Here is a 56327-nt window from a genome sequence, read left to right on the forward strand (position 1 = left end):
CATTGTCAGAACTTCCTCTAATGTAGAGGAATTATTGAATTAGGAATGAAATCTATGCAAAAGCGGTGTTACTTATTGATTCTAATTGTCTTTTTATTAACTGCTTGCGCGCATCATGGGCCTCGAAAAAAAACCGCATCTCCCTTGCCACTAGCCGTAAAGACGAAACAAGTCAGACAAGTTCCAGCGTTTAACCAGGTTGTTGTAGATGGACCATTCAGTGTTAATTTGCATACGGGCTATAAAGAGCCGCAAGTCATTTTATCAGGCGATGCTCGTGATTTAGCCACAGTAAAAGCAGAGGTCAAACAAAACACATTGTATTTGACTATGGGTAATCCACACGGCCCAGTTTATGCCGATGTTAGAGGCCAGTTCCTTAACCGTTTGATGGCTCAAGGTGTCCCTTTAATTAGAGGAAGTCAGATACGTACTAGTGTATTGGATGTCTATTTGGTAAAAACGGGAAATGTCCGATTAGGCGGCTCTATCGGTTTACGAGTGCTGGATGTAAAGGGGAAGGGTCTTGTCCAAATTGGTGGTATCTCCAGCCAAAACTTACAGATACATCTACAGGGCGATCCAAAGGTTCAGCTCGAAGGTGTTGCCAATTTAGCTAATTTGTCGATGTATGGAAACGCTTGGCTCAGTTTGTATTGGGTCAGAACGGATAACTTGACTGTTCGCGCAAAGCAGAAATCGACAATTCAATTAGCAGGTGCAGTAAATCGACTTGATGTTGAACTTTGGGGAAATGCACGATTTAAAGGACGTTATTTGCGTGCACAACGCAGTTTTGTAAGAACACACGGCCACTCCGTTGCAGAAATTTCAGTGGCGAAACATCAGAGCAATTTAGCTACGGATGCGAGTGACATTTATTATTTTAACCTGCCAACCACGCGAGCAGATTTTATGGCTTTTGATGGATCGGTATTGGATATGCGAGAATGGAATCAAGCTGAGTTGAAAGATTTTACTCGTTACAATAAACAATTCCCGTAAAAAGTAGAAGGTGAGTTTGCCCTCACCCCTACCCCTCTCCCGATAACGGGAGAGGGATTTTTTTCCTCCATAACTGAAAAGATAGTTTCACTCCCTTCTCCCCACATGGGGAGAAGGTGCCCGTTAGGGCGGGATGAGGGTAGAAACCTTAAATTTCCTTCATACCCGGCACCTTAGCTTTTAACTGGGGTGAAGAGTGTTCATTTTGGCTGTAAGATAGCCTTTGATTGACGCATTGAACAATCTGATCCAGATCATTATCCAATGGCAAAACGTGTGCCGAGTTAGCAAGCCAGTGTATTGTAGTGTTAGGTAAATGCGAAAACATCCTTTCTACTTCTTTTGAGGCAACAACCGCATCATGGGTACCTAAAAAAAGATCAATTGGACTGTTTGGTGCAACCCAAAGATGTTCACGAATCAAGGTAAACAATTCAATAAGTGCAGGAATGGGAATTCTTCTAAATGATATTTCAGCATATTTATTGGTGCAAAGGTTACCTGCTTGTCCTCGCAGCTCACAAAATCCAAGTGTTTTCAGCAGAGTAAGAAGCTTTAGGTTCTGATTAATGTTCATCTGCAGTTTTAAAGCAGGCGCTAAAAGAAACATATGATTGAATGTAAACGTCGTACTCAACTTGCATGCTAAAAGGCCACCAAGAGATAATCCCAGAACATCTACTTTTTGGTATTCCTTAAATAGCGCTTCACACTCCAGCATGGCCCAATTGAGCCAATCTTCAGCCTTGGCTTGTGCAAAGGCCGAGATGCTTTCCGCATGTCCTGGTAATGCTGGGCAAACTAATGCATCATAATGATTTAATTGAGGAATCAGGTAGCGATACACTGCGGGGGAGGAAGTAAACCCATGTAAAAGCAGGAGGGCATGATCTTTTTTGGGACCCTGTTGACTAATTGGCTCAAGCAGTGCCAAATCTTCCTTTTTTAAATCAAGCAGTTGTTTGCCACGACGCATATAACGAAAATCATTTTGATTAATAATCATTTCTTATTCCATTTGATGTTGCTATTTTTTTTTTTTTTTTTGCAAAGTTTTTGTAAATTATGGGTGAATATAATTCACAAAAAACGAATCCTGTTAAGATCTAGTGTATCTGAAAATATTGAATTCGCGCTATTTATTTAAGGGCAATGTTTCTTTTGATGTGCTATCTTTAATATAATAGGTGCAGAGATTATAGAGGTTAAGATAATGGGCACAGAAAAAACTCCTAAGGATCCAAAACCAGACACCAAGACTCCAGGTCCTACAAGCGACAAACCTACACCCCAACAGCCGCAGGCGATCACTCCTGACGTTTCTAAGGGGCCACAAAAGCAAACTGCTAAGAAAGAGGATAAGAAGCCTCAGCAGCAAGAGCCAGACACATCTAAGAAAAAACAGGAAGGCCAAAAAGAAGACAGCAAGAAACCCGCCATGCAGGAGTATCTGGAGAGTCTGGGAGAGATGGTTAAGGGTATTCAAGATGATATCAATGGTGGTTTAAAAGCAGGTGCAGGAAAACTTTGGGGTAAAGCCGCAGATTCTGACTTAGGAAAAGCCCTGGGTGGCTTGAAAGATGCTGTAAAAGCAAAAGCAGGCGAACTAGTAGACGCTAAACTAGACGAATTCAAGAAAACCGCAATAGGCAAAACGCTTACTGATGTTGCAAACACTGTGGGCTCAGTTAAAGATGCGATAACCTCTGCTCCTGGCAAATTGACTGATGCAGTGAGTGATGCACTGGTTAAAGCTATAACGGATGCTACAAAATCAGTAAGTCAAATTGGAGTCAAGAAAGAGCAGGAAAAGGCTGCAATCGAAGACGCAGAAAATGAAGACGTAGATGAAACGGTAAAAGCAGAAAATGATGAACAACAGGAAGAAGCTGTTTCGCCTGAAACAGGCTGGGGGAATTGGAGTGGTCAGTCCCTATTTGATGATGTAGAGACTGAACAACAGGAAGAAGCTGTTTCGCCTGAAACAGGCTGGGGGAATTGGGAGGGGCAGTCACTATTTGATGATGTAGAGATGTCTGCTCCTCTTAGTACCCAAACTGCTGATCCGGAGCAATCTCTCGGATCCGTGGAGAACTATGATCAAGTTACACCTGAACAACAAACACCAACTCCTTCTCCGGGTGTAACAGAAGAGTTAGAGGAAGGCATGACTAAAACGCTCTAACGAATTAATTTCTAATAATAAATACCAATGTAGCCTGGGTGTAGCGTAGCGAAACCCAGGGAAATCAACCAAGGAAAACCCGGGTTACGGCTTGCGCCTTCACCCAGGCTACAATGGATGAAGGTATTCTCTTAATTTCCACTCAATAATTTATGCGGTAAGCTTTCAATGCGACCGGCTTGGGTGACTACTACGTAGTTTAACTTGCGTTGCAGTTCGCTGATTGTATCAGCGCCAATATAAGTCAGACCGGATCTTAAAACCTACGATGTCAGTAAATGTAGTAAATGTAGCCTGGGTGAAGCGAAGCGTAACCCGGGGGAGTCCCCATTCGGAACCCCCGGGTTACGGCTTGCGCCTTCACCCAGGCTACAAATGTTCTCTTAATTTCCACTCAACAATTTATGCGGTAAGCTTTCAATGCGGCCGGCTTGGGTGACTACTACGTAGTTTAACTTGCGTTGCAGTTCGCTGATTGTGTCCGCACCGGCATAAGTTAGGCCGGATCTTAAACCACCTACGATGTCCGCAATAATTGCGTCTGGATTGTCTTTGAAGGGCACTTCAGTGGCCACGCCTTCAGCAGTTTTCCATTCATGCATTTGTCCTAAGAAGTTTTCCTGGGCTTCTTTGGATGCCATGCCACGGTAACGCTTCACTTTAGTACCATCTTGTTTTTGAATGACTTCCCCAGGCGTTGGCGAGGTACCTGCTAACATACCGCCTATCATCACAAAATCAGCACCAAAGGCTAATGCTTTGACGATATCTCCTGAGGTTCTAATGCCGCCATCAGCAACAACAGAGCGATCAGAGCGTGAACAATCCTGAATGCAGGTTAACATGGGGACGCCAAAACCTGTTTTAATGCGAGTACTGCATACTGAACCACCGCCAATACCTGCTTTAATGATGTCCGCACCACAGGAAGCAAGATAATCTGCACCTGCATAGGTGGCAACATTTCCAGCCATAATACAGCGATCAGCAAGTAGATGGCGTAAGCTTTTTAGCGTTTTACCTACGTATTTAGCATGGGCATGAGCTACATCCACACAGAAAAAATCAGCACCTGCATCACGTAATGCTTCTGCTCTTTCTAATTCAGCAGGAGTACAACCCACTGAGACAAAAACTTTATTTTGGCACTTTTTAAATTCTTTAATGTTTTCTTCGACGGTCATAAAGCGGTGTAAGGCGCCCATAGCACCTTTAGAGCTCATGAAATTAGCCATAGTACTCTCAGTAATCGTATCCATATTGGAACTGATTACAGGAAGTTCCAGGGTTAGCTTACCCAGTCTGTCACTACTTGTGGTTTCTACTACTCTTCTTGATTCGTGGTGGTTGTATGAAGGAACAAGTAGAACGTCATCAAAGGTGATGGCTTGATCGGTCATGGTAAATCCTTAAAGTACATAGGTTCTGTTTCCATTTCTACTATCTTAGCCAAACTGTTCTGATTTTCTGCGCTCCGATGCGCACATACTCTGTGTATGCTGCGCTTCGGTACTCGAAAATCAAGCCATTTTGGCTCAAGCTAGCGAAGTGGAAACAGACCCTGCCTCTTGGTCAAACTGCCCTGATTTTCTGCGTTTCGATGCGCACATACTCCGTGTATACTGCGCTTCGGTACTCGAAAATCACGCCATTTTGACTCAAGCTAGCGAAATTTAAACAGGCCCTACTATAAATGTTCCGCAGCATAAAATGCAAGTCTTGAGCGTTCCCCACGTGTTAGGCTCATATGGGCGCTATGTTCCCAGTGTTTAAAGCGATCAACTGCAAAAGTTAACCCTGAAGTCGTTTCACTCAAATATGGGGTATCTATTTGTTTGATATCACCAAGACAAATAATTTTAGATCCAGGGCCTGCACGTGTAACCAAAGTCTTTATTTGTTTTGGGGTTAAGTTTTGAGCCTCATCAATGATGATGTAACGATTTAAAAAGGTGCGGCCACGCATGAAGTTCAAAGAACGGATTTTAATTTTATTTTGCAATAAGTCTTGCGTTGCGCCACGTCCAAAAGTACCACCCACTTGTGAACTGTGTAGAACCTCTAAGTTATCCATTAACGCGCCCATCCACGGGGTCATTTTTTCTTCTTCAGTTCCTGGAAGGAACCCAATGTCTTCGCCTACAGGGATCGTCACACGGGTCATTAAAATCTCTGAGTAACGGTTTTGATCCAAGACTTGGGTTAACCCTGCAGCAATTGTGAGTAATGTTTTTCCTGTTCCTGCAGGACCTTGTAGGCTGACAAAATCGATATCCGGATCCATAAGCAGGTTTAGGGAGAAGTTTTGTTCACGATTTTTAGCATGAATTCCCCATACAGAATGTTTTGTATAATCACGGACTAACTGAATTACTGCATGATCACTTTCCAAATTTTTCACGATGGCTTGGAACTGATCATCTTCGGTGCTGATGCAATCATTGGGGTTCCATTGATTGATTAATGGCCCCATTACTTTATAAAAGGTTTTGCCGCTTTCTTGCCATGACTCCATATCTTTAGCATGGGTATCCCAGAAATTATTATCCAGAATGTGTAAGCCTCTGTGCAACAGATTGACATCATCAAGTACCTGATCACTGTAATAATCTTCTGCAAGAATTCCTAGTATTCCAGCTTTAATACGCAAGTTAATGTCTTTTGACACAATAATTACTTGCTTTTTCCCCGCATGTTTTTTTTGTAAACCCAAAGCAGTAGCAAGAATTGTATTGTCTACTTTATGTCCGGGAAGAGTCGATGGGACAACCTGGTCGAATTCATCCGTTTGAAAAAATAACTTTCCGCTGCACTTTTTTTTATCTGAGTGTAAATAATTGGGTATTTCCAATCCGGAGACAATTTGTTCATGAGAGGAATTACTCATGAGCTCCACCAACATTCGGTTGGTTTGGCGCACGTTACGTGCTACTTCTGATGTACCCATTTTATGATTGTCTAATTCTTCCAGCACAACCATTGGCAAATAGATATCATGCTCTTCAAAATGATAGATGGCTGTAGGATCATGCATTAAAATATTGGTATCAAGTACAAACAGTTTCCGACGGGTATTGCTATTATCCATAAAAAATTCACCTTGTGATTAAAAACATGTAGCCTGGGTGAGGGCGTAGCCGTAACCCGGGGTAAGTGGTGAGAAAATTTCCCGGGTTACGGCTACGCCTTCACCCAGGCTACAATTATTTGATTGCTTCCTTCATTCTGCTTAGGGGATGAGACTCAGTCAAGAATTTTATTTTAATGTACTGAGTATTTCATCGACATGACCTTTGACACTTACTTTTCGCCATTCTTTGCTTAATTTTCCCTGAGGGTCAATGATGAATGTGCTGCGTTCGATTCCGCGCACTTGTTTCCCATACATGGATTTCATTTTAATCACATCAAACAATTGGCATATGTGTTCGTCTTGATCACTAATAAGTTCGAAAGGAAAGTTTTGTTTGGCTTTAAAATTCTCATGTGATTTCAAACTGTCGCGAGAAATTCCAAATATCTGGGTATTTAATTTTTGGAACTGAGGATATGCATCACGAAAATCCTGTCCTTCTGTAGTACAACCTGGTGTTGCATCCTTAGGATAAAAATAAAGGACGACATATTGTCCTCGATAATCATGCAGGCGCGCATTGAGTCCACTCGTTGCCGCGAAAGCAAAATCGGGTATGGAGTCACCTATATTCATTAATCTCTCCCTGTTTTTTTCATTATGCGCGAACGATCTCTTTGCCATTCACGATCTTTAATGGAGTCTCGTTTATCATGCTCCTTTTTACCTTTGGCCAGAGCAATTTTTATTTTTATGTTATTTTTTTTCCAATATAAAGAAAGTGGAACTATAGTATAGCCTTGACGTTCAACACTTCCGATGAGGTGATTCAATTCTTTTTTATTTAACAGCAGCTTACGCGTACGTATCGGGTCAGGGATAGAATGAGTCGAGGCAGTGATAAGCGGTTGAATCTGCGCACCCAGTAAAAAGGCTTCGCTGTTTTTGATAATAATATGCGCATCAGATAAATTTATTTTTCCTGCGCGCAAGCTTTTGACTTCCCAGCCCTCAAGTACGAGGCCCGCTTCGTATTGATCTTCAATAAAATAGTTGAAGCCTGCTTTGCGATTCATCACTATGGTTGAATCGGATTGTTTTTTGTTAGTCATATTTATTCTTTGACGCGATCGTGTTTGTAATCCAGTGGTAATTGAGGATAGACTCGATTTAATTGATCATCAACTGCGACGCGATTATCAAAAACAAAACATTGTCCTTCCCAGAGCGATTTTTCTTTGGGCATTTTTTCAATATAGTTGAGAATGCCATCATGCAAATGATAGACATTTTCAAAACCCAAGTCTTTTAAATAAGCAGTGGATTTTTCGCAGCGTATCCCACCCGTGCAAAACATAGCAATTTTTTTATCTTTTTTATCGCTCAACTGTTCACGCACATATTGGGGAAAATCACGAAAATTCTCTGTAGTGGGGTTGATGGCATTTTTGAATGTACCCAATTCAAATTCATAATCATTACGGGTATCAATTAACACCACATCAGGATCTTGAATTAATTCGTTCCACTCTTCAGGACTCAGATAAGTACCCACAGTTTTCAGCGGGTCAACATTATTAATGCCCATAGTTACGATTTCTTTGCGAAGTTTGACCTTAGATTTTTCAAAGGGATTTTCTTTATCAAAAGTTTCTTTAAATCTTAAATCAGCCAAACGCTCATCTTGACGGATGAATTGATAAAATAGATCCATTTGTTCACGCGTGCCGGCAAAACTTCCATTGATTCCTTCAGAGGCCAGTATAATCGTTCCCTTGATTTTGATTTCATGCATTTGAGCAAGCAAAGGCTCACGCATTGTTTCAAAATCTTCTAAGGAAACAAATTTATAAAATGAAGCAATCACTATTTCGTTCATCATACTACCTGAAAAATAACCAAAAATAATCGACAAAAATTACCATTTACACAGAATTTAATCAATAGGCTTGAATTAAATGCACCCTATGTTTCGTTTAAATGTGAAGCAAAAGTTAACTAAATGCGTTGACAAAAACTAACCAGCGATCATACTGTTATATACCCGAGAAACTTTGAAATGCTAAGTTTGGGATGACTGATTAAAATAGCATTTTGAAGTTTCTTGGGTAGATACCAAAGCTATCTGTGTTTTTCTTTCTGCTGGCTTTATAAGGAGATAATATGGCACATTACATTCGGAAGTTGCGTTGGTTCTTTATCCTTTGTTTCTTTGTCCCGGTCATGAGTTTTGCCGCCATTCCCGTAAAAACTATGGTTGTTTTTGGCGACAGTTTATCCGATACAGGGAATACTACCCATTTACTTAAAAGTTTACGTCAGGAAGAAAATCCTGCTTTTTTAGTAGCGCCTTTTAAAGCATTTGTACTCAATAAGATGGTTGAGTTTGCTGAAGAATATTATGTACCACAAATGGTTTTGGATTCAGGAATCGCGGTAGTTACCGATTTCTTTGATAATCAATTGGCACCCTACATTGCCAATTTAGTCAGTAAAATTAAATTGGTGCCTGTGTTACCAGGAAAACCATACTGGAATGCACGTTTCTCTAATGGTCTGGTATGGAATGAATATTTAGCAAAAATGCTTTCCATTTCTTCTGAAGACGAAGAAGTTTATTTGAACCGTGCTTTTGGCGGAAGCTGGGCAGCAACTTATGATTATCAACTGACCGTATGGAATTTAATTCGCCATCCATTAGGAACAATCAAAAATCTGATTGTAGGTAAATTGGTTCCACCCAGCCTTGGCTTAACGGTACAAGCGTATTTGCTGGAACATCCAAAATTAAGTGATGAAACCGTATTTTTTATTTTCACAGGCAGTAATGATTACATTAATGTCTTGTTCTTTGAAGATAATTACAACACAGAAGTGATGAGTACCTATGTTGATAACGTTCTATCAGGTGCTGGTTCTGCTGTGATGAAATTAATGCAAGCCGGTGCACGTCGTTTTGTGATTATGGGACTGCCTCGCATAGGAGACACTCCTCGCCTGGTGCAAACCACTGATAGAGAAGTTTTGAATAATGCAATTGATATGCATAATGAGCGTCTTCAAAATCGTATGAAAGAATGGGCAAAGATCTATCCTGACTCTAATTTTCTTTACATCGATATGGGCGATTATTTATCACGCGCTTTAAAAAACCCAGAAACTTATGGATTTACTAATACGACTGAAGCATGTATTGATGTGAAGCTTCCTATGTATGATTCATTCCGCAACTCACCTTTTGCGAATAACTATGTATTACGTTATGCACAAGTACTTCAGTACAGGGATGCGAGTTTTGCGGCTGGGGATACAAACTATCATGTATGCAATACTCCTGATAGTTATTTATTCTGGGATGAAATTCATCCAAGCACCCGTGCCCATGGGCTACTTGCTTTTGAAGTGTGTAAGGCTATGAAATATCACGGATATGACGTAACCTGTCAAAATCCTATGGAATAAATTTATTGTGAGTCGCTAGGGTTTTTCTAGTGTAGCCTGGGTGGGTAACCCAGGCTTTCTTTTTGAAACGTCTATAACGGCCGTATTCAATGTTTGATTTTAGAGGATAATTTACATTATCGTCCTTTCTAGATCGTAATGAATCATGTTAGTGATTTACAAATGTTTATGGCATAATTGCCCTTTTTTTATTGATATATCGTTCATACGCGGTTGTTGAAACGAGGAGCAGGTTTATGTGTGGGATTATTGGCGCTGTATCTGAAAGGGATATCAGTAAAATTTTACTGGAAGGATTACGTCGTTTGGAATATAGAGGTTATGATTCTGCCGGGATTGCGGTAATCGATAATCAAGAACATTTAAAACGCGTACGAATTCAGGGTAAGGTACAAAATTTAGCTAATGCGATGCAAGAAACTGCTATTGCTGGTAATACCGGGATTGCGCACACAAGATGGGCGACACATGGTAAACCTTCTGAGCAAAATGCACATCCTCATTTATCCCACGGACAAATTGCTTTAGTACACAATGGTATTATTGAAAATCATGAAAAATTGCGCCATGAGTTAATGATGAAAGGCTATCAGTTCACTTCTGAAACCGATACAGAGGTAGCTGCACATTTAATTCATTACTATTATCAACAGAGTGAAAATTTACTCGAAGCAGTACAAACCGCTGCTGCAGAAATGGAAGGTGCGTTTGCTTTAGGTGTTATTCATCAACAAAGACCAATGGAGCTCGTTGCTGTTCGTAAAGGCAGTCCCTTGGTTGTCGGTTTGGGTATTGGTGAGAATTTTATCGCTTCTGATGGGCTGGCATTAAAGTCTTTTGCACAATCAGTGATCTATTTAGAAGAAGGTGACAGTGCCTTTGTTACTTCAAAAAGCATAGTAATCTATGATTCATCGAAATCAGTTGTTGAGCGCCCTCTTCATCCTTTAACAAGTGATGCTGAAACGGTAAGCAAAGGACCTTATCGACATTTTATGCTCAAAGAGATCTTTGAGCAATCTAAGGTACTGACTGATACTTTGGAGGGTCGAGTCAATAGTATCGAAGTACTTAAAGCCAGTTTTGGTGAACGAGCCTCTCATATATTTCCAATGGTAAAACAAATCCATATTGTTGCCTGTGGTACCAGTTATCATGCCGGGATGATTGCCAAATATTGGTTGGAGTCTCTAGCTGGATTGCCCACTCAAGTTGAAATCGCTAGTGAATATCGTTATCGCGATGTTGTCGTACCTCAAGATACTTTATTTATTACTGTTTCCCAATCAGGAGAAACGGCAGATACACTCGCTGCCTTGCAAAAAGCAAAAAGTATGGATTATTTGGCTACTTTGGCTATTTGTAATGTTGCAACAAGTACTTTAGTCAGGGAAGCAGATTGTGTGTTCCTAACTCGTGCTGGAGTTGAGATTGGTGTGGCGTCTACTAAAGCATTTACCACTCAATTAGCTGCATTTTTGATGTTAGCCGCATCGCTATCTCATGATAATCGGGCTAATGAAGTCTTAAAACAATTGCAAGAGCTGCCTGCATGTTGTGAGCGAGCATTAAAGATGAATGAGGAAATCGAAGAGCTTGCCTCCTTATTTGTTAATAAAGCACATGCTTTATTTTTAGGCCGTGGAGTTCAGTACCCAGTCGCTCTTGAAGGTGCTTTAAAATTAAAGGAAATTTCTTATATTCACGCGGAAGCTTATCCTTCCGGAGAATTAAAACATGGCCCCTTGGCTTTAGTTGATGAAAACATGCCTGTGGTTGCTGTTGCTCCTAATGATGAACTTTTGGATAAATTAAAATCCAATTTACATGAAGTGAGTGCTCGCGGTGGTCAATTGTTTGTTTTTGTTGATAACAGTCAAAACTGGCAAGCAAATGGAGCTCGCTTAATTAAAGTACCTTACTGTGGTTTATGGGTTGCTCCAATCGTTTATACGATTCCTTTGCAGTTATTGGCTTATCATGTTGCTGTTGCTAAAGGTACTGATGTTGATCAACCACGTAATCTTGCCAAATCAGTGACGGTTGAGTAATAATGTGGCGGTTTTTTAAACGACTCACCCGGAACGGTCAGTAAGGTTTAGGGGGAGGTAATCAGATTGTTCTATATTTATGTTTTACGGGGATGTAAATGACTCAAGAGATGTTGAGATTAGCTGCGATTATTGCGCAAGAAATTAAAGTGAAACCAGCGCAGGTAGAAGCAGCCATTCGTCTGCTCAATGAGGGGGCAACAGTTCCTTTCATTGCTCGTTATCGCAAGGAAGCCACCGAAGGACTAGATGATGTGCAACTTCGCTTTATTGATGAACGTGTACTGTATTTGCGTGAATTAGATGAGCGTCGCGCTGTAGTGTTGCAGTCCATCCGAGAGCAAGAGAAACTAACTCCCGAGCTTGAAAAGAGCATTTTGGCTGCAGACACTAAAACACGTCTTGAAGATTTATATCTGCCCTTTAGACCCAAGCGTCGGACTAAAGCACAAATTGCCATAGAAGCAGGCTTAGATCCATTAGCTCAGACACTTTGGAAAAATCCTGATCAGGATCCTGAAGAACTAGCCATTCAATTTATCAATCCTGAAGCAGGTGTTGATGATGCAAAAGCAGCATTAGAAGGTGCACGACACATATTAATGGAGCATTTTGCTGAAGATGCTGATTTAATTAACGAGCTGCGCGAATACTTGTGGCAGCATAGTATCGTCAAATCAATAGGCAGTTCCAAGAAAAAAGAAACTGTAAACAAGTTTTCAGATTACTTTGATTATGCTGAAGCGATTAAAAAGATCCCTTCGCATCGTGCTTTAGCTTTATTCCGCGGCCGTCGAGAAAGTGTTTTACAAGTGAGTCTCACTTTACCCGAACACGACGCCACGTATGGTGAAAATAAATTAGCTGAGCATTTCAATATTGCTGACCAACAAAGAAAAGCTGATAGTTGGTTGCTTGAAACAGTACGCCTGACTTGGAAGATAAAATTATTTACTAAGTTAGAGTTGGAATTACTCACTCGCCTACGAGAAATGGCAGATGAAGAAGCAATAAAAGTATTTTCTAGAAATTTACGTGACTTGTTACTGGCTGCGCCAGCTGGTCCACAAATCACCATTGGTCTTGATCCTGGAATCAGAACAGGTGTTAAAGTGGTTGTCGTTGATGCAACCGGCAAGTTATTGGATTACACCGTTATTTTTCCATTTGCGCCACAGAATGAGTGGCATCAAGCAATAACTGATTTGGCTAAATTAGCAGCAAAATATCAGGTTAACTTAATCAGTATTGGTAATGGAACAGGCTCTCGTGAAACAGAACGTTTGGTAAGTGATTTAGTAAAAATGTACCCAGACTTAAAATTAACTAAAGTGATTGTGAGTGAAGCAGGTGCATCGGTTTACTCCGCTTCGGAAATTGCTTCTCAGGAATTCCCTGATTTAGATGTTACTTTGAGAGGGGCTGTTTCTATTGCACGTCGACTCCAAGATCCTCTTGCTGAATTAGTCAAAATCGAAGCCAAATCGATTGGAGTAGGCCAATACCAACATGATGTCAATCAAACTCGTTTGGCACGTTGTCTGGATGGTGTGGTAGAAGATTGTGTGAATGCCGTTGGTGTTGATGTAAATACTGCTTCGGCTGCTTTATTATCCCATGTCTCTGGTCTTAATGAGTCTCTTGCCAAAAATATAGTGCTTTATCGTGATGAACATGGGGCATTTAAAAACCGGATGGAATTAAAAAATATAAGTCGTATGGGTGAAAAAGCATTTCAACAAGCAGCAGGCTTTTTACGCATCATGCACGGAGATAATCCTTTGGATGCCTCTTGTGTTCATCCAGAAGCTTATCCTTTAGTAGAAAAAATTATTGCAGATAAAAAAATTGATATTAAAAAACTGATAGGCAATAAAGACGTATTACACAGTGTGAATGCAGAACAATTTGTTGATGAGCAATTTGGTTTGCCTACAATAAGAGATGTGTTGCGTGAATTGGAAAAGCCTGGCCGTGACCCCAGACCGGAATTTAAAACCGCACAATTCAAGGAAGGCGTTGAAGACATCGAACATTTACACGAAGGGATGATCCTTGAAGGAGTCGTCAGTAATGTAACTAACTTCGGTGCTTTTGTGGATATTGGAGTTCATCAGGATGGCTTGGTGCATATTTCAGCGATGACGAATAAATTTATTTCTGATCCACGTACCGTAGTGAAGGCCGGCGATATCGTGACGGTCAAGGTTATTGAAGTAGATAAAGAAAGAAAACGCATTGGCTTAAGTATGAAACTGGAGGATGCACCTGCGAGCCAGCCTGTTAAAAAAGTTGCAAAAACATCTGAAGTGAAAAAGCAACCGCAAGTTAAAAAAGCAGAATATAAGAAAAAACCTGAGGCTAAAAAAGTTGAGCCGGTTAAAAAGACTGTATTCAATACAGCAATGGCAGATGCATTAGCGAAATTAAAACGTAATTAAAAAGCTGGTGGTAGCCTGGGTGCAGCGCAGCGAAACCCGGGATGAGACGTTTTATTCATACCGGGAATCCTGGGTTTCGCTGCGCTGCACCCAGGCTACACCTAACATAAAAAATACAATGGTGAATCATGACCAATATCCCAAAGGGGGAGCTAACTATCCAAACTTTGGCAATGCCAGCAAGTACTAACGCTAATGGCGATATATTTGGTGGATGGATTGTGTCACAAATGGATTTGGCCGCAGGAATATTGGCGAAAAGATTGGCATTAGGACGTGTGGCTACGGTGGCTATTCATTCAATGAACTTTTTAAAACCAGTTCATGTGGGTGATCTTGTGAGCTGTTATGTCACTTTGGTAAAACAAGGCAACACGTCCATGACATTTAGTGTTGAAGTATGGGCACATCCTGCAACTCAGGATGGGGCCTATCAAGTCACTGAAGGCATTTTTGTTTTTGTTGCCATAGATGAAGAAGGTAGATCAAGACAGGTGCCTAAAAAAATATGACTCATAATTCGTCAGATCTGCACCACCTACTCACGGAAATGGCTACCCTCATTGAACAAAATGCGGAACCGGATCCTCAGTTATATACTTTATTTTTTCAAGAACCCGAACTTGCTTTTAAATTAATTGATATCATCAATAACTTGGAAGAAAAGCTGGATGAAGGTCTTTCAGTTTATTCTGCATGTGTTTTTGCTTTAGATATTTGTGTTGCACAATTGCAGGGTGCAGCGGAATCAAATAATAAAATTACTGCAAAAGCATTAATTCAATTGATGACTCACTTAGCCGAAATGATCAATTCGCGCAAACATACACTAAGTTTTTGGCTTCCTGTATTAAATTCCTTTTATGAATCGCATGTTGAATTAACTGAAGAGTTAAAAAACGCCTATTTTGATCTTGCTAGTGATGAGGAAGAAACGCTTCCTGAAGGCGAACCCATATCACATTTAGAAGCTATCCGTGATTTGATTCATGAGTTATCCGATCTTAATGTTTTTGAAATTGCGGAAAATTTTTTCGCGCAGAGTTATGCTATGCCAGCGGATTTTTTTATCGATCTTATGGTTGATTTGTATAATATTGAAGAGGGGGCCGATATTGCCTTACTCATTTTATTGCATCCTAAGGCTGAAGTTCGCGACATTGCAATTAACACATTGGGTCAAATTATAAATTTTGTTACCCTATCTTCTATATCGCTTTCACGGTTGCAGACAATTAAGTATTGGTATCCAGAGCGTTATCATGCACTTTTTAATTCCTGGATAAAAACACAACGCAAAAAAGGGGTTGTATTTGCGCCCGAACCCGAAATGGCTCAAGTGACTATTAGAGCTACTGAAGTGGATGGTACGGGCTCACAAGGCATTTTTCTGCATGTACGTAAACGTAGAAAGAATAGGCTGTGCGGTTTGTTATTAAAGTATGATTTAGGAATTAAAGATGCATGGATAACGCCTACTCTATCCGCAAAAGATGTAAAAGATTATTACAATAAGGCTTTTGATGAGAATGTAACTCTTCGTGACGTCGATTTATCTTATTTCACCATGATGGTGGAGCATTTCTTAGCAGTCTCAATAGAAAAGGACGAGATTCCTAATGTTCAATTTTTAGAGATTCAAGAATTGTTGGGAATTCGTTTACGACCAGTGACACTGGATTTAGATTATCTCTTTGAACAAATGAGTGTCCAAATCACGCCATTTACCCCGGAAGTGATTTCTGAATCCCTACGCCGCTCAAAATCATGGCTTAAAAGTAAATCGTTTACTGAATCCTGGTACTTGGAAAATCCTTTAGTTGATAAGATTGTCAATCACAACAGCAGTTTTGTTGATGGAATTAGAGTGTGTCGTATGGAAGATGCCATAGATGCAGTATTTTCTGAAGAAATGGAAGTACATCGTGATAGATGGCAATTTCACTTTTTGTGGATTGCTTTATGGATGAAAGCTAAAGAAAAACGAAATGAGAAAATATGGCGCGATAGTTTTCTGATTGCTTATACCATTTATAAAGGGACACCTTTGAAAGAGATTCCTGTGATGCAAGAGATTTGCCGACAAACGGTGATTAATAGTGTGGAAACCATGCAGGATAGACGAACACACTTGAGTCAGGAATAAAGGATTCATGTTTATGGAAATTATGAATTAAGGAGTAGTTCATGACCAAACATTTAACATCCCGATGGCATCTTCTTTTTTTGGCCACGATTGTTATTGGGATTGTTTCTGGTTTTGGTGGGATGTTTTTAGCTATATTATTGCATTTTATTCAACACCTTGCTTACGAGCACACTGTATTTCCTATTCTTGGAAATAAAAGTTTTTTATATGTTGTTAGTGATTCAACGGCACCCAGAAGAGTCGTCGCACTTCTGCTCTGTGGTTTTATTGCTGGATTTGGCTGGTGGGCGGTCTTTCGTTATGGTAGGCCCTTAGTCAGTATTGCCAATGCAATTAAATCTCCAAGGCCATATATGCCAGTCAAGACGACTTTAGCGCATGTATTTCTGCAAATTATTACTGTTGCTTTAGGGTCGCCAATGGGTCGTGAAGTTGCTCCTAGAGAATTTGGTGCAACCTTTGCGTGTTGGCTTACGAATAAACTGAAATTACATCCTAAAGAAAGTCAGATATTAGTGGCTAGTGCTGCTGGGGCAGGATTAGCAGCGGTCTATAATGTTCCTTTTGGTGGCGCGTTATTTACTCTAGAAGTATTACTTGGAAGTTTTCGATGGTTTGCGGTAATCCCAGCTATTACTACTTCTGCTATTGCTGTGGTTATCTCTTGGATGGGGCTTGGAAATCAATCCATGTACCATATACCTATGTTAATTTTGGATTCTTCAGTAGTGATTTGGGCGATTATCGCAGGACCTATTTTTGGTTTTGCCGCCTATTGGTTTAAAGAAATTACCAACAGAGCACAACATAGAGCACCTCGTGACTGGAGGATTATCGTATTTTGCCTGTTCAATTTTCTCATCATTGGCTTATTATCTATTTATTTTCCAGCAATATTGGGAAATGGTCGTTCGGCAGCACAGTTGGGATTTGATGGAAATATATTAGGCTTAAGTATTGCAGCAGTCTTATTCATACTGAGGGTGTTAATTGTATGCAGCAGCGTTCAAGCCGGTGCTTCGGGCGGATTATTAACCCCTTCTCTTGCAAACGGCGCTTTATTGGCTGTTGTTCTCGGTACCCTTTGGAGTTATGTATGGCCGGGAATCTCGATATCTGCTTTTGCTGTTATTGGGGGAACAGCTTTTCTTGCTGCTGCTCAAAAAATGCCACTTACGGCAATTGTATTGATTATTGAATTTACTGGAATCAACTTTAGCTTTTTTATTCCTATTCTTTTTGCAGTAGCGGGTGCAATTAGTATGTTTAATTATTGTGTTAGTAGGCGTTTGGTCGTAGTTGTAACTTAAGATATAGAATGTGATTACCTATTGGACTATGTCAATTTAATTATTTTTCGTTTTTGCAACACGGATCTTTATACTATATCTTAGGGCTACTTTATGATAAATTTACGACCCATATCATTTTTAAATTTATATACTAGGATTATTCGACTAAATGAAAAAAGCTCAAAAATTAATCATTTAGGTCGAATTTTTAGGAGAATGGTTTGGAGAAAAGTGCAAGTTCTTTGGCACAAAAAGAGCATTACGAAAAGATACACGATTTATATGAACAGCATTATTATGATGCAACGTCTATTGCGTTCAGGGAGCAATTTATCTATAAGCCCTTATTGAATAGCATTGATTTGAATAACAAGCGAGTCGCGGATTTGGCTTGTGGAAGTGGTTATAATTCACTTTATCTAAAAAATAAATTTCCAGGGATTATTATTCATGGTTATGATATCTCTGCGAAGGCGTGCGCAGCCTATCGACAAATTGTAGGAAGTGAGGCGTATGAATTGGACCTTACTGTCCCTGCGACACTGAATCAACAATATGACTATGCCATAGTGGTTGGTGGTATTCATCATTGCATTGCCTCTTTAGAGAATACTTTTTTGAATATTTCGCAAATGCTAAAACCAGGTGGTAGTTTATTAATGTGCGAGGCAAGCAGTAGTTTTATGTTAGAGTCAGTACGGAAACTATGGTACAAAAAAAGTAAATATTTTGATGCTGACTCTGAGGAAGCACTAAGACATGATCTGTTGCACCAAAGTTTTGGAGCAGACTTTGAGGTTAAATTTTTAAAATATATGGGTGGTCCTGCATATTTTCTAATTCTGAATAGTTTAATTTTAAATTTGCCACTATCGTTTAAAAAATTTATTTCTAAGCCATTATTCTTTTCTGAAAAGATTTATAATCTCTTGCCAGGGAATTTTTTCTTCCCCTATTTTTTAGCTGAGTGGGTAAGAAAATGATTCTTCAAGCAACGTTTGTGAATTATTCTTATATAGTATTGACGATTTTGTGTACAGTTTATGCGCAGTTGGTTATTCGATGGCAAATGAAGTCAGCAGGTGCTTTACCACCGGGATTTTTATCCAAGATCATGTTTGTTTTTTTACAGTTTCTTAATCCATGGATTGTAAGTGTTGTCTTCGCATCCACATTAGCAATAATCTCTTGGATGGCAGCAATGACTAAATTTGAAATTAGTTATGCGTATCCATTTTTGAGCTTATCTTTTATTTTTGTATTAATTTTTAGCTCGTTCATTTTAGGTGAATCATTAAATATATATAAAATTGCAGGCACTATTTTAGTGACTCTGGGTGTTATGGTTACTTTCAAAGGATAGCCAATTCGATTTTTTATTACGTTTGATGCAGTTTTTTAAAAGCTTTCAGGATAAAGAATGACCGATATCAAGTCGAACAATGGATATGAATGGGAAAAACTTTTGACCATAATTATCCCAGCATACAATGAGGAAGGGGGGATCAAAGCGACACTTGAGAGCTTACGAGCGAATCTTCCTCATGTAAATATTATTGTGGTAGATGATCATAGTACTGACGCTACATTACACCAAGCGCTCCAAGCCCCGAATGTTCGAGTGGTGACACACTCCTATAATATTGGTTATGGTGGAGCGCTTAAAACAGGCATGGCTTTGGCAGATACAGAATATGTTGCCTGGTTTGATGCGGATGGAGAGCATCGAATAGAGGACTTAATCGGCATGGCTAATAAAATTCACTCTGAGGACTTACTCGCAGTTATTGGCCAAAGACCCTCTGGTACCTCCAGTCGTATAAGAACACTGGGTAAATTTCTCATTCGAATGATAGTCAGAACGATGAAAGTCAACGCTGGTCACGATTTAAATTGTGGTTTACGTGTCTTTAGAAGAGAAGTTATTTGCCGTTATCTTTTTGTTTTGCCTGATGGATACAGTGCGAGTTTAACTAGCCTTATGATCTTCTTGGAAAGAGAATATCCAATGGCTTTTTATCCGGTTAAGGTCAATTCGCGAATTGGTACGAGCAAAGTTAAATTGCGCGATGGATTTAATACAATGGCTCTTGTTATAAGAATAACCACATTATTTGCTCCTCTTAAAATTTTCTTACGATCTGGAGTAATCATTTTTTCCCTGGGGGTGCTCTATAGCTTATATAAAGCGTTACAACTTGGAGTAGGTTTCCCAGTTGCAGGCGCAATATCAATCTTAGGGGGGGTCTTGTTAATGGCTGTAGGTTTGTTAGCGGATCAAATCAGCCAGCTCAGATTGATTCAACTTTCTTCAATAACTAATATGCCTTTTAGGCCTATAAAATCGGATATACAAACAAATGGATAATGCAATTAAATCATTCAACTCACTAGCCTTACCGCCTGATTGGGTTTATAAAAATCAAAAAACTTTTTTACAATCAGTCTACGATCTTATTGGTGCACCATTAAGAATGATTCTTTTACCCGATGGAGTTTCAGAAAAATTACATTTGACTTCGTTACGCGGCGAACGTTTTAGAAAAGTGTTACCTGAATTACAAGGTCGAGTTTTGGATATCGGTGCTGGAGATAACCTACTTATTCATTTATATCGAAATTATGCAAGTTTATTAAATAGCTCTCCAGAAGACGCATATCAAAGTATTGGTGTTGATGTGGTTGATTGGAATAGTGACTGTACAATTATTCAAAACTCAGCACATCTTCCATTCGAAGATAATAGCTTTGACACGGTTAGTTATATCGCCTGTTTAAATCATATCCCAGAGCGATTTGAATCGCTTCTGGAGATCCGCAGATTATTACGGCCTAATGGCAAAGTTATTGTGACCATGATAGGAAAAGTTATAGGCAAAATTGGGCATGCTCTATGGTGGTATAGTGAGGACAAGCATCGTGACGTGGACGAACATGAAGAAATGGGTATGGATGAATCAGAGATCATGGATTTGTTCACCAAAGCGGGTTATAGCTTAAAGAAACGTGAAAAGTTTGTATATGGTTTAAATTCCATGTATATATTTGTACCTAAATAGTGGGACTTAATATGTTTACTTCCCAGTTTTTTAATCGCCTAAATAGCCATTGGCTTGTGTTTACTTTATTCTTTATTTTCGCATCTCTATGGCTAATGAATACTTGGGGACCGGCACCAATTATTTTAACAAATGGAGACGCCGGAAACGTCTCCTCAATTGTTGCTAGTAACATGAATCCAGAGCGGTTTGTACAGGATCCTTTATTTTCTGATGCACAAAATTTTAAATTTTATTGGACAATTTCTGTTCCATTAACCCAATTTATAACCTATTTTACGCATGATATTGGCCAGGCTTATTTGCTTCTTATTTGGCCGATTATATTTGTGCAGTTAATCGGTTTTTACTTGCTTGGGTTATATTTATTTTCTAATAAGGGGTGGGCTTTTTTACTAGCCATACTCTCGCTAAGTCCAGTATTTGTTTTTCCGGGAGAGCTATGGGGACAACTTGATGTACCCCTAACTCGAAGCTATTACGGTGTTTTATTCCCTTTTATTTTATTTCTATCACTCAAAAAAAATAACAAAATCTGGCTCCCATTTGTAGTGATGGGATTATGTGGCCTGAGTGTTTATGTTCATCCAGTCAGTGCTCCCTCTGTCTCGTTTGCATGTCTAACTGCTTTATTCATGTGTAAGCCTACAGAGCGTAGTTGGCTAAAACAATTATCAGTAATTTTTGCTGCAGGTGTGATGTTCTTAGTTGTTGCCGCCCCATTTATTATTAGTTTCTTTAGTGGGTTTCCTTCTTCAGAGAATATTCATAATAACAGCAGTTCTGCAATTGCAGCGCATTATATGACTGAAGCAGCGGGACCTCAATACTACAATGTATTAAGTATTCTCAATTCATTATATTCATTGTTGTTCCAAGGGAAGTGGTCTTGGTTTTGGCTCATAGGGTTAATTGGATTGCTCATAGTCCCAACCTTCTCGAAAAAACCTTATTATGAGCGTAAATTTTTTATTTTTTTTATTGTAGGTTTGTTAATTTCTTCTGTGGGAATTGCTTGGTTGGATCAAAGCATTGCGAGAATGTACGGAAGATATCCTGCAGAAATTGACTTAGTACGTAATAGCAGATATCTAATTCCATTATTACTAATAGGGGGCGTAAGATTTTTTGCCAGCATCAATATTAAAATTCTTAGCAAATATCGTCCCGCTTTTTGGTTCCTTATTCTCATATTTGTTTATCGATGGTTTATTGATTTCCCAACTACATTTACTACTTTCTTAGTAAATCAAGTGCAACATAAGCAGACTGAAAATCTGGTGAATAATAGTTCAAATAAAAAGATGCTGAATTACATTAAATCACTACCTACAGGTTCCAAAATCATGGCCTTTTCTCTAGATAGTGATAGTAATGGCTTAATTGAAGATATAATGCTTGCAATCCGATACTCCAGTTTTCAACCGATAGCTCATCTTAGAAAAGATCTCAATTTCTTAAGTTATAGTGGACGTGGTTTACAAATTTTGGAATGGCAAAAAGAAGCGGAGCAACTTGCATTAATTAAGAAAGAGGATGATCAATCTAAGCTCAAACTATTAAAAGAGTTTATGCAAGCACATAAAGTGAATTTGCTTTTGGTTTATGAGCCTGATGTGTCTGCTGAATTAAGAAGTCTTTTCAATTCTCAATTTGAGCTACTTTATAAACAAATAAATTTTTCCTTGTATGCGTATAATCCCAATGATTCAAAAATCAAATCGGCTCATCAGGATAACTTATGATGTGTAAATAGAGTTTGGCTGTAATCATTGCTTTAGGTATAAAACAAAATGTGTGGTATTGCGGGCATTATAAATTTTGACCGATCCTTAATTTCAAAGAGTATGCTGAAAGCGATGACTGACAGCATTGCTCATCGTGGACCAGATGGTGAAGGATTTTGGTTCACGGAGGGAGTTGGTTTAGGGCACCGACGATTGGCAATAAGAGATTTAAGTGATGCGGGTCATCAACCGATGCAAGATGCACTTAATCAGATTTCTATAACCTATAATGGTGAAATTTATAATTATGATGAGATACGAAGCGATTTAGAAAAAGAAACGAATTATCTTTTTAAATCAAGCTGTGATGCAGAATTATTACCTATAGGTTGGCTAACCTGGGGGGAAAAATTATTTGATCGTATCGAAGGAATGTTTGCTATAGGTATATGGGATCATCGCACTGAAACATTAATTCTTGTTCGTGATGGTATAGGTATTAAACCTCTTTTTTATGCCCAAAATAACGCTTCATTATTTTTTTGTAGTGAAATTAAAGGGATACTTGCAACAAAACAATTTCCTATGGATATAGATGAGGGTGAATTTCATACATACTTGGCATCGGGTTATACAAATCCAGAGCACTCTTTAATAAAAAACATAAAACAACTTGAGCCGGGAACAATATTAAAAGTTTCATTTGATGGTTTGCACTCTTGCCGCAATTATTGGCAGCCGGTAAGAAAAGCAGATCAATCAATTCAATTAGATGATGCTGTTGATGAGCTTGAGATATTATTGTCACAAGTTATTAATCAAATGTTGGTTGCTGATGTTCCAATTGGCTTGTTACAGAGTAGCGGAATTGATAGCTCCCTGATTGCACTTCTTACCCAAAGTGAGGTTATAAGTTACACTGCTCAGTTTAATGAAGCCTCACATGATGAAAGTATTTTGGCTCAAAAAATAGCTAATTTTACTAAGCATCCATGGCGTGCAGTTTCTGTAGATCAAGCGAGTCACATGATAAATGATTTTTATCTTGTATCACATCATGTTGATGGGCAATTAGCTGATTCCAGTTGTTTCGCACATTTTGCATTATCAAGAGAAGCAAGCAATCATGTTACAGTTGCTATTGCAGGAGACGGCGCAGATGAAATATTTGCAGGATACTCCACATACAAAGCAAGTAGGATTGCTCATTATACGAGGCCTATTATACCGAAATTTGTAGCAAAGCATCTTGGTGATTGGCTGTTTAAAAAATATGGGCATGATGAGCGTCGCATACCTTGGCACGAAATGCTCATGCGCTTTCTCTGGGGCGTTTCAATATCTGAAGTACCCCATTCGCAATGGCGTCGGCTGGCTTATCCTTTTTTATTAAGTAAGTTATATAGTCCAACCATGTATGATTTTTTAAATGAAAATCCCCTGGCTAATTATGAAAAAGTTGTAGTTGATGCTCCTGGAGCCATTTTTGATAAATGCTTACTGGCGGATCAACGAATCTATTTACCTGGTGACATGTTAACAAAAGTTGATCGGATGAGTATGGCTCATGGCTTAGAAATTCGAGTTCCCTTTCTTGATCGTAGAATTATCAACTTTGCAAGTAAGTTGCCTGAACATTTATTAAGCCCATTATTTGGCAAATCAAAACTCACCTTACGGAAAATTTTATCCAAGCATTCTTTATTGAACGAGGTAGTAAAAGGGAAAAAGAAAGGATTTAACATACCTTTGGCGAGTTTACTTCGCAACCAATTGAATCCAGTAGGTGAGGAAATAATTATGAAAAATGCGGATATCTTTGCGCCATTTATTAATCCAGATAAATTAAGAGAAGTATGGCGTGAACATAATGATAGAGAGTTTAACCATGCTTATTCACTTTGGGCTTTACTTATTTTTGGTTCCTGGAGAATGAAGCATATTTAGATAATAACCCCAGAAGCATGTCTTATAAGAGCAACTCTCTCATTAAAAGTTTGGCTATTGCTGTAAGCTGATTATAAATTAATCCAAGATAATCTTCTTTTAGATAAAATTATTCACTTTTTTTACGTAAAACAAGTTCCTTATAAAATGAGTCATAGTGGTCCACACAGGCCTCAAGAGAGAATTCTGAATGAGCACGTTGGCTTGCAGCTAATGAAAATTGCTTTCTTAGTGAGTCATTTGATGCTAAATAAAGCAAAGCGTCAGCCATTTTTGATGGATCATTTGGTGGTACAACAATTCCTGAAACGCCATCGATCACCGCCTCGCCATTCCCTCCTACGTTAGTGACAACCATTGGTAATCCTGCTGCCATACACTCAATTACTGCATTAGAAAATCCTTCTTCCAAAGAAGATAAAATACCTATATCGGATGATTTAAGCAGAGCAGGCACATCGGATCGCGCTCCAAGCCATTTAACCGAGTCAGCAATGCTACATTCTTCTGCATATTTTTTTAACTCCGAACCTATGCCATCATCACGTCCAATAACTAGAAGATACCATGGGGTCGGTAAGCAAGCAGCGATCAGAGATAACGCCTCAAGCAGAACACGATGACCCTTGTAAGGGATGAGGTTTGCTACAATAGCAAATACTAAGGCTGAATCGGGTATTTCCAGTTTATTCCGCACGCTCTGTCTGTCTTCTATGTCAGAAAATCTGGAAAAATTCACACCATTATAGATTAACCTTAATTTGGAATTGGGTACTCCTTCTTCTTTAAGCTGAGAAATAACCGCACGTGAATTTCCAAGAATAGCATTCATATGACGGTGTAATCTTTTTTCGATCTTTGAAAGGACTGGGTATTTTGTCTGATAACTGTTTAAACTGCGGCGACTCATCACCTTAAATTTTTTAAATGTTAAAATGGAGCAAATTCCTCCAATCAAATAGGCTGTGGGGAGGAAAAAATGCACGACTTTAAAACGCCGGTAAGATAAAAAAACAAGAAGTGACCCAAAAGAAAAAGACATACGGAACAGTCGATAAATGTAAGAAGCCCCCTGTTTATGCTTAAATAAAGGCGAGTTGACTTTAATTCCCATTTTTTGTAGTTCTTGGGCCAACGCACCCGGTCGACCAATGCAAAACACTTCGACATTCCAATTTTTTTGTTTTAATTTAGGTAGAAGTTGAAAAAGATGCATTTCTGCACCACCAACATCTAAAGACCCAATCACGTATAGTATTTTATTCATTTATCCTCTAACTTTGCTAATAAATATAATGCCCTATCAAGAGCAACCTATTTTTGAAAAATTGGAATAAGCAGGGCGGAACATTTTTTCGAGTTGATTTAACGCAAAAACAAAGAAAGTCAGCAGGAGTGCCATCTTAATCTGACTTATCCAATATGAAGGTTCGTCACGTAAAATGGAATAGCTTATATAGAGTGATACAAAAGTAAGTATGGAGCCTTTGGTAATCCAATTAAAAAACATAGAAAACCACATAAAAATCAATCCTATTCCATAAGTCCCCAAAACAAATAATTGAAAATTGTAGGCAGCACCCTGGCCATTGGGTATCTGTAAAACCTCTCCTAAAGAATTGAGCATCTTTCCCGCATTCGGAGACAAAGAGGAGGTGAAAGGAAGTAAATTTGCAAAAACATGGAGTGAATTAGTTATCTTGCCTAAATCAAGCGACAAAACTAAATTGGTTAAAATAGCCATTTGTTCGGGGCTTGGCTGGAATGTGTAAGTTCTGGAAATATAATCAAGATATTCACTTAATTCAAAGCCCTCTTTAAATAAAGCAGCATGTACATACCATTTTAAATAATTTGAAACTTCTCCAATAAATGTAAGTAATAGAGCCACCAAAATAGGAGAAGCTATTTTATTTGATCTGGATAAGATGAGATAAGAAAAGATTAAAAAGGCTAAATGTCTGTATCCACTAATAACAGAGACACACACTGTGGCTAATGCTACGACGGCAATAAAAAATTTGAGGGCTTTAGACTTAAATGGAGAAAAAAACAGTCCTCCAAGAAGAATCGTATCATAGGGGAAATGGTAAAAAAATAAATCCATAGAGCGGCCTGAACTGGCGATGATAAATTTATCTTTTGGCAAAAAAATCAAATCATAACTTTTTATCAGTACATAGACTTGAGCCAAACAAGCCATTAGTAGTAAAACCTGACATCCAATCCCATTTCTGTTTAAAACAACAAGGTGGTCCCGGTTTAAGGAAGAATTTTCCTTAACAACAAATAAAGACAACAATAAAGCAAGATCAGTAATAATATAAATGCTGAGCACAAGTGCTGATGGAGTGTAGGTTACGGGAATACCAAAGAAATCAAAGCTAAAAGGAACCAAGACGACTACGGAGTAAAAACAATACAGCATCACGCTGATTTTACACCAATAGGGTTTTCTCATTGAAATAAAACTGTTAATTAAAAGTAATGTAAAGTGCATCATCCATGTAAACACAGTAAGAAGTTCCACTTTGTTCCTCACAAAAAAAATTAGATATCCTTTAGTAATAACAAAAAAATCAGGGCTGGCGGCTAATAAAGTAACTTCGTAACCCTATTTTTAAATGCCTTTCTTCTGCTAAAAACATCAATGAGAAAAAAATCAAATTGATGCCATAAACAACTGAGTATGAGTACATTACACCGGTCATGCCAAACGCTGGAATGAGTAAGTAATTGGCAGCTACTTTACTTAACAGACCCAAAACTCCCGAAATAAAAATAAGGAAGTACTTTCTTGAGCTTGCAAAATAACTCACTAAAACAAGACTGGATGCATAAAGCGGTAATTGCAACAACCCTCTTTGGAATAAATAAGCGACTACTGATGTATTGTTCGAATTAAAAGCACCTCGTTCAAATAAAATAGATACTATTTTATGCGCTGCAATCCACGAAAAAAACACAATGGCGATGCTGCCGCCAAAAATAATAAAGACCCAACGAAGAGCTAAAGATCTTACTGAGCGATTTGATCCCGCAAATTCAGACGAAAATACAGGTAAAGTAGCTCGACTAATAGAGAGGGCTGCAAGACTTAAAATCAAAGCCAATACTCTATTTGCATAACCCAGGGAAGCAATAGACCCTGAGCCGAGATTGGCAGCAAAAAATTGATCGATGATCGGGCCCAGAGCGATTAGAGCCTGGCCAAGAGTAATAATGCCAATTCCTTTGCCGAGCTCACCCCAAAATTTACATTTAAAAGTAAAGCGTGGAAAAGGAAGCTCCCCTGAGCGGTGTAAGGAAATTGAAAGCACGAGTAAATGAACTATATAGCCTATCACTGTTCCCCAAACCAGTGGTTCTAACTGTAAGTTCGAAAAACACACAATAGCCAGGCACAATATAAAAGCTGGAATGGCTTCATATAAAGTGTTTTGATGACGTCCTACCGCCAATAACCAGACGGAAAATAAGCTTATAACGGCTCCTAATGGTGCTAAAAAAATGAGCGTATTTGCCATCGTTTTTGCGATTTCTTTTGTATGCTCTGAAAATCCTAGTTCTTGTGTATTGAAAATAACCCAAAAAATGAGATAGCAAGATACCATGAAGAGAAATGCGATGACTAATGTAAACCCAAATAATTCGCTATAAAAAAATGGAATTTCTTCAGGTGTGTTAGCGCGCATGCGAGCTAAAAGAGGAACTAATACTACAGTTAAAACACTAAGCCAAATTGATAAGGGCCAACTGAGAAGAGAAAAGAGAAACAAATAAGCATCTACAATTTCATCCGTACCATAATGCCAGGCCATGGACATTTCTTTTGCTGCACCGATGATTTTACCGAGAAGAATAAAAAGAATGATCCAAAACAATCCGCTTGCTATACGCCGCCATTCCAAACTAATGCACGCTAATTTTTCTTTAATATCGAACTCTCTAAAAATAAAAGAAATCAATCTGTTTCCCACCAAAAAAAAATTTCCCTATAGCTAAGACACCTGCTTTGAATCGTTTCACTATTTAGAATCAGATTATATTCTTGGACGTCTTAAATGGGTTTGAGAGAAAACTTCTTGTTAACATCCCCTCATCAATTTATAGCAAAATATGGGTACCACTTTTATTGTGGCGTATATATCCATAACATGTTGGCACATTATCATAAATCCTGGTTTAGGGAAACTCTAATTTTTGAGCGCTAAATGGGCTAGAGGATTATTTTTTAAAGCTCGAATATTAAATTTTTTTTGAATATACTATCGCAAACAACATCAATTAGTTATTTGACTCTAGATAAGAATCGCTTTCGTAGCAAATTATCAGCAGCCAAGTAGCGTTTTAAAAAGGGATAAGCAATTATGGCAGGAATGCAAAAAGAGAGCTCACACGATACTCATGGTGTCGATCTCTTCGTCTTGCTTGGTATGATTTATCGAGAAAAATGGAGCATTCTGTCTTGTGCTTTACTGACCCTATTAGCTGGATTAACCTATATTTATCTCAGTGTTCCTGTTTATGAAGTTAAAGCCTATATCTCAGCTCCAAATGAAGGGGATGTGGCTGCATTTAACAAAGGAATTCTAGCGAACCAATCTTTGATTGAACCCCTGAACACGAATTCAGTGTATCAAGTTTTTGGCAATCAATTGCTGTCTATTTCACTGAAAAAATATTTCTTTGAACATTATTATCTGTCATTTTTACAAAAAAAACCCAAAAATACCATTGCCAAAGCGCATGTCTATAATGATTTTTCCAACAAACTGTCAATCAATGTAATTAAGAACACTAACCCAGTGCACTATGAAGTTGTAATCAAAGGAACTGAGCCAAAATTGATGGCAGTTTGGTTGAAACAATATATTAGTTTAGTCAACAACCGCACGGTGCATTCCCTAATTAAGAGTATTGACAAACAGCGTGCCATCGCCATTTATAAACTAGAGCATGAGATTGATTTAATAAAAAATATCGCCCAAAAGAAGAAATTAGATCATATGGCTCAATTACATGAAGCCATCAATATTGCGCAAAATGCAAATATAAACATCCCAGTGGTAAACCAATATCATACGGTAGATGAAACCAATATGGCGTATATGCTTGGGGCTCCAGTTCTTCGCGCGAAAATTAAAAATTTATCTGAGAGAGATTCTAATGACCCATTTACTCCTGGTCTACGTAAATTGCAAGGCCAGCTTGATTTTTATAAATCATTTGTTATAGAGCCAAAAGAAGTAAAAGTATTCCATTTGGATGGAACAATAGAAACACCAATTATCCCTGTTGCACCGAAAAAGAGATTGATTCTTACAATATCTCTATTGTTAGGTATACTAGCAGGGGGAGCGTTAGGAATTACCCGAATTTTTTGGCGAAATGTCCATGCGCTAAAAAATTCCTAGTGACAGAAGATCACACCTCGTGTACCTTTTGTTAATTAAGAAGAATTAAAAATAGGTTTTTATTTAATCTCAGTACTCTGTTTGGAGGTGATGTTTAGTGAAAGTTTTAGTTACTGGAGTAGCTGGATTTATTGGCTTTCATGTGGCACAAAAATTGTGCGAACGAGGTGATGAGGTTGTTGGTATCGATAATCTCAATGATTATTACGATGTAAATCTGAAAAAGGCACGTTTACAACAACTGGCTGATTTTGCACATTTCAAGTTCATTCATCTCGAATTGGCTGATCGTGAATCTATGGCACAATTGTTTGCATCGCATAATTTTCAGCGAGTTATTCATCTTGGTGCCCAGGCTGGAGTTCGTTATTCCATTGAAAACCCCTATGTCTATATTGACAGTAACCTGGTAGGTTTTCTCAATATTTTGGAAGGATGCAGACATCAGCGTATAGAGCACCTTTGTTATGCTTCTTCCAGCTCCGTTTATGGTGCTAATGAATCCCTGCCTTTTTCAGTTCACGATAATGTAGACCATCCTTTGAGTCTTTATGCAGCAACCAAGAAGGCCAATGAGCTTATGGCTCATAGTTACAGTCATTTATATCGACTTCCAACTACAGGACTACGCTTTTTTACAGTGTACGGGCCTTGGGGAAGACCCGATATGGCACTTTTCAAATTTACCAAAAATCTTCTGAACGATGAGCCTATTGATGTATTTAATTTTGGAAACCACCGACGAGATTTTACTTATATTGATGATATAGTAGAGGGCATAATAAGAGTACATGATCATCCGGCTACACCAAATAAAGAGTGGTCAGGTAAGTCTCCCGAACCGGGTACAAGTTCTGCTCCATGGCGCGTTTACAATATTGGCAATCAAAGTCCTGTTCTTTTGTCACGTTATATCGAAGTATTAGAACAGTGTCTCGGAAAGAAGGCAAAAATGAATTTGTTACCCCTGCAAGATGGTGATGTACCAGATACTTTTGCTGATGTAGAAGCGCTTAAGAATGATGTGGGATATGCCCCAAGCACTCCCGTAGAGGTAGGGATAAAACGTTTTGTGGAATGGTATCTGGAATATTATGCTGTAAAATCTGATAGAGCCTTAGAGCAGGCAAATTTGTGATATATATATATGATTTGAGTTGAATTTGATTACAATATAAAAAAATAAAATAGGGACTGGATGGATGATCGCTGTTGAAGAAAGAAAGCTTGCTGTAGTTGGTTTGGGTTACGTTGGATTGCCTTTAGCAGTTGAATTTGGCAAAGTACGTTCGGTGATGGGGTTTGATATTAATGAAAATCGCGTTAACGAACTTAAAAACGGCCATGATTCGACTCTAGAAATCAGTGATTTAGAGTTGCGGGAAGCCAAATATTTGTATTTAACATCAATCCAGGAAGAAATTGCCTTTTGTGACATTTATATCATTACAGTTCCTACGCCGATTGATCAGTACAAACAACCAGATTTTCTGCCTCTTATCAAAGCCAGTGAAATGATCGGACGTATGCTGGAGCCTGGCAATATAGTAATCTATGAGTCTACTGTTTATCCGGGGGCTATAGAGGAAGTATGCGTACCCGTACTTGAGCGTGTATCCGGAATGAAATTTAATGTGGATTTCTATGCAGGTTACAGCCCAGAGCGTGTCAATCCAGGTGATAAGCTTCATCGAGTAACGACGATTACAAAAATCACTTCAGGATCAACTCCTGAAGTCGCAGATATTGTCGATGCTTTGTATCAAGAAATTATTGTTGCAGGCACTCATAAGGTCGAGAGCATCAGAGTCGCGGAAGCGGCAAAGGTAATTGAAAATACACAACGTGATTTAAATATCGCATTGATTAATGAATTGGCTATTATTTTCAATAAGTTGGATATAGATACTGAAGCGGTACTGAAAGCTGCTGAAACGAAGTGGAATTTCTTGCCTTTTCGCCCTGGTTTAGTTGGTGGGCATTGCATTGGTGTCGATCCTTATTATTTGACGCATAAAGCACAAGCTATTGGTTATCATCCAGAAATTATTCTCGCAGGGCGTCGTCTTAATGATGCAATGGGATCTTATGTGGTTTCCCAGCTTGTGAAATCGATGATTAAACAACGTATTCATGTTGAAGGAGCAAGAGTATTAGTGATGGGATTAACTTTTAAGGAAAATTGTCCTGATATACGCAATACTCGTGTCATTGATGTTGTAAGTGGATTAAAAGAATATAATGTATCTGTGGATGTATATGATCCCTGGGCTACTGAAGCAGATGTTGAACATGAATATGGACTTTCATTAATTGGTCAACCCAATAGAGGCGAATATGACGGCATAATTCTCGCAGTTGCCCATCAACAATTTAAGGATATGGGTATTGAGATGATTCGCTCTTTTGGTAAAGGACAACATGTTTTATATGATTTAAAGCATTTGTTTTCAGCTGAGGCGAGTGATTTACGATTGTAATGACATGAATTTTTTATCGATTATTAAATTGATCAAGAAATATAAGCCCGAAATGTATGAACGTGGATGTTCACGAACAATTTTTTACGAAAGAGCCCGTGAACGTTTTGATCCGCTTTATAAGGAGTTATCTCACTAAATGTGTGGATTTGCTGGTGTTTTATCCCGAGCTGACTGGTCTAGTATATCCGAAAAGCTGTTAGCATCAATGTGTGATTCGATTGCACATCGAGGCCCTAATGATCGTGGTATTTGGTATGATGCAGGAGCAGGAATTGGATTCGCGCATACTCGTCTTTCTGTAGTCGATTTATCCCCGGCGGGACACCAACCTATGATCTCGGCAAGTGGTCGATATGTTATTGCCTTCAATGGAGAAATATACAATCACTTAAAACTAAGAGAGCACCTAAAAATCGAGACTTGGCGAGGTCATTCAGATACGGAAACATTGCTTGCTGGATTTGAGACTTGGGGAATTGAAGAAACCATTAAACGCACTATTGGGATGTTTGCCTTTGCTCTTTGGGACAAGCTGTTGAATACGCTCACTTTAGTTAGAGATAGAGCAGGAGAAAAACCTCTCTACTATGGATGGAATGATAATGTTTTTCTCTTTGGTTCCGAGTTAAAGGCTTTGAAAATTCATCCGCATTTTAAAAAAGACCTGGATCATGGGGCCTTGGCACTTTTTCTACGCCACAATTATATTCCTGCGCCACACTCAATTTATAAGAATGTGAATAAATTGCTTCCTGGAACGTTTCTTCAACTGTCACTCGAAAACCCTCAACCTATAATAAAAAGTTATTGGACACTCGCGGGTATTAGCACTGCAGAATCATTTAAGGGGGACGAACTTGAAGCAGTGGATGAATTGGAACGGCTTACAAAAGATGCCATTGCCCAACAAATGGTTGCCGATGTGCCCCTTGGCGCTTTTCTTTCTGGAGGAATTGATTCTTCTACAATAGTTGCATTGATGCAAGCGCAATCGACACGTCCCGTACGAACTTTTTCAATCGGTTTTCATGAAAAGCAATACAATGAGGCCGCTTATGCTAAAGCCGTTGCGGAGCATTTGGGAACGCAACATACTGAATTGTATGTTTCCACTGAGGATGCACTAGCGGTAATTCCCAGACTCCCCGTTTTATATGATGAACCTTTTTCTGATTCATCACAAATTCCCACTTTTCTTGTTTCGGAATTAGCAAAGCAAGAAGTGACGGTTGCATTGAGTGGTGATGCCGGGGATGAATTATTTTGTGGATATAATCGTTATAAGATGACCGCTCAATTTTGGGGAAAAATTAATAAGATACCACTTCCTGTAAGAAAAGCGGCTGCAAAATTAATTAAAAACTTTTCTCCAATGACGTGGGATAGGTTTGCTTCGGTCCTTCCTTTATTTGGGCGTTATCCTCAGACGGGATTAAAGCTTCATAAGGGGGCGCATGTGCTAACGAGTGTCAATGCTCAAGAAGCCTATCGCACTCTTATTTCCCATCATGAAGCGCCATACTCCTTGCTCACTGCTGAGGGAGTTGAACCGAGTTCGTTTATGGATGAAAATCTTGCTCATTTCACCGGATTAGGGGAGATTAGCAAGATGATGGCAATGGATTTTATTTCCTACCTGCCCGATGATATTTTAGTGAAAGTAGATAGAGCAGCTATGGGCGTTTCTCTTGAAACCAGAGTACCATTTCTTGACCACCGATTGATTGAATTTGCCTGGAGTCTTCCTTTATCTATGAAGTTAAAAGACGGGCAAACTAAATGGCCGCTTCGCCAGATATTATATCGTTATGTACCAAGAGAGTTAATAGAGCGGCCTAAAATGGGTTTTGGAATCCCCTTATCTGATTGGTTGCGAGGACCTTTGCAAAATTGGGCGGAGACTTTGCTTGATGAAGAGCGATTACGTCAAGGAGGTATTTTCAATTCGCAACCTATACGTGACATGTGGAAGCAGCATTTAAGTGGTAAGGGAAATTTTTCTTCTTTATTGTGGAATATTTTGATGTTTCAGGCGTGGTGGGATGTACAATAATAAAACATCATAACACTTTGGTCAAAGAATGGAGAGCATTTTGCAAATTACGGGAAGTACTCTCTAAACGCTGTTGCTATAGCAACAAGTACAATGTTAAAATTCAAGCGCTCATAAGAGCTTGTGGTAATTTAATTTTAAATATAATTTGTTTTCAAGATCATACCGAACTAATTAATGGAAAGCGTATTGGTATTTTATGAATAATAATACTCATAAAATTGCTATGAATGTGGAAGGTATCTTAGTAGGGAGTGACTTATAATGCCAAAATTTTCCAATAAAAGTCATCCTCCAAAATTCCTGTTAATCTCCAGTTTTACTGATTCAATTATTAAATTTCGTGGAGCCTTAATTCAGCAATTGAATCTTGATGGAGTTGAAGTTCATGTCTGTTCTCCAAATATTAAAGTCCCATCAAAAACACGAGACACCTTATTGTCGATGGGGGTGAACCTTCATGATGTATCTTTGCAACGAACAGGAAAAAATCCTTTTGTGGATTTAAGATATTTTATTTCTTTAATTAAAGTGATTCGTAAAATTAAACCTGATTATGTTTTAAGTTATACGATAAAACCGGTTATATATGGTACATTAGCTTCTAAACTTTTAAAGGTCCCAAATATAACCAATCTGATTACAGGTTTAGGTTATCTTTTTATAGGCGATAAAAATCATTGGTTTCATCGTCCTGTCATGTCATTGTATCAGGCCGCGCTCAGATCCTCGCGTTTGGTCATATTTCAAAACAAAGATGATCGAGAATTATTGATTGAAAAAAAATTGTTATGCCCTACTGTTAAAACGACGGTAGTGAATGGTTCTGGAGTAGAGCTTGAGAGGTATACCAAAGCTCCTCTGCCAAAGGGTATTCATTTTTTATTGATTGCGCGTCTATTGGTAAATAAAGGAATTCGAGAGTACATTGGTGCGGCTCGATTGGTCAAGAAAAAGTATCCTGATGCTACATTTACCATGGCAGGCTGGATTGATGAAGGACCGGATACTATTTCCCAAAAAGAGCTTGATGCATGGATTGACGAAGGGGTAGTAAACTATTTGGGATTTCTCGAAGATGTCCGCGATGCAATTAAACGCTGCAATGTTTATGTTCTCCCCTCGTACAGAGAGGGTATGCCTAGAACTATTTTAGAAGCCATGGCTATGGGACGTGCTATTATAACAACGGATGCTCCTGGTTGTTGTGAAACTGTAGAAGAAAATGTGAATGGATTTAAAGTTCCGGTAAAGAGCGTAGATATTTTAGCAGGAGCTATGTTCAAATTAATTGAAAATCCTTCTTTAATTCAGCAATTTGGAGAACAATCGAGATATTTATCCGAAAAAAAATATGATGCTGATGTGATAAGTAAAAAGATGCTTGAAGAGATAGGAGTATGATTTTTTTGCAATGGGTAACCATCCCGATCCAAATATAGATAAACTAACACATACGGCCATCAATACGTCCTTGAATGCGTATTTAAAAAACTTGGAATAAGCTTTGGTTTTTTATATCATACATAAGCTCGTTGTTTTTGAAGTAGCATTGATTGATTTTTTCTTTGATTCTTGGATAATTAATGACTAAGAAATTGCAACATATTCGTGTGGCACGTGTGTCAACAGTGCTTCTTTTTATGACAACTCATTTGCGGTCACAACTCGCATCCATCAGTGATGCGGGTGCAGAAGTTACTGTTATTTCCAGCAAAGATGGGTTATCTGAAGCGATGAACTCCATTAAAGACTGCAAGTTCAAAACAATATATATCCCCAGAGAAATCAGCCTAATTAAAGATACAATCGCCTTAATACGCTTAACAAAATTATTTTTTACTGAGCGTTTTGATATCATTCATTCTACGACGCCTAAAGCCGGATTCCTCTGTGCATTAGCTGCCAAATTCGCAGGCATCCCCATTAGACTGCACACTTATACCGGTCAAACCTGGGTTAGCTTAAAGGGGCCCAAAAAAGCAATAGTCAAATTTTGCGATAAATTGATTAATCGATTTAATACTCATTGTTATGCAGACAGTGCGAGCCAACGTGAATTTTTAATTCAACAGAAGGTAGTTCGTCCTTATAAACTCTCAGTTTTAGGGAGTGGCTCTGTGGCAGGTGTAGATATTAATCGTTTTTCGCAAGAAAATTTTTCAGAAGCGGCAAAGCAGCAAATTCGTGAGTCACTGAATATTGATAAGACAAGCTTTGTACTTCTTTTTGTTGGAAGGATCAATCGAGATAAGGGTTTTTTTGAGCTGATTGAGGCAGTTGGTCGTTTAACTACAAAAACTAAAATTACCCTAATTATTGCCGGGTGCTTTGAACAAAAAATTGAAGAAGAAGCACGTCGCCATGTCCAAAAGCATTGCCCAGAGAAAGTAGTTTTTACCGGATTTTATTCCAACCCAGAAAATCTCATGGCTATTTCTGAAATTTTATGTCTTCCAAGCTATCGAGAAGGTTTTGGCACAGTCGTTATAGAAGCTGCTGCAATGGGTGTTCCAACTGTAGCAACGTCCATTTATGGATTGACTGATGCGATAATAGATGAGGTTACCGGTTTATTGGTAGAACCTAAGAATGTGGCTCAATTAGCAACAGCCCTTGATCGACTGATTGCTGATGCTCCCTTAAGAAAAAAACTCGGTGAGAGTGCTAAGAGTAGAGCGATTAAGGAGTTCGATAGTCGCCATTGCGATAATTTACTGGTTGATGAGTACCAAAAATTAATTAATGAATCAAAATTATAAAAGTCATAGATTTCTATTTTGCGCTTTGTTTATTCTATAACACAATCAACTACGACAATGAAATTAAGGGGCTGCCGAGCCTTCTTTGGCTAGAGTCATTTGAAATTTATTAAAGTACAATCGCAAAACAGAAATTTCGATAAACAGACGCAGTATGTACCAAAAATAAACAAAAAGCATGCTATGACTTTGAACATGCAACTTCAAACAGAAAAATACAAATAAGGCGCTAAACAGATCGACCAATCCAGTAAATGTAACCAGTCCTGCATTATGAATAGAGCGATTGATCTTGAAATACACAATACGGTGTAAAGAAGAAAAATAACAAGAGACTATGCTAATTAATAAAAACTGCACTCCCACAAAATAAAAGTTCAATGTATCAATAGAACAAATAGAGAGCAAAGCTAAAATAATAATAAAATTTATGTGTTTGTTATCAATCAATTCAAGAAAGCGATCTTTGGAGCTCCCAGAACTCCAAGAGCTAATTTTGATCCCAATATATGAATCTACAAATACAAAACGAAATGTGATAAGGCACTTCATAAATAAAGAAGTTAAAGTTAAAAATCCCTGACCTACTTGGAGAAAAATAAGTCTTCCAACAATTTGAAATAATTGTTCTCCAAGTACCGAAATACAATGGCGCAATAAAAACCACAAGTCTTCAAGGCATAGTGGCATTTTTCCTGGAACATAATTTTGAATACGAATGAAGCTGAGTAAAAACAGCTGGATAATATGAATCAGCACAAAGGTAAATAAAAAACACAAAATAAAAAAATGTGTGGGTAAAAAAGCAAGAGTAATTACCGCTGGAATCATCAGAAAACTGGGGGTCACACTAACCAATAGCGAAGACAAATAAGCCCCAAAACGTTGTTTATGAAAAACCAGTAAAGAAACAAATAAATTTAGAAATCCGCCAAAAGCAGCTAAAAACATATAATAGGGATTCAAATTTGGCTTGATCACCATCATGAAGCCAACAAAGAACATAATAAAAATAAAGACTACAGAAAGTAATAACGAGATTAATTGTTTGAAAGGCCGAACTGCAATCAAATTTAAATAGGTAAGTCTTAACGGATCTGAGAAGAAACAAATGACAAAATACAGTGATAAATAGATCTGTAACATATCATTTAAGTTACTAAATCCAAATATAAAAACGAGTAATACATCTCGTAACATGCCAAGACTGGCACTACTTAGGGATAAGAGAATCCCTAAGGTATGAAGATTTATTTTTTCTATTCGCTTTTTTATATTAATCATTTACACTCTTTGGAGCTTCAATATATTTCTTCTCCATGCCAATTTCTTGAATAATTGAGTAGCGAAATCATATATGAGTGGGGTTCCTAATAAAATAAGAATCCAATCCGTCATCAGATTGTGTCTCATTGCAGTGCCATACGCTATAGTACCCAGTGAAAATATGAAACTAACAATGAAATACAATGAGATTAAAATCAGTGGGGATTTGATTGATTTTTTATAGAAATCCATACTCAATTTGATTGCAGAACAAAAGAATAGCAGTCGAGCAACATAAATAAAAGACAAGATCAAATTCAAGAGGGTCCATTTACCCGTGACTAATACTGCAGGTAAAAATGCATAGTTCAGGTACTCGCGTAGAGCCATGTAACTAAACTGAAATAAATTTTTTGGTACAAAATTACCTTTATCATAATTCGTTGTCGCATTAAACAAACTTGCCATATACTCAGGACTTAGTACCTCAACATCCCCATAACGAAATTTGGCTACAGTTTTATATATACCTAAGGAAGAAATAGTTTGGGATAAATCCTTAGCCACCTCAACAGTCATATAATTATTGTTATAAATGATATTAGAAGAATTTATATTTTTTTGTTCTAGTTGTCCTTTGTTTATTCCGGTAAACACAATTATTAAAAGTAAAACAAAAGGTAGATAGATCAAAGAAATATATTGCTTTAATTTTTTGGGTTGTATTAACTTCGCAACGATTTGCTGGCCATTTTTATCTTTTGCAGGGAGGACAAGTGCAATAAAGAAAAACACTGGAAGGCAAAAGAATAAACCTTTATGCAACAAACACATATAGAGTATAAGTAAAAAAGAACCACCTAAATATAATAATCGAGTAGAAATTTTAAAACCACCCGATTTAAAACAGAGCAAACATTCGATCGCGAGCAGCAAGAAGGTCAGTTCAAAAGGCTCCCGCAAAATGATATTAGTCCAAAGAAGAGATGCAGGAGATAACGCGTAAAGAAGCAAAATGGGAATTGTATAGGTGTCTAGTTGGTAGTATCTAACAATTCTCATCAGTATAAAACAAGAAGTCATAAACATGAGTAAAGAGATTTCTTGTCCAAATAACTGAGAGTTATTTATTTTATAAAATAATGCGAGTAAATTTGAAAAGAATGCGGCATCAGTGCCAAAAGAAAAATAGTTCCCGTCGGCGATGGATTTTGCAGTAAGCTGAAACGTTGTAAAATCAATGTCTTCAACATAGCCTGGATATTTTATAAAATAATATAAGGCTATAATTTGATGAATAAATAATATGAATAATAATATGCCTTTGGTTTGAGAATCTAGTTTCATCCTATCTATAAAATAGAAGCTTCCACCTAGAAGGAACCATCCCATCCAATCATTAGGATAAAAATACATGCCTCCCATTATGAGCATTAATCCTAAAAAGACAGTTATTTTATTTTTAAAAAGGAGCATGATAAACCCTTGTATCGATTAAGCTGATTTCATTTTTTATTCATTGAAATGTATTTAGAAAAAATATCCCATTACATTATCAGTTTATGAATTGATCCCAAATGTTTTTAAATAGAAGAACAACTTTAAACTAGAACGAACGTTTCTGAAAAAATGACGCAATCCATGCAGGTTTGATTTGAATAGTGCTCATATTATCCCATTTGGCCAAATAATTCTTTGCATTGATGATGGCACAAATCAATTTAGCCTTCAAGTGGCAAAGCAACAAACAGCAAGAGCTCTTGGCCATATGCCTTTTAAAAAAAACTCAGTAAAAAGGGGGGCTTTTAAACTCTACTTGCTTGCAACATGACTTCTTCAAGAACCTGGCACGTTTTATCAATTTCTGATTTTAATAAACTTGGATGCACTAAAAACATCAGGCTGGTTTCCCCAAGCCTGGATGCAACAGGAAGCCGATTATTAGGGCGCCAACCGGTATTATCAAATGCTTTTTCCAGATACACTTCAGAACAGGTACCCTGATAGCAAGGAACCCCGCGATCATTTATTTCTTTCAAAATCCGACAACGATTCCAGCTTGTTGCCAGCTGCCTTTCTTCCACAAATACATAACATTTGTAAGCAGCATGAGTAATTTCATCGGGAATTTGCGGTACTCTTAATCCTTTCAAAGTCGAGGCCACTTCACAAATTTGTTTTAAGTTTCCAAGTCTTTGTTGATGCCAAACCGGCATCTTTTGGAGTTGCATACGCCCAATCACTGCTTGGATTTCAATCATCCTGCCATTAGTACCAAAATTTCGATGTACCCAGCGAAAGGTGGATTCATGTTCCTCGTTATATACTGCATCCCAAGATTTTCCATGATCCTTGTAAGACCACATAGAGGACCATAGCGTATCATCATTTGTGGTGACCATGCCCCCCTCGCCACCCGTGGTCATAATTTTATCTTGGCAGAATGACCAGGCACCGATGTGGCCTATTGAACCAACAGAACGACCTTTATATTTTGCCCCATGAGCTTGGGCACAATCTTCTATTACATATAGATTAAATTCTTTAGCTAATTCGAGAATTGGGTCCATATCACAAGGCCAACCTGCAAGATGCACGCAAATTATGGCTTTAGTTTTAGGAGTTACTACTGCCCGAATGGTTTCTGCAGTAATGTTTTGGCTGTTTTCATCAACATCAGCAAATACCGGTATCCCCCCGCACGTCACAACAGAGGAAGCCGAAGCAATGAATGTGCGCGAGGTCACAATCACTTCGTCTTCTGCTTTTATGCCAATCGCTTTCAAGGCGACATCAAGTGCAATAGTGCCATTAGCTAATGCAACGGCATGTTTTGTGCCAACCCAAGCGGCGAATTCTTTTTCAAATTCTCTGCATTCATTCCCAGTCCAATAATTTACTTTATTCGAGAGAAGAACCTGATGGATTAAGTCCGCTTCTTCTTTAGAGTAATTTGGCCATGGTGAAAATGGGGTATTTAACATGTTTAATCCTTTGAATTTTCTTTATAAATTTTTGCTGGAACACCGAATGAAGTGCAATGATTTGGCAAGTCATTCACAACAACGGAACCTGCCCCTACCATGACTTCTGATCCAATTTTAATGCCTTGACGAACACAAGCTCCAATACCAATCCAGCTTAAATTTCCGACCTGCACATTTCCGGCTAAATTGACACCAGGAGAGATATGCACTGACAGTCCGATACTGCAATCATGCTCAATGATTGCGCCAGTATTAATAATTGTTCCAGCCCCAATGATGCAATCTGGATTTAATACTGCTCTGGCAAAAATAACAGATCCTTCTGCGATCTGGGCTGAGGAACTAATTATTGCCGAGGGATGAATAATGGTTGCGATAGGGATATTTTGGTTTAAAAATTGGGTCATTTTCTCCAGGCGAACGGCATTATCGCCTATGGCAATAATAACCCCATTGAATTCTGAGGCTTGCGACAAAATCGACTGCGTGTTTCCACTAATTTTCAGTCGTCCAACTGTTTCAATCTGGGGCCATCTATCATCAAAAAATGAAATATTCCGCCAACCAGAGCAAAGCGCTGCATCAGCTACAACTTTAGCATGTCCACCAGCACCAAGAATGGCAAGTGATTTCATGAATTATTTCCTGTAAATTTTTCATTACTTACACTTCCTTGGCTCGTAATGCCTTCGCGTATCACTACTTTCTTCACTGTTAATAAGAGGATTTTGATATCTAAATAAAACGATTGATGATCTACATACCATAAATCCAATTTAAATTTATCATCCCAAGTTAAGGCATTACGACCATTTACTTGAGCTAACCCAGTAATTCCTGGTTTCACATCATGGCGTCTTTTTTGCTCGTTATTATAAAGAGAAAGGTATTCGATTAACAGAGGCCTTGGCCCTACAAAGCTCATTTCACCTTTAAGAACATTCCATAATTGAGGCAACTCATCTAAACTGGATGCCCTCACAAAATGGCCGAAGCGTGTTATTCGATCTTTATCCGGTAAAACCTCACCTTGTTTATTGTATAATTCCTTCATGGTTCTAAATTTTATTAACTGGAAGGTCTTACCATGCAATCCTGGACGATCTTGACGAAAAAAAATCGGTGAACCCAAGTGATAACGAGTTAACAATGCCACAATAACCAGTATGGGCATTAATAGGACTAATAAGATACTCGCTAACAGTACATCGAAAAAACGCTTAAGCAAAATCACTTCTCCGCATCCAGTTCTTTATTCTGTGGAACAATAGCATAAGATTTTGCACTCTTTCTTACAAGATTTAAACAGCAAAAGATTTATGGAGCCCGTTGAATTATAAACCACAAGGAACATTTGAATCCGAGATAATATCTTATTACCCTAATTTCTGTGCCAAATCGCTTAAGACGCGACTGCCAGTACAAAACATGGCTACTTTTAGTTCATATTCAATGGTTTGCATGCATAAACTAACTTGCTCTGCTGATTCTAGAGCTGCTTCAAGCATTGGCCTTGCATAGCCGACAGTTGTGGCGCCAAGCGCAAACAGCTTAGCGGCGTTTAACCCGTTAATCACCCCACCTGAACCCCAAATTTCAAAAGAAGGTTTGAGCTCTGCTGCATGTTTTACTGATGTTACGGTATCAATTCCCCAATTGCGAAAAGTAATGGCCGCTTGTTGTCGAATGGGATCATGAGCTGCTCTATGTCCTTCAATTCGTCCCCAATGGGTTCCTCCCAAGCCACCCACATCAATCGCTGCAATACCAATTTCATCTAAACGCATCATTGTTTCACGTGAAAAACCACAACCAGTTTCTTTAACGATAATAGGTAAAGGAAGATTTTTAACTACATCTGCCAACGCCTGCCAGCAGCCTTTATAGTGTGTTGTCCCTTCGGGTTGCATGCATTCTTGCAGAGGATTGCAGTGGATAATTAATGCATTAGCCTGCAATGCATCAGTTAAGCGTTGAATATCGCTCAAGGAGTTCGTGATTAATTGTGCTATTCCTAAATTGCTGTACAAGCTAACCTGGGGAAAGTCACGGCGTAAATGTTGCCATTCAAAAGCCGCTTTGGGATCGGTCAATTCACGTCTTTGCGAGCCTACACCCATTGCCCAACCATTCAATGCACACGCCTCAATTAAATTATGATTGATGTGCTTTGCACGTCGATGGCCTGCGGTCATGGAACTGATAAGAAAGGGTTTTTCTACAGCTTGGCCAAATCGAGAACTTTTGATGCTTACTTCATCAAAATTTAAATCAGGAAGGGCATCATGAACTAAATGGATGCTATCAAACGTACTAAGATCTGCAGTTTGATTTTCAGGCATTAAAGCTAATTTGATGTGATCTTGCTTGCGTTGCTCAAACTGATCATAGTTATTCGTCATGGATTTTACCTGCGTTACAATTGACTTAATGTTTGATGCAAGGAAATGGCAGCATTGGCCACATCGACTCCTTTATGTCCACCTTTGCCACCTAATCTATCCCAAGCTTGCTCTTCATTATCCGTAGTAAGTACGCCAAAAAGAACGGGAATATTATATTCCAGTGAGACTTGCAAACATCCTTGGCTGACCATATTGCAAACCAAATCATAATGACTGGTCTCGCCACGAATTACAGCACCTAAGGTAATAATTGATTGTACTGATTTTTGCATGGCGAGGCGCTTTGCGACTAATGGAATCTCTACTGCTCCAGGAACTTCGAATGATTGGATGTCTCGTTCATTAAAGCCGCGTTTCAGAAGTTGAGCTATTGCTCCTTCTTGCAACGCTTTCGTGACTTGCCGATTAAAGACACTCGTGATGATCGCAATGGGAAAAGAGCTTACAATGGTATCTTCGGCGATCGCTGTGATTTGCATAATTTGTCTCTCTTATTTCTTGCTGTTCGTTGTAATTCATGCAATTTACCTTTTTATGTCTGTATTTTCCACTTATTTTACTTTGTGAAGATTCTATTTATGTGAAATAATTATTCTGTTTTTATGCCTGAGAACCTAATTGCTTCAATCACGGGGAAATACTTATGAGCAAAGCGCGAATAATTATTGGGATTACTGGTGCATCAGGCATGATTTATGGAATACGTCTTTTAGAATTGCTGCGACCCACTTCGATTGAAACGCATTTGATTGTCAGTAAATCAGCACAATTGACGCGTAAATATGAAACCAACCTTTCTCTTACTGAATTGAAAGCATTAGCTGATGTATATCATTCCTGGAATGATGTGGGTGCCAGTATTGCCAGCGGTTCTTTCCAAACATTGGGCATGATCATTGCTCCATGTTCAATGAAAACTCTGGCAGAAATTGCTCATGGAACGAGTGATAATTTAATTGGCCGAGCAGCTGATGTGACTTTAAAAGAGCGTAGAAAGTTAGTGCTTATGCCGCGTGAATCACCTTTGCATTTAGGTCATTTACAAAACATGGTATCACTGACGCAACATGGTGCGATCATTTGTCCTGCAATGCCTGCATTTTATACCAAACCAGAAACCATTGATGACATTATTAATTACAGCGTAGGTAGAATACTCGATCTTTTTGATATCGATGTAGGAATAGTGGATCGTTGGCAGGGTTAACGCACATGTAGTACACGTAGGCTGGGTTGGTAAGCCCAGCAGATAACAACACAACTTCCAAGATCTAAGGGGACCAAGATCTATGGGGACGGACCCCACTGGGGTCCGTCCCCTTTTAACGGTAAACGTTCACGTAAAAGTGAACGACCCAGCTTATGTATTTTTGACTAGCCCTTAGTATTAAGCTCAACCCAGCTGGCATAAGCGTCCATAAATTTTTGCAGGAACTTTTGTGTGTCTTCTTTGGTAATGCTCCCTTGAGCATCAAATAAATCTCCTGCTCCTCCTATATAAGTCTCAGGTTGTTGAAGGGTTGGTATATCCAAGAAGACAAATGATTGTCTTAAATGATTGTTCGCTCCAAATCCCCCAATAGCTCCAGGAGAAACACTTATTACTGCACCTGGTAGCTTGCTCCAAATGCTTTTACCATAAGGTCGCGAACCAACGTCGACTGCATTTTTAAGCACACCGGGAACTGAACGATTGTATTCTGGAGTGACAAACAACACGCCTTGAAATGTTTTCATTTGCTCACGAAATTGAACCCAGGCCTCAGGAGGTCTGTTTTCGTCATCCAGATCCTGGTTATATAATGGCAAATCACCAATTTCAACAATTTGTAGATTTAGAGATTTGGGTGCAATAGAAATAAGTACTTTTGCCATTTTTCTATTGTAGGATTCTTTGCGTAAGCTGCCAACGATGACTGCGATTTTTTTACTCATATACGACTCCTTGTAGTATTTGGGGGCGACGGCAAATGGTCAACCTGTGCTCAAATCCAACCGTTCACCAAGATTTTTATATCCCATTTGCTCCATTACGGGTGATGTTCGTACTTGTATTATTGCTTATTTTAGTAATTATTTCAGTATTCGAGGAGTGTTTATGAAAATACTGGATTGAGAGCAATAGTGCTCAGACGGATCACGCTTAATCGAAAAAAATTGAATTGAGAATTTTTATAAAGAAAAACCCCCTATCCACAAAAATATTGTCATACTTAAGTAAATAGGGGGTTTTAGTAAATTGATTAAACTACTTCAACTTCTTCAGCTTGAGGACCTTTTTGCCCATTACTTGGCTTGAACGTTACTGTTGCGCCTTCAGCAAGAGTTTTAAACCCGGTGCCTAAAATTGCACTGAAATGCACAAAATAATCTTTACCGCCACTTTCTAAAAAACCGAAACCTTTGGACTCATTAAACCACTTTACTGTACCACGAATTTTTTCTGACATGTTAATTTCCTAAATTGTTACCAGGACATTGTAGCATTATTTTATTAATTGTGCTGTTTTTTTATTAAATATTTTTAATTTTTTTTACATTTAATGCAAAAACAGCAAATAATGCCCCACCATCATAGAGCATTTTGATTAAAAATTCTAATACTTTACAATCTTTTAGCCGTTTTCATTGAAATGCAGGCAGAATGGCACTAAAAATCTTATAAAACCCTGTTTTCTGGAGCTTCAATTAATTCAAGTCCATCTTCTTTCTTTAGAAAAGCAAAAATGAGCCCTGAAAAAAAAGTCAGGATTCCAAGCATGAGAAATGTATCATGAAATATCTGGATGGATAAAACATGATTTACAGAATATTTATAAGTGAAAAAGCTAAGTAAGATTGCTGAAACTGCAACGCCAAAACTTTGAGCCAGTTGTTGGGTAGTGCTCATAATGCTGGTTGCAGCACTCATATTATTTTCTGTAATGTTGGCATAAGCGAGTGAATTCATAGCTGTATATTGTAATGCGATTAAAAATCCATAAGCAAAAGTCAAAAATGCAATAACGTATACCGAAGTATATTGATTAATGGAAAAGAAGGACCAAAGAGAAATACTGACTAAGGCCGTATTTAAAATGAGTAAATTTCTATAACCAAACCAACGAAGTATAGAGAAGGATAAAGGTTTTACTAAAAAAACTCCCACAGCGATTGGAGCAAGTAATAGACCCGATAGACGAGGTGTATAACCCAAAGCAATTTGTAAGAGTAGTGGCAATAAAAAAGGAACCCCGCCAAAACTGAGACGAGCTAATAAATTTCCTGCAACAGAAATAAAGAATGTACGAGTATGGAAGAGTTCTACTTTAACAATAGGATGCTTTCTTTTATAGGAGTGTTTGGTATAAGCGCCCAATAAAAGAAGTGCAATAAGGAGCACCGTAACGGTTTGGCTTATCGTTGCAGAGGATTCGCTGATCATCGATAAACTGAAGGTTAAGGTGGCTAAACCACTACCAAAAAGAATAAAGCCCAATTTGTCGAGTGGAGGAACCGGGCGAGGAGGCATGTAGGGTAATAATTTGCTTGATAAACCTACTGCCAGCACTCCAACAGGAATATTGACCCAAAAAATCCAACGCCAGGAAAAACGATAGGTAATAATTCCTCCTAATAATGGCCCCAGCATCATGCCTAATGAGGCCACCATGACTACGATGCTCATTTTGGCGATCAGTTCATGTCGTTCACAAGTTCGCAAAATAATCAGTCGACCAATGGGCATAGTTAAGGAGCCACCTAAACCCTGAACGATGCGTGCACAAATTAATTCCCATAAATTATTTGTAAACCCACACCAAATGGAACTCAAAGTAAATACAGAAATGGCCGTCATAAAAACGATTTTTATGCCGAATTTATCAGCGATCCAGCCGCTAATTGGGATAAAAATTGCCAAACTCAAAAGGTAGCTAATCAGCGCTAATTTCAAATCCACAGGATTGACATTTAAACTTTGTGCCATCACGGGAATTGCGGTATTAATAATCGTGGTATCTACTGCTTCCATAAACATGGCAAAGGAAACAATGAACAGAATGATATTTTTTCTCATGGGTTCAGTATATCAATAAGGGATGAATTCTGCATAGAGTCACAGTTCTAATGAATTACAGTCTTTATATAGATAGAATTGTGTAATAGAAATGGTTTGATTATGATGATAACCTTTTTAAGATGCAGTCAAGAGACTCAACATTGTCGATGGAGAATGTAAATGCATACGAAGTTTTTTACTCAAGAATCACTAAAAACTCAAGAAGATAAAGAAAAACGAATTCAGTTTGTGCACAACGTTTATTCCGTATTATCTCGTGACACCTCAATGAGTGAAGAGCTGAAAAAGAAAATATTGATTGGTTCGTTGATTCATACAAATCTTACTGCACAAGAGATTCTTGATGAGATAGAAAGTAGATATACACCTTTTAACTCCTAAGAGCGCACTTTAACGTCACTTTGAATTATTCATCCAATTTCTTAACGAGCCACGATCGAGGAGGGCTTTAAAGACGAACGTGGCCTTGAATAATAATTACAAGCAAAATTTATTAGGATTTCTCTTCATACAAAGATTGGCGAAATAATATCTAAAATCAGATACGAAGATGTCCCCTTCTTTTTCCATGACAAATATTCTTTCAGGCTGCAATTCAAGATAATTGGAAGCCTTTAAAATAGAGTGATAAATTGCTCCTGCAGAGGAAAAAATCCATTTATCTAAAAAGGGCAGAATTACCTCGGGGTCGTTAGAATAAAAGCGTTGATAAATATCGACAATTAATTCCTTTCTCATTTCGAAATTACTTTTAAAATAAATATTGTTCCGGTCTTGGCGATAAAGCATCAATGGTATTTTATCAGGGTTACTTTTCAAACCAGCATTCAGATTCATGGAGATGATAACACCTTTGGCATTTTCAATTTGTAATGTTGAGGTATTAAATAAATTGTATCCATTATATTCTTGTAGATAGGATTTTAAATAATCAACGGCTTTATCTGTTAATGGATCAAAATAACTCTGGATAGAAAAATTTACTGCGTCTTCATCTGGGCTATCCTGATCATAGCCACAATTGATATAAGTGTTGTAGGTAAACAGATTGGGAGAGATTTTTTTTGAAAATACCCGATCTATTTCATCTTCCACTTCGTCACAACTAAGCCCCAATCCTGCAACACTCCCTCTGACACGAACGATTTGAGTTGGAAAATCAATAGTTCTTTGCATCATTTGATTCAGATTAGGCACCTCCTGTTCATTACTATAATGCCTGACTACGGTATTTTTATCCTTAGCCAATGGGGAAAAAATAAGACCTTCTAAACGTTGATCAGAATTAGCAAAAGCAAGAAGGGGAGACAAACACAATGCGCCTAATAAACAGCTTATTTTCATAATAAACTCCTTTTTATTATTCAAAATTCCATTTAAATGTTTATCAGATTAGAAAAAAGCTGAGAATGGCACTAACCTGATGCAGCACTTAATATCTTATCTGGTTTGAAGACCAGATCATATGGGCAATAGGAACGCACGTCTTTTTGATTATTATTTGAATTAACCGTTTCAAATTTGTTGTAAAAGAGGTATGATTGCCGATATTTTATGCACTATGGTGGTTGCGATGACAATACTGGCTGTTTGTGGACCTATAGGGAGTGATTTTAAAGGACTCAGTGAACAATGTTATTCTTTATTAAATAAAGAGAAGACATTATTAATAAATAGTTCAGCTTATAATTCCAGCGAATTACTTTTATCTGCGATTGAGAATGCACGTTGCGATGTCATTGTTTTTGGACCAGATATTTTTTTAGATGAAAAATTACGTTCAAAATTTGATGTCAAGGTTTTTGTTGAGCTGGATTCAGATCTATGCTTGGCTAACTATTTAAAATCATTTGCATCAAATGCACCGAGTCTTGAAGAACGACTGAATTCTTACTTTAGTGAGGTTCAGCCTCTGAATGAAAAAATAAGATCATCTGCAAAATTTGCAAATCTACGTCGTCCACAAGCGAGCTCGAATGATAAATTAATTGAGTTGCTTATTGATGGGAAAGGTCAAACTCTAAAGAAATCGCAAACCGATTCGGGTTCTCTACCCAGAGATATGTTCTGGAAGTCTGAGTCACAACCTCAACAAACAGGCCTCGACTCCCAAGATACTTCAGTTGAGTATTTAAAATCGGAATGCAAATGAGCGTAGTAAATCGCGAATACTAGTAAACCATAAGTTTCGAGGTTGAAGGTTCGGATGTATATTATAATAAAATTAATAGGATGATTTTATAGCACGAGTTGTTTTCCTAAATGATAGGGAGATTATAGTTATGAATGTTGATATTTTATATATAGAAGATGATGACGTTGATATTGAATCGTTGCAACGTGAATTTGCCAAAATGGAAAAGCCGGTCAAGATTGTTGTCACCAAGGATGGTAAACAAGCGTTGGATATGTTGTATGGACGGAATGGTCAGCATAAAATCAAACCGAAGGTGATATTGCTTGATCTTAACCTACCCAAGATGAACGGTATCGATTTTTTGAAAGAAGTGAGAAAATCTTTTGATTTTGAAAAGGTTAAGGTTTTTTTGCTTACTGGTGAATATACTACTAGAGAAAAACTTGCTAAAAGTGAGTTGCACGTATCAGGTTGTATCATAAAACCCTTGCAATATGCAGACGCACTCAATATTTCGTGGTGCCTTTCTGCAAGCGAAGAAGTATCAAAGTTATTTTTTATGCAGTAATCGTCGTTCAAGTACAATTCAACTCTCTGAATGTCATATTATCATCTAATTCGAAAAGTCCCTCTGGGTTCAGACGATAAATTATTCACTGAAACCTAAATGAGGTTCTCAGGAAGCTATATTCTTGTATTGACTGAAATTTTTTTATACGAATCGCTTTTCTCTTTTGCCCCATTACTTTAAAATCCTCATAAGGAAGCTGAGAGAGCAACAATAAATTTGCCAATTAGGAAGGTAAAAATATTGTTCATTATATTAGAACCCCGCAAATGAGGCACAATATGTGGCACGCATTCAAGAAATCTTATCTTGCGATGATTTTACTCGCTGTAAGTCCCATTCTTTCAGCACAAGCAATTATTGATGCTGACGTTCTCCAAACGTTCAAATATCCCAAAAGATCAAAGCAAGCCCCTTTATCTCTTCTGGTTTTTTTACATAATCGCTTGGAGAAAGAACCGTTTATTGAAGAAATAAAAAAAATTCAGAATGTACGCATACAAGATTTAGGTTTTATGCCCGCCGTAGCGATACAAGTTCCAAGAAATCGCACCATACTCTATCAAATTGCTAATTTAGATGCAGCGGCACAAATTTCTTTACATACAGCAGCTGCTGAGGAATTGGATGTTAATGCCCAAGTTTTAAAACTTGCCCCTTCATCTTTTTATCCTAATGTAACTAATTGGTGGGATCATGGTTATACCGGTCAAAAAGGAATTATTGGCATAATCGATACAGGCGTAGATCCTTTGCATCCTTCTTTAGCCAATAAAAAATTAATAGTGCAACAAGATGTAGGTTCTGGATACTCAAATCATCTTAATGGAGTCAAAGAACCACATGCAACAGGTGTAGCATGTATTTATGCAAGTAACCATGAACAATACAAAGGTATGGCTTATGGTGCGTCTACCATTATCTCTGGATTAGCCGGAGAGGAAACAGCCGATCCCGCAAGTATTATGCGTACCATGGAAACTTTGGATTGGATGATGAATCGTTCTGAACTGAAGCCCACGATTATTAATTACAGTATGGGAAATGGTCGGCTGGATTTAAATTGTCCTGCTTGTCCTGAATGGAGCGGGCTTGCAAAAGTCATAGATTATGTGGTGAATACTCAAAAAATCCTCTGGGTAAAATCAGCGGGAAATGCTGGATACATTGAGCCATCACATCAATTTACTTTTGCCTCCACGCTCACGGTCCCTGGTGATAATTACAATGGACTTACGATCGCCAATATGAATACAGTCGTTACTGAAAATGAAACGGTTATTGTAAAAACTGCAGACAGAAGCAAACATCATATAAAGAACACCAGCAGTCGAGGGCCTACACCATTTGGTAGACGTAAACCTGATTTAACCGCCCCAGGTCATGATACTTTTACGTGCGCCCCCGATCCTAAAGTTTATGGTTTTGTCTATTCTAATGCGATGAAGTATAAAGATGGTTATCGTCTCATGGGCGGAACCAGTTCTGCGGCACCGCATGTAGGTGCCTCTGCATTGTTATTGCAAGATGCTGGCATTAAGAATCCTATGGCTATCAAAGCCTTACTTATTAATAGTGCAGATACCTGGACTGATGCTGGTACAGCAGATTCCGGACATTCTAAAATCATGGGCTCCGCTTGGAATAGAACATACGGCTGGGGTTATCTCAACATGGAGAAAGCATTTCGGCAGAGAAACAATATTATAGAAAGTGAGCTAACTGCTGAAAAACCAATATGGGAATTTCAAACCACGCTTAAAAGAGGACAAAAGGTTACTTTAGTTCATGAACGACGTGTGGGATATACTTCAGAAGGAAGTGAATGGAAGCTTAGTCACTTGACGTTAACTCTTATTGATTTGGAACACCAAAAAGTGATTGATAGCGACAACAGCCCAATAGACACGGTACATCAAGTTGCAAATTGTAAACGTGAACCAAATGAAACAAGATGTTCTGAGGACAGCAAAACAATGAGGGTTTTAGTCAAAGTGCAACTATTAAATAAAGTTATCGATGGTAGTTCCAGCGAACCTTTTGCGATTGTGGTTCCTCCCAACGAAACCGCGCATTAAAAAGTGCAATTCTACCATTGATTCGAATTATCAATAGGCATTGCATTAATTTCGGTTTGTAATGTTTGCTGTTGCGCTGCTTCATTTTGCTGTTCAGCGGCGGCCATTGAAGCATTCATTGCATTGATGTCATTTTGTTGTTGGATCATGGCTGATGTATCTGAGGCTGAGTTATCTATTGGTGGTGATGGTTCATTAGAAGAATCGTCATAACTCGCCGTACTATATGCCGAATTTGAAGTAGTTCCCTGAACAGTAACACAGCCTGCTTGCATCAGGGTAAGTCCAAGGATGCAGGTGCTAAGAAGAGTAGTCTTGCTCATCATTACTCCTTATAAAACCATCCTCTATAACTAATTATAGGGTAAGCCCCATGTTAATCTGTACCTATCTAGTAACAAACACCTTATCTAAGGTAATTTAATAACTTGTCAATTTGATCAAAATAAACACTATAATAAAAAGTAGGTTATTCATTAGAGAGTAATTATGCAACTGCTTTTTGAGAGACTTGAAGCCGCAAAATCTTATGAAAATGATAAAAACATCAATGAAATTCTTGATAAGCTTATAAAACGCCATACGGATAGTTTTACTAGCCAAGATTATGAAAAATTAATTAATTTTTTTATCAAAAAAAATGAACCAGATGTTTTGCGTGGTTTATTGTCTCCCCAATTTATTAAATTGGTATGTAAAGAAGGGGATGATGTTTTTTTCGTGGATAAGGAAGAAAAAAAGAAAAAGAAAGCTCTTCTTTATGAAGCGCAATTTAATTGTCTGGTAGAGTTGGTGAAAAATGGGAAATTAGACGAAGTAGAAATTTTTCTTGCATCCTCGGATCTTAAGAAATTAAATTTAAACAAACCTATTCCCGTATACGTTCTCAAAGAATTATGTCCCGGAGCAACTTTAGTCCAAATTGCTATCAAGTATAAGCACTTAAAAATCGCGGATTTGCTTATCGAGCATGGTGCAGTGCTAGCTCGAGAAGATTACCATAAAAATTCAACTCTGCATTATGGTGCCCTAGGCGGGCAAGAAGCCTATGATTATGTATTGAAAAAAACTAACCTACCCTTAACCCAAAATATGTTCGGTTATACCCCGGAAGATTATTTAAAAAGAAAAAGCGAGTTACCAGAAACGAGACAGAGACTTTTGACAGGAAAATTGGTTCAATACATCAAAAAAAATAAGTTAGAAGACAGTGTTATCTTTAAAGGAGACGATAAAAGCCCGAGTTTAACGGGAAAGGATTTAATTGAAGTAGTCACTCGAGGTGTATGTCAAGGAGATTCATTTTTTAGAGCAATTAGTGTGTTACGTGGACCAGGCAGTCGAGGCTTACATGAAAAAATGTTTGATGCGATTAGAGCTTGGGATGAGCAATTGGGGAGTTTAGAAGCCGTTGTTAGCGATCCAGAGTTACAAGTTTACTTTCCTAAACTAGATAATATTTTTGAATATATGTTTGGTACGATACTTTTTTTCCATCGCAATTCTGAGCGACTCATAGGGATAAATAATTATGATTTGCCTGCCCAATTTCAATTTGTAACCAATAAAAATGATCATTTCACAGAAATATCAGCCCCTCAAAAGATCGCAAATAAAATAGCATTTATTAATTATCTCCATAATTGCAACTTACAACCGCATCAGCTCATCGTTATTTCTCTAAATGACCCTCAGGTGTATAACCGTGGTCATCAAATTTGTTTGGTCGTAGACGAAAATGAGAAACTCCATTTTATTGATAATAACTCCCTTTATAAAGCATTACCGATGGAGCTCTCAGATGAATCTTTTACAACGGTATCTAATATCGCTTTTGCATATTTTAATCGCGTTGATAATGTTGCAAGCTATCAGTATCACCCAGACTTAACTCTTGAACCTCGGGCAAACTTCGGAAACTCCTAAATAATATAGATTTGATAAAATGAATTTAATTATCTTCTTACAGGTATCAATTGCAATCAGGATTAGGGAGTTACTGAGCGCATAATTGGATTTTGTAGGGAGATAAGCGTTTCTGTTGACTGTATTTCCTCGATAAGCTGAATTTTATTCACTAGTAGTTGTTGTAAAGTGTCTATTGATTGGCACATGACTTTAATAAAGATATTAAAATGATGACCAATGGTGTAATAAGCCTCAATGACTTCTTCCAGAGCTTCCAGTTTTTTAAGCACGGCTTGGTAGTCTTTTGCATGATTCAGTGTTATTCCAATAAAACAACAGACATCGTACCCTAGCCGTTTGGGGTTGATGTGTACGTGTACCCCTTCAATAATACCTGCTTGTCGCATTTTTTCGACACGTACATGAATCGTCGCGGGACTTACAGCGTAAGATTTAGCCAATTCCGCATAAGCGGTACGCGCATTTTTTATTAATGCATGGAGTATTTTCTTGTCCAGATCATCGATTTGATAATTTTCCAGGTCTTTCATCTGTGTTTTTTGTTGTTTATTTAAAAATAAAGCTATTTTATTGAATATTATTTTATATATCTATATTTATTTTAATTTGGTGATAAAAATTTTTGAAAAATTCAATATAATGTTAAATTAGTTTATTGTGGGGTAGTATAATGAAACAAGCATTTATTGAAAAACAAAAACAAATAGGTTTTGTTAAATCTTTTTTTTCTCGCGAATTAGAACAAAGATTAGGTCTTACTGAAGTACAGGCACCATTATTGGCTTGTGTCGGCGATGGTGTACAAGATAATTTGTCAGGTACAGAGCAAGCTGTCTCAGTTAAAGTTAAGGCCATACCGGATCGTAGCTTTGAGATTGTTCATTCTTTAGCTAAATGGAAAAGAAAGTTACTCGGGGAATATGCTTTTCAAATTGGAGAAGGCATTTACACTCATATGATTGCTTTAAGACCTGACGAAGAAGTATTAAGTGCCACACATTCAGTTCTTGTGGACCAATGGGATTGGGAGCGTGTCATCGACAATAAAGAGCGTTCCTTGAGTTATTTAAAGAAAACAGTTATTGAACTCTATGATGCCATAAAAAAAACGGAGAAAATGGTCAGTGATCTTTATGGCTTAACTCCATTTCTACCGCCCTATATTCATTTTATATATACAGAAGAATTACTTGCTTTATATCCTCATCTCTCACCCAAAGACAGAGAACGGGCTATTACTAAAAAGTATGGGGCTGTTTTTTTAATTGGAATTGGCGGTTCTTTATCCGATGGAAAACCGCATGATTTGCGTGCTCCAGATTATGACGATTGGAGTTCGGTAAATGAAGTAGGATTTACAGGGCTAAATGGTGACATTTTAGTATGGAATCCGGTAATCGAAGATGTTTTTGAAGTTTCCTCTATGGGTATTCGAGTCAATGAAGCCATGTTGAAATATCAATTGGCATTAACAGGGTATCAACATCGTTTGGATTTTGATTGGCATCAGAGATTAATTTCTGGTTCTTTGCCTCAGACAATTGGTGGAGGGATAGGTCAATCTCGTTTGGTAATGCTTCTGTTACAAAAGAAACATATTGGGGAGGTTCAATGTGGTGTTTGGCCTGATGAATGTGTAGAAATTTGAAGAAATAAAAAGAAACCCTCACCCCTGCCCCTCTCCCACAAGTGGGGGAGGGGATTAAATTAGGGTACAAACCGGGTAGACTGGTAACACTTTAAACCGGGATGATAGGTAACACTTTCTTAGGAGAAAAAGGTGTTACCGAT

General features: G+C 38.1%; 49 protein-coding genes and 1 pseudogene. 27 read left to right on the forward strand and 23 right to left on the reverse strand.

Features of this window, described 5'->3' with window-relative positions:
• The first annotated feature begins 54 nt into the window (after positions 1-54).
• The gene (locus tag Lstg_RS11070; RefSeq protein WP_058477745.1) at positions 55-1005 is read left to right on the forward strand and encodes a GIN domain-containing protein; all 951 of its coding nucleotides are present in this window, start codon (positions 55-57) and stop codon (positions 1003-1005) included.
• Between the two features lie 148 nt (positions 1006-1153).
• Here the strand turns inward: Lstg_RS11070 and Lstg_RS11075 are convergent, their stop codons facing one another.
• Positions 1154-2011 carry an alpha/beta hydrolase gene (locus Lstg_RS11075; protein ID WP_238585415.1) on the reverse strand — a complete coding sequence of 286 codons (858 nt, stop codon included), beginning with the start codon at positions 2009-2011 and terminating at the stop codon, positions 1154-1156.
• A 207-nt stretch (positions 2012-2218) separates the two neighbouring features.
• On the opposite strand from Lstg_RS11075, the gene Lstg_RS11080 reads away from it, so the two are divergent.
• Positions 2219-3190, forward strand: a complete 972-nt coding sequence (locus Lstg_RS11080; protein WP_058477746.1) for a hypothetical protein — start codon at positions 2219-2221, stop codon at positions 3188-3190.
• Between the two features lie 131 nt (positions 3191-3321).
• On the opposite strand, the pseudogene Lstg_RS17700 reads toward Lstg_RS11080, so the two are convergent.
• The 6 genes and pseudogenes from Lstg_RS17700 to trhO all read right to left on the reverse strand — a co-directional run.
• A pseudogene (locus tag Lstg_RS17700) lies at positions 3322-3450 on the reverse strand (IMP dehydrogenase); the annotation flags it as partial.
• 123 nt (positions 3451-3573) lie between these two features.
• A complete protein-coding gene (locus Lstg_RS11085; RefSeq protein ID WP_058477747.1) occupies positions 3574-4590 on the reverse strand; it encodes a guanosine monophosphate reductase in 1017 nt (338 codons plus the stop codon).
• A gap of 287 nt (positions 4591-4877) precedes the next feature.
• The gene (locus Lstg_RS11090) at positions 4878-6278 is read right to left on the reverse strand and encodes a PhoH family protein (RefSeq protein ID WP_058477748.1); all 1401 of its coding nucleotides are present in this window, start codon (positions 6276-6278) and stop codon (positions 4878-4880) included.
• Between the two features lie 168 nt (positions 6279-6446).
• On the reverse strand, positions 6447-6899 hold the full coding sequence (locus Lstg_RS11095) for a peroxiredoxin (protein WP_058477749.1): 453 nt from the start codon (positions 6897-6899) through the stop codon (positions 6447-6449).
• Positions 6899-7375, reverse strand: a complete 477-nt coding sequence (smpB, locus tag Lstg_RS11100) for an SsrA-binding protein SmpB (protein ID WP_058477750.1) — start codon at positions 7373-7375, stop codon at positions 6899-6901. The genes Lstg_RS11095 and smpB overlap by 1 nt, the downstream gene beginning before the upstream one ends.
• A gap of 2 nt (positions 7376-7377) precedes the next feature.
• On the reverse strand, positions 7378-8142 hold the full coding sequence (gene trhO, locus Lstg_RS11105; protein WP_058477751.1) for an oxygen-dependent tRNA uridine(34) hydroxylase TrhO: 765 nt from the start codon (positions 8140-8142) through the stop codon (positions 7378-7380).
• A 284-nt stretch (positions 8143-8426) separates the two neighbouring features.
• On the opposite strand from trhO, the gene plaC reads away from it, so the two are divergent.
• The 12 genes from plaC (at position 8427) to asnB (Lstg_RS11170) (ending at position 24391) form a co-directional block, all read left to right on the forward strand.
• The gene (gene plaC / locus Lstg_RS11110) at positions 8427-9725 is read left to right on the forward strand and encodes a lysophospholipase/glycerophospholipid:cholesterol acyltransferase PlaC (RefSeq protein ID WP_058477752.1); all 1299 of its coding nucleotides are present in this window, start codon (positions 8427-8429) and stop codon (positions 9723-9725) included.
• A 236-nt stretch (positions 9726-9961) separates the two neighbouring features.
• The gene (glmS, locus tag Lstg_RS11115) at positions 9962-11776 is read left to right on the forward strand and encodes a glutamine--fructose-6-phosphate transaminase (isomerizing) (protein WP_058477753.1); all 1815 of its coding nucleotides are present in this window, start codon (positions 9962-9964) and stop codon (positions 11774-11776) included.
• Positions 11777-11874: 98 nt separating this feature from the next.
• A complete protein-coding gene (locus tag Lstg_RS11120; protein ID WP_058477754.1) occupies positions 11875-14217 on the forward strand; it encodes a Tex family protein in 2343 nt (780 codons plus the stop codon).
• Positions 14218-14345: 128 nt separating this feature from the next.
• Positions 14346-14729 (forward strand): acyl-CoA thioesterase, encoded by a 384-nt coding sequence (locus Lstg_RS11125; RefSeq protein ID WP_058477755.1) that lies wholly within the window; start codon positions 14346-14348, stop codon positions 14727-14729.
• Positions 14726-16363, forward strand: coding sequence for a hypothetical protein (locus Lstg_RS11130; protein ID WP_058477756.1), 1638 nt, complete (start codon positions 14726-14728; stop codon positions 16361-16363). Before Lstg_RS11125 ends, Lstg_RS11130 begins: the two co-directional genes overlap by 4 nt.
• A 41-nt stretch (positions 16364-16404) precedes the next feature.
• Positions 16405-17676 carry a chloride channel protein gene (locus tag Lstg_RS11135; RefSeq protein ID WP_058477757.1) on the forward strand — a complete coding sequence of 424 codons (1272 nt, stop codon included), beginning with the start codon at positions 16405-16407 and terminating at the stop codon, positions 17674-17676.
• A 203-nt stretch (positions 17677-17879) separates the two neighbouring features.
• Positions 17880-18641, forward strand: coding sequence for a class I SAM-dependent methyltransferase (locus Lstg_RS11140; RefSeq protein ID WP_058477758.1), 762 nt, complete (start codon positions 17880-17882; stop codon positions 18639-18641).
• Complete coding sequence (locus Lstg_RS11145; RefSeq protein WP_202972787.1) at positions 18638-19021, forward strand: EamA family transporter; 384 nt, start codon at positions 18638-18640, stop codon at positions 19019-19021. The genes Lstg_RS11140 and Lstg_RS11145 overlap by 4 nt, the downstream gene beginning before the upstream one ends.
• 57 nt (positions 19022-19078) lie before the next feature.
• A complete protein-coding gene (locus Lstg_RS11150) occupies positions 19079-20026 on the forward strand; it encodes a glycosyltransferase family 2 protein (RefSeq protein WP_058477759.1) in 948 nt (315 codons plus the stop codon).
• Complete coding sequence (locus Lstg_RS11155; protein WP_058477760.1) at positions 20019-20717, forward strand: class I SAM-dependent methyltransferase; 699 nt, start codon at positions 20019-20021, stop codon at positions 20715-20717. Before Lstg_RS11150 ends, Lstg_RS11155 begins: the two co-directional genes overlap by 8 nt.
• An 11-nt stretch (positions 20718-20728) precedes the next feature.
• Positions 20729-22462: a hypothetical protein gene (locus tag Lstg_RS11165; protein ID WP_133129195.1), complete on the forward strand. Its 1734-nt coding sequence runs from the start codon at positions 20729-20731 to the stop codon at positions 22460-22462.
• Between the two features lie 48 nt (positions 22463-22510).
• On the forward strand, positions 22511-24391 hold the full coding sequence (gene asnB / locus Lstg_RS11170) for an asparagine synthase (glutamine-hydrolyzing) (protein WP_058477763.1): 1881 nt from the start codon (positions 22511-22513) through the stop codon (positions 24389-24391).
• A 109-nt stretch (positions 24392-24500) separates the two neighbouring features.
• On the opposite strand, the gene Lstg_RS11175 is transcribed toward asnB (Lstg_RS11170), so the two are convergent.
• From Lstg_RS11175 to Lstg_RS11185, 3 genes are read right to left on the reverse strand one after another with little or no spacing between them, the layout of a single operon-like run.
• Positions 24501-25658, reverse strand: a complete 1158-nt coding sequence (locus Lstg_RS11175) for a glycosyltransferase (RefSeq protein WP_058477764.1) — start codon at positions 25656-25658, stop codon at positions 24501-24503.
• A 36-nt stretch (positions 25659-25694) separates the two neighbouring features.
• Positions 25695-26921 (reverse strand): hypothetical protein, encoded by a 1227-nt coding sequence (locus tag Lstg_RS11180; protein WP_133129194.1) that lies wholly within the window; start codon positions 26919-26921, stop codon positions 25695-25697.
• 49 nt (positions 26922-26970) lie between these two features.
• Positions 26971-28359 carry a lipid II flippase MurJ gene (locus Lstg_RS11185; protein WP_133129193.1) on the reverse strand — a complete coding sequence of 463 codons (1389 nt, stop codon included), beginning with the start codon at positions 28357-28359 and terminating at the stop codon, positions 26971-26973.
• Between the two features lie 402 nt (positions 28360-28761).
• Here Lstg_RS11185 and Lstg_RS11190 point away from each other — a divergent pair, with 402 nt between their 5' ends.
• From Lstg_RS11190 to Lstg_RS11215, 6 genes are all read left to right on the forward strand, one after another.
• Entirely contained in the window at positions 28762-29808 is a 1047-nt protein-coding gene (locus Lstg_RS11190; protein WP_058477767.1) for a Wzz/FepE/Etk N-terminal domain-containing protein, read from the forward strand.
• Positions 29809-29905: 97 nt separating this feature from the next.
• Complete coding sequence (locus Lstg_RS11195; RefSeq protein ID WP_058477768.1) at positions 29906-30946, forward strand: NAD-dependent epimerase; 1041 nt, start codon at positions 29906-29908, stop codon at positions 30944-30946.
• A gap of 64 nt (positions 30947-31010) precedes the next feature.
• Positions 31011-32288: a Vi polysaccharide biosynthesis UDP-N-acetylglucosamine C-6 dehydrogenase TviB gene (gene tviB / locus Lstg_RS11200; RefSeq protein ID WP_082650840.1), complete on the forward strand. Its 1278-nt coding sequence runs from the start codon at positions 31011-31013 to the stop codon at positions 32286-32288.
• A gap of 139 nt (positions 32289-32427) precedes the next feature.
• A complete protein-coding gene (asnB, locus tag Lstg_RS11205; RefSeq protein WP_058477769.1) occupies positions 32428-34344 on the forward strand; it encodes an asparagine synthase (glutamine-hydrolyzing) in 1917 nt (638 codons plus the stop codon).
• Positions 34345-34608: 264 nt separating this feature from the next.
• Positions 34609-35748: a glycosyltransferase family 4 protein gene (locus tag Lstg_RS11210; protein ID WP_058477770.1), complete on the forward strand. Its 1140-nt coding sequence runs from the start codon at positions 34609-34611 to the stop codon at positions 35746-35748.
• Between the two features lie 182 nt (positions 35749-35930).
• Positions 35931-37106, forward strand: a complete 1176-nt coding sequence (locus Lstg_RS11215) for a glycosyltransferase (protein WP_058477771.1) — start codon at positions 35931-35933, stop codon at positions 37104-37106.
• A 63-nt stretch (positions 37107-37169) separates the two neighbouring features.
• On the opposite strand, the gene Lstg_RS11220 is transcribed toward Lstg_RS11215, so the two are convergent.
• From Lstg_RS11220 to ribH, 7 genes are all read right to left on the reverse strand, one after another.
• Complete coding sequence (locus tag Lstg_RS11220) at positions 37170-38390, reverse strand: hypothetical protein (RefSeq protein ID WP_058477772.1); 1221 nt, start codon at positions 38388-38390, stop codon at positions 37170-37172.
• Complete coding sequence (locus Lstg_RS11225; protein ID WP_058477773.1) at positions 38391-39848, reverse strand: hypothetical protein; 1458 nt, start codon at positions 39846-39848, stop codon at positions 38391-38393.
• A gap of 329 nt (positions 39849-40177) precedes the next feature.
• A complete protein-coding gene (locus Lstg_RS11230; protein ID WP_058477774.1) occupies positions 40178-41356 on the reverse strand; it encodes a DegT/DnrJ/EryC1/StrS family aminotransferase in 1179 nt (392 codons plus the stop codon).
• A 2-nt stretch (positions 41357-41358) separates the two neighbouring features.
• Positions 41359-41994 (reverse strand): acetyltransferase, encoded by a 636-nt coding sequence (locus tag Lstg_RS11235; protein ID WP_058477775.1) that lies wholly within the window; start codon positions 41992-41994, stop codon positions 41359-41361.
• A complete protein-coding gene (locus tag Lstg_RS11240; protein ID WP_274519323.1) occupies positions 41991-42593 on the reverse strand; it encodes a sugar transferase in 603 nt (200 codons plus the stop codon). Before Lstg_RS11240 ends, Lstg_RS11235 begins: the two co-directional genes overlap by 4 nt.
• Before the next feature lie 142 nt (positions 42594-42735).
• A complete protein-coding gene (fni, locus tag Lstg_RS11245; RefSeq protein WP_058477776.1) occupies positions 42736-43761 on the reverse strand; it encodes a type 2 isopentenyl-diphosphate Delta-isomerase in 1026 nt (341 codons plus the stop codon).
• A 14-nt stretch (positions 43762-43775) separates the two neighbouring features.
• Positions 43776-44243 carry a 6,7-dimethyl-8-ribityllumazine synthase gene (gene ribH / locus Lstg_RS11250; protein ID WP_058477777.1) on the reverse strand — a complete coding sequence of 156 codons (468 nt, stop codon included), beginning with the start codon at positions 44241-44243 and terminating at the stop codon, positions 43776-43778.
• A gap of 164 nt (positions 44244-44407) precedes the next feature.
• Here ribH and Lstg_RS11255 point away from each other — a divergent pair, with 164 nt between their 5' ends.
• Positions 44408-44971: a UbiX family flavin prenyltransferase gene (locus tag Lstg_RS11255; protein ID WP_058477778.1), complete on the forward strand. Its 564-nt coding sequence runs from the start codon at positions 44408-44410 to the stop codon at positions 44969-44971.
• 167 nt (positions 44972-45138) lie between these two features.
• On the opposite strand, the gene Lstg_RS11260 is transcribed toward Lstg_RS11255, so the two are convergent.
• The 3 genes from Lstg_RS11260 to Lstg_RS11270 all read right to left on the reverse strand — a co-directional run bounded on the left by Lstg_RS11260 (position 45139) and on the right by Lstg_RS11270 (position 47821).
• The gene (locus Lstg_RS11260; RefSeq protein WP_058477779.1) at positions 45139-45699 is read right to left on the reverse strand and encodes an NADPH-dependent FMN reductase; all 561 of its coding nucleotides are present in this window, start codon (positions 45697-45699) and stop codon (positions 45139-45141) included.
• A 308-nt stretch (positions 45700-46007) separates the two neighbouring features.
• Positions 46008-46214, reverse strand: coding sequence for a cold-shock protein (locus Lstg_RS11265; RefSeq protein WP_058467466.1), 207 nt, complete (start codon positions 46212-46214; stop codon positions 46008-46010).
• Positions 46215-46423: 209 nt separating this feature from the next.
• Positions 46424-47821, reverse strand: a complete 1398-nt coding sequence (locus tag Lstg_RS11270; protein ID WP_058477780.1) for a DHA2 family efflux MFS transporter permease subunit — start codon at positions 47819-47821, stop codon at positions 46424-46426.
• Positions 47822-47983: 162 nt separating this feature from the next.
• Here Lstg_RS11270 and Lstg_RS11275 point away from each other — a divergent pair, with 162 nt between their 5' ends.
• A complete protein-coding gene (locus Lstg_RS11275) occupies positions 47984-48205 on the forward strand; it encodes a hypothetical protein (RefSeq protein ID WP_058477781.1) in 222 nt (73 codons plus the stop codon).
• 96 nt (positions 48206-48301) lie between these two features.
• On the opposite strand, the gene Lstg_RS11280 is transcribed toward Lstg_RS11275, so the two are convergent.
• On the reverse strand, positions 48302-49168 hold the full coding sequence (locus Lstg_RS11280) for an Lpg0189 family type II secretion system effector (RefSeq protein WP_058477782.1): 867 nt from the start codon (positions 49166-49168) through the stop codon (positions 48302-48304).
• Positions 49169-49361: 193 nt separating this feature from the next.
• On the opposite strand from Lstg_RS11280, the gene Lstg_RS11285 reads away from it, so the two are divergent.
• The 3 genes from Lstg_RS11285 (at position 49362) to Lstg_RS11295 (ending at position 52607) form a co-directional block, all read left to right on the forward strand.
• On the forward strand, positions 49362-49976 hold the full coding sequence (locus tag Lstg_RS11285; protein ID WP_115324522.1) for a nucleoside/nucleotide kinase family protein: 615 nt from the start codon (positions 49362-49364) through the stop codon (positions 49974-49976).
• Between the two features lie 130 nt (positions 49977-50106).
• Entirely contained in the window at positions 50107-50529 is a 423-nt protein-coding gene (locus Lstg_RS11290) for a response regulator (RefSeq protein ID WP_058477783.1), read from the forward strand.
• 281 nt (positions 50530-50810) lie between these two features.
• Complete coding sequence (locus Lstg_RS11295; protein ID WP_058477784.1) at positions 50811-52607, forward strand: S8 family serine peptidase; 1797 nt, start codon at positions 50811-50813, stop codon at positions 52605-52607.
• 11 nt (positions 52608-52618) lie between these two features.
• Here Lstg_RS11295 and Lstg_RS11300 read toward each other — a convergent pair whose 3' ends face one another.
• Positions 52619-52933 (reverse strand): hypothetical protein, encoded by a 315-nt coding sequence (locus Lstg_RS11300; RefSeq protein ID WP_133129192.1) that lies wholly within the window; start codon positions 52931-52933, stop codon positions 52619-52621.
• 163 nt (positions 52934-53096) lie between these two features.
• Between Lstg_RS11300 and Lstg_RS11305 the strand changes: the two genes are divergently transcribed.
• Positions 53097-54533, forward strand: coding sequence for an ankyrin repeat domain-containing protein (locus tag Lstg_RS11305; RefSeq protein ID WP_058477786.1), 1437 nt, complete (start codon positions 53097-53099; stop codon positions 54531-54533).
• A gap of 62 nt (positions 54534-54595) precedes the next feature.
• Here Lstg_RS11305 and asnC read toward each other — a convergent pair whose 3' ends face one another.
• The gene (gene asnC / locus Lstg_RS11310) at positions 54596-55066 is read right to left on the reverse strand and encodes a transcriptional regulator AsnC (protein WP_058477787.1); all 471 of its coding nucleotides are present in this window, start codon (positions 55064-55066) and stop codon (positions 54596-54598) included.
• A gap of 140 nt (positions 55067-55206) precedes the next feature.
• On the opposite strand from asnC, the gene asnA reads away from it, so the two are divergent.
• On the forward strand, positions 55207-56184 hold the full coding sequence (gene asnA / locus Lstg_RS11315) for an aspartate--ammonia ligase (RefSeq protein WP_058477788.1): 978 nt from the start codon (positions 55207-55209) through the stop codon (positions 56182-56184).
• Positions 56185-56327 lie beyond the last annotated feature (143 nt).

Source organism: Legionella steigerwaltii (assembly GCF_001468065.1).
GTDB lineage: Bacteria > Pseudomonadota > Gammaproteobacteria > Legionellales > Legionellaceae > Legionella > Legionella steigerwaltii.

Bases quoted from the DNA above. Each gene is read 5' to 3' on its own strand.
- Lstg_RS11215 (WP_058477771.1), top strand. From the start codon at position 35,931: ATGACTAAGAAATTGCAACATATTCGTGTGGCACGTGTGTCAACAGTG.
- asnA (WP_058477788.1), top strand. From the start codon at position 55,207: ATGAAACAAGCATTTATTGAAAAACAAAAACAAATAGGTTTTGTTAAA.
- Lstg_RS11095 (WP_058477749.1), bottom strand. From the start codon at position 6,899: ATGAATATAGGTGACTCCATACCCGATTTTGCTTTCGCGGCAACGAGT.
- Lstg_RS11275 (WP_058477781.1), top strand. From the start codon at position 47,984: ATGCATACGAAGTTTTTTACTCAAGAATCACTAAAAACTCAAGAAGAT.
- asnB (WP_058477763.1), top strand. From the start codon at position 22,511: ATGTGTGGTATTGCGGGCATTATAAATTTTGACCGATCCTTAATTTCA.
- smpB (WP_058477750.1), bottom strand. From the start codon at position 7,375: ATGACTAACAAAAAACAATCCGATTCAACCATAGTGATGAATCGCAAA.
- Lstg_RS11070 (WP_058477745.1), top strand. From the start codon at position 55: ATGCAAAAGCGGTGTTACTTATTGATTCTAATTGTCTTTTTATTAACT.
- Lstg_RS11150 (WP_058477759.1), top strand. From the start codon at position 19,079: ATGACCGATATCAAGTCGAACAATGGATATGAATGGGAAAAACTTTTG.
- Lstg_RS11175 (WP_058477764.1), bottom strand. From the start codon at position 25,658: ATGAATAAAATACTATACGTGATTGGGTCTTTAGATGTTGGTGGTGCA.
- Lstg_RS11270 (WP_058477780.1), bottom strand. From the start codon at position 47,821: ATGAGAAAAAATATCATTCTGTTCATTGTTTCCTTTGCCATGTTTATG.
- Lstg_RS11295 (WP_058477784.1), top strand. From the start codon at position 50,811: ATGTGGCACGCATTCAAGAAATCTTATCTTGCGATGATTTTACTCGCT.
- Lstg_RS11145 (WP_202972787.1), top strand. From the start codon at position 18,638: ATGATTCTTCAAGCAACGTTTGTGAATTATTCTTATATAGTATTGACG.
- Lstg_RS11155 (WP_058477760.1), top strand. From the start codon at position 20,019: ATGGATAATGCAATTAAATCATTCAACTCACTAGCCTTACCGCCTGAT.
- Lstg_RS11285 (WP_115324522.1), top strand. From the start codon at position 49,362: ATGATTGCCGATATTTTATGCACTATGGTGGTTGCGATGACAATACTG.
- Lstg_RS11080 (WP_058477746.1), top strand. From the start codon at position 2,219: ATGGGCACAGAAAAAACTCCTAAGGATCCAAAACCAGACACCAAGACT.
- Lstg_RS11165 (WP_133129195.1), top strand. From the start codon at position 20,729: ATGTTTACTTCCCAGTTTTTTAATCGCCTAAATAGCCATTGGCTTGTG.
- glmS (WP_058477753.1), top strand. From the start codon at position 9,962: ATGTGTGGGATTATTGGCGCTGTATCTGAAAGGGATATCAGTAAAATT.
- Lstg_RS11230 (WP_058477774.1), bottom strand. From the start codon at position 41,356: ATGTTAAATACCCCATTTTCACCATGGCCAAATTACTCTAAAGAAGAA.
- Lstg_RS11085 (WP_058477747.1), bottom strand. From the start codon at position 4,590: ATGACCGATCAAGCCATCACCTTTGATGACGTTCTACTTGTTCCTTCA.
- Lstg_RS11190 (WP_058477767.1), top strand. From the start codon at position 28,762: ATGGCAGGAATGCAAAAAGAGAGCTCACACGATACTCATGGTGTCGAT.
- Lstg_RS11305 (WP_058477786.1), top strand. From the start codon at position 53,097: ATGCAACTGCTTTTTGAGAGACTTGAAGCCGCAAAATCTTATGAAAAT.
- plaC (WP_058477752.1), top strand. From the start codon at position 8,427: ATGGCACATTACATTCGGAAGTTGCGTTGGTTCTTTATCCTTTGTTTC.
- Lstg_RS11130 (WP_058477756.1), top strand. From the start codon at position 14,726: ATGACTCATAATTCGTCAGATCTGCACCACCTACTCACGGAAATGGCT.
- fni (WP_058477776.1), bottom strand. From the start codon at position 43,761: ATGACGAATAACTATGATCAGTTTGAGCAACGCAAGCAAGATCACATC.
- Lstg_RS11120 (WP_058477754.1), top strand. From the start codon at position 11,875: ATGACTCAAGAGATGTTGAGATTAGCTGCGATTATTGCGCAAGAAATT.
- asnB (WP_058477769.1), top strand. From the start codon at position 32,428: ATGTGTGGATTTGCTGGTGTTTTATCCCGAGCTGACTGGTCTAGTATA.
- Lstg_RS11075 (WP_238585415.1), bottom strand. From the start codon at position 2,011: ATGATTATTAATCAAAATGATTTTCGTTATATGCGTCGTGGCAAACAA.
- Lstg_RS11280 (WP_058477782.1), bottom strand. From the start codon at position 49,168: ATGAAAATAAGCTGTTTATTAGGCGCATTGTGTTTGTCTCCCCTTCTT.
- Lstg_RS11225 (WP_058477773.1), bottom strand. From the start codon at position 39,848: ATGCTCCTTTTTAAAAATAAAATAACTGTCTTTTTAGGATTAATGCTC.
- tviB (WP_082650840.1), top strand. From the start codon at position 31,011: ATGATCGCTGTTGAAGAAAGAAAGCTTGCTGTAGTTGGTTTGGGTTAC.
- Lstg_RS11125 (WP_058477755.1), top strand. From the start codon at position 14,346: ATGACCAATATCCCAAAGGGGGAGCTAACTATCCAAACTTTGGCAATG.
- trhO (WP_058477751.1), bottom strand. From the start codon at position 8,142: ATGAACGAAATAGTGATTGCTTCATTTTATAAATTTGTTTCCTTAGAA.
- ribH (WP_058477777.1), bottom strand. From the start codon at position 44,243: ATGCAAATCACAGCGATCGCCGAAGATACCATTGTAAGCTCTTTTCCC.
- Lstg_RS11220 (WP_058477772.1), bottom strand. From the start codon at position 38,390: ATGATTAATATAAAAAAGCGAATAGAAAAAATAAATCTTCATACCTTA.
- Lstg_RS11265 (WP_058467466.1), bottom strand. From the start codon at position 46,214: ATGTCAGAAAAAATTCGTGGTACAGTAAAGTGGTTTAATGAGTCCAAA.
- Lstg_RS11290 (WP_058477783.1), top strand. From the start codon at position 50,107: ATGAATGTTGATATTTTATATATAGAAGATGATGACGTTGATATTGAA.
- Lstg_RS11235 (WP_058477775.1), bottom strand. From the start codon at position 41,994: ATGAAATCACTTGCCATTCTTGGTGCTGGTGGACATGCTAAAGTTGTA.
- Lstg_RS11210 (WP_058477770.1), top strand. From the start codon at position 34,609: ATGCCAAAATTTTCCAATAAAAGTCATCCTCCAAAATTCCTGTTAATC.
- Lstg_RS11090 (WP_058477748.1), bottom strand. From the start codon at position 6,278: ATGGATAATAGCAATACCCGTCGGAAACTGTTTGTACTTGATACCAAT.
- Lstg_RS11260 (WP_058477779.1), bottom strand. From the start codon at position 45,699: ATGAGTAAAAAAATCGCAGTCATCGTTGGCAGCTTACGCAAAGAATCC.
- asnC (WP_058477787.1), bottom strand. From the start codon at position 55,066: ATGAAAGACCTGGAAAATTATCAAATCGATGATCTGGACAAGAAAATA.
- Lstg_RS11135 (WP_058477757.1), top strand. From the start codon at position 16,405: ATGACCAAACATTTAACATCCCGATGGCATCTTCTTTTTTTGGCCACG.
- Lstg_RS11300 (WP_133129192.1), bottom strand. From the start codon at position 52,933: ATGATGAGCAAGACTACTCTTCTTAGCACCTGCATCCTTGGACTTACC.
- Lstg_RS11255 (WP_058477778.1), top strand. From the start codon at position 44,408: ATGAGCAAAGCGCGAATAATTATTGGGATTACTGGTGCATCAGGCATG.